The 55,587-nt window shown below is 71.5% G+C and carries 55 protein-coding genes and 1 pseudogene (2 of these 56 running past the window's edge); 29 read left to right on the top strand and 27 right to left on the bottom strand.

Annotation, left to right across the window (positions count from 1 at the left end; all coding sequences use genetic code 11):
- Window positions 1-1,784 carry the 5' portion of a bifunctional cytochrome P450/NADPH--P450 reductase gene (locus DEJ47_RS33990; protein WP_150174964.1) on the bottom strand. Its footprint begins 1,432 nt before the window's first position, so 1,784 of the gene's 3,216 nt are visible here — the first part of the coding sequence; the start codon lies at window positions 1,782-1,784; the stop codon falls past the left edge of the window.
- Between the two features lie 252 nt (window positions 1,785-2,036).
- Here DEJ47_RS33990 and DEJ47_RS33985 point away from each other — a divergent pair, with 252 nt between their 5' ends.
- Window positions 2,037-3,098, top strand: coding sequence for a zinc-binding dehydrogenase (locus DEJ47_RS33985; RefSeq protein ID WP_150174963.1), 1,062 nt, complete (start codon window positions 2,037-2,039; stop codon window positions 3,096-3,098).
- An 84-nt stretch (window positions 3,099-3,182) separates the two neighbouring features.
- Here DEJ47_RS33985 and DEJ47_RS33980 read toward each other — a convergent pair whose 3' ends face one another.
- Complete coding sequence (locus DEJ47_RS33980) at window positions 3,183-3,872, bottom strand: DUF1345 domain-containing protein (protein WP_190415698.1); 690 nt, start codon at window positions 3,870-3,872, stop codon at window positions 3,183-3,185.
- A gap of 568 nt (window positions 3,873-4,440) precedes the next feature.
- Entirely contained in the window at window positions 4,441-5,196 is a 756-nt protein-coding gene (locus tag DEJ47_RS33975) for a ZIP family metal transporter (RefSeq protein WP_150176064.1), read from the bottom strand.
- Window positions 5,197-5,319: 123 nt separating this feature from the next.
- Between DEJ47_RS33975 and DEJ47_RS33970 the strand changes: the two genes are divergently transcribed.
- The gene (locus DEJ47_RS33970; RefSeq protein ID WP_150174961.1) at window positions 5,320-5,823 is read left to right on the top strand and encodes a hypothetical protein; all 504 of its coding nucleotides are present in this window, start codon (window positions 5,320-5,322) and stop codon (window positions 5,821-5,823) included.
- On the opposite strand, the gene DEJ47_RS33965 is transcribed toward DEJ47_RS33970, so the two are convergent.
- Window positions 5,771-7,327: a purine-cytosine permease family protein gene (locus tag DEJ47_RS33965; protein WP_150174960.1), complete on the bottom strand. Its 1,557-nt coding sequence runs from the start codon at window positions 7,325-7,327 to the stop codon at window positions 5,771-5,773. The genes DEJ47_RS33970 and DEJ47_RS33965 overlap by 53 nt on opposite strands.
- Before the next feature lie 80 nt (window positions 7,328-7,407).
- Here DEJ47_RS33965 and DEJ47_RS33960 point away from each other — a divergent pair, with 80 nt between their 5' ends.
- The 3 genes from DEJ47_RS33960 to DEJ47_RS33950 all read left to right on the top strand — a co-directional run bounded on the left by DEJ47_RS33960 (window position 7,408) and on the right by DEJ47_RS33950 (window position 11,542).
- Window positions 7,408-8,064, top strand: coding sequence for a TetR/AcrR family transcriptional regulator (locus tag DEJ47_RS33960; protein ID WP_150176063.1), 657 nt, complete (start codon window positions 7,408-7,410; stop codon window positions 8,062-8,064).
- 191 nt (window positions 8,065-8,255) lie between these two features.
- The gene (locus DEJ47_RS33955) at window positions 8,256-9,890 is read left to right on the top strand and encodes an amidohydrolase (RefSeq protein WP_150174959.1); all 1,635 of its coding nucleotides are present in this window, start codon (window positions 8,256-8,258) and stop codon (window positions 9,888-9,890) included.
- 158 nt (window positions 9,891-10,048) lie between these two features.
- Window positions 10,049-11,542 (top strand): vanadium-dependent haloperoxidase, encoded by a 1,494-nt coding sequence (locus tag DEJ47_RS33950; RefSeq protein ID WP_223828603.1) that lies wholly within the window; start codon window positions 10,049-10,051, stop codon window positions 11,540-11,542.
- Window positions 11,543-11,594: 52 nt separating this feature from the next.
- Here the strand turns inward: DEJ47_RS33950 and DEJ47_RS33945 are convergent, their stop codons facing one another.
- Window positions 11,595-12,479 (bottom strand): glycosyltransferase family 2 protein, encoded by an 885-nt coding sequence (locus DEJ47_RS33945; RefSeq protein WP_150174957.1) that lies wholly within the window; start codon window positions 12,477-12,479, stop codon window positions 11,595-11,597.
- Window positions 12,480-12,518: 39 nt separating this feature from the next.
- Window positions 12,519-14,191, bottom strand: a pseudogene (locus DEJ47_RS33940) (SMI1/KNR4 family protein).
- A 183-nt stretch (window positions 14,192-14,374) separates the two neighbouring features.
- On the opposite strand from DEJ47_RS33940, the gene DEJ47_RS33935 reads away from it, so the two are divergent.
- The 6 genes from DEJ47_RS33935 to DEJ47_RS33915 all read left to right on the top strand — a co-directional run bounded on the left by DEJ47_RS33935 (window position 14,375) and on the right by DEJ47_RS33915 (window position 18,849).
- Window positions 14,375-15,187 carry an SAM-dependent methyltransferase gene (locus tag DEJ47_RS33935; protein WP_150174956.1) on the top strand — a complete coding sequence of 271 codons (813 nt, stop codon included), beginning with the start codon at window positions 14,375-14,377 and terminating at the stop codon, window positions 15,185-15,187.
- A 516-nt stretch (window positions 15,188-15,703) separates the two neighbouring features.
- Window positions 15,704-16,645 carry a maleylpyruvate isomerase family mycothiol-dependent enzyme gene (locus DEJ47_RS33930; protein ID WP_150174955.1) on the top strand — a complete coding sequence of 314 codons (942 nt, stop codon included), beginning with the start codon at window positions 15,704-15,706 and terminating at the stop codon, window positions 16,643-16,645.
- A 177-nt stretch (window positions 16,646-16,822) separates the two neighbouring features.
- Window positions 16,823-17,245, top strand: coding sequence for a CBS domain-containing protein (locus DEJ47_RS33925; protein ID WP_223828602.1), 423 nt, complete (start codon window positions 16,823-16,825; stop codon window positions 17,243-17,245).
- 132 nt (window positions 17,246-17,377) lie between these two features.
- Window positions 17,378-17,758 carry a hypothetical protein gene (locus DEJ47_RS37190; protein ID WP_223828601.1) on the top strand — a complete coding sequence of 127 codons (381 nt, stop codon included), beginning with the start codon at window positions 17,378-17,380 and terminating at the stop codon, window positions 17,756-17,758.
- The gene (locus tag DEJ47_RS37185) at window positions 17,662-18,018 is read left to right on the top strand and encodes an SDR family oxidoreductase (RefSeq protein ID WP_223828780.1); all 357 of its coding nucleotides are present in this window, start codon (window positions 17,662-17,664) and stop codon (window positions 18,016-18,018) included. Before DEJ47_RS37190 ends, DEJ47_RS37185 begins: the two co-directional genes overlap by 97 nt.
- Before the next feature lie 327 nt (window positions 18,019-18,345).
- A complete protein-coding gene (locus DEJ47_RS33915) occupies window positions 18,346-18,849 on the top strand; it encodes an SPW repeat protein (protein ID WP_223828600.1) in 504 nt (167 codons plus the stop codon).
- A gap of 101 nt (window positions 18,850-18,950) precedes the next feature.
- Here the strand turns inward: DEJ47_RS33915 and DEJ47_RS33910 are convergent, their stop codons facing one another.
- Window positions 18,951-19,976 (bottom strand): DNA topoisomerase IB, encoded by a 1,026-nt coding sequence (locus tag DEJ47_RS33910; RefSeq protein ID WP_150174954.1) that lies wholly within the window; start codon window positions 19,974-19,976, stop codon window positions 18,951-18,953.
- Window positions 19,977-20,200: 224 nt separating this feature from the next.
- On the opposite strand from DEJ47_RS33910, the gene DEJ47_RS33905 reads away from it, so the two are divergent.
- Window positions 20,201-22,732 carry an ATP-dependent Clp protease ATP-binding subunit gene (locus tag DEJ47_RS33905; protein WP_150174952.1) on the top strand — a complete coding sequence of 844 codons (2,532 nt, stop codon included), beginning with the start codon at window positions 20,201-20,203 and terminating at the stop codon, window positions 22,730-22,732.
- A 12-nt stretch (window positions 22,733-22,744) separates the two neighbouring features.
- On the opposite strand, the gene DEJ47_RS33900 is transcribed toward DEJ47_RS33905, so the two are convergent.
- The 6 genes from DEJ47_RS33900 to DEJ47_RS33875 form a co-directional block, all read right to left on the bottom strand.
- On the bottom strand, window positions 22,745-23,098 hold the full coding sequence (locus DEJ47_RS33900) for a DUF6479 family protein (protein WP_161237192.1): 354 nt from the start codon (window positions 23,096-23,098) through the stop codon (window positions 22,745-22,747).
- 57 nt (window positions 23,099-23,155) lie between these two features.
- A complete protein-coding gene (locus tag DEJ47_RS33895; protein WP_150174950.1) occupies window positions 23,156-24,358 on the bottom strand; it encodes a metallophosphoesterase in 1,203 nt (400 codons plus the stop codon).
- A gap of 109 nt (window positions 24,359-24,467) precedes the next feature.
- The gene (locus DEJ47_RS33890) at window positions 24,468-26,369 is read right to left on the bottom strand and encodes an ABC transporter ATP-binding protein (RefSeq protein WP_161237194.1); all 1,902 of its coding nucleotides are present in this window, start codon (window positions 26,367-26,369) and stop codon (window positions 24,468-24,470) included.
- A 90-nt stretch (window positions 26,370-26,459) separates the two neighbouring features.
- The gene (locus DEJ47_RS33885) at window positions 26,460-27,317 is read right to left on the bottom strand and encodes a GNAT family N-acetyltransferase (protein WP_150174948.1); all 858 of its coding nucleotides are present in this window, start codon (window positions 27,315-27,317) and stop codon (window positions 26,460-26,462) included.
- Between the two features lie 72 nt (window positions 27,318-27,389).
- Window positions 27,390-28,673 carry a CynX/NimT family MFS transporter gene (locus DEJ47_RS33880; protein ID WP_202459245.1) on the bottom strand — a complete coding sequence of 428 codons (1,284 nt, stop codon included), beginning with the start codon at window positions 28,671-28,673 and terminating at the stop codon, window positions 27,390-27,392.
- Entirely contained in the window at window positions 28,666-29,430 is a 765-nt protein-coding gene (locus tag DEJ47_RS33875; RefSeq protein ID WP_150174946.1) for a FadR/GntR family transcriptional regulator, read from the bottom strand. The genes DEJ47_RS33880 and DEJ47_RS33875 overlap by 8 nt, the downstream gene beginning before the upstream one ends.
- Window positions 29,431-29,650: 220 nt before the next feature.
- Here DEJ47_RS33875 and DEJ47_RS33870 point away from each other — a divergent pair, with 220 nt between their 5' ends.
- Window positions 29,651-30,541, top strand: coding sequence for a glycoside hydrolase family 19 protein (locus DEJ47_RS33870; protein WP_150174944.1), 891 nt, complete (start codon window positions 29,651-29,653; stop codon window positions 30,539-30,541).
- Between the two features lie 114 nt (window positions 30,542-30,655).
- Here DEJ47_RS33870 and DEJ47_RS33865 read toward each other — a convergent pair whose 3' ends face one another.
- On the bottom strand, window positions 30,656-31,102 hold the full coding sequence (locus DEJ47_RS33865) for a nitroreductase/quinone reductase family protein (protein WP_150174942.1): 447 nt from the start codon (window positions 31,100-31,102) through the stop codon (window positions 30,656-30,658).
- Between the two features lie 27 nt (window positions 31,103-31,129).
- Window positions 31,130-31,711, bottom strand: a complete 582-nt coding sequence (locus DEJ47_RS33860) for a TetR/AcrR family transcriptional regulator (RefSeq protein ID WP_150174940.1) — start codon at window positions 31,709-31,711, stop codon at window positions 31,130-31,132.
- A 152-nt stretch (window positions 31,712-31,863) separates the two neighbouring features.
- Between DEJ47_RS33860 and DEJ47_RS33855 the strand changes: the two genes are divergently transcribed.
- The 3 genes from DEJ47_RS33855 (at window position 31,864) to DEJ47_RS33845 (ending at window position 34,420) form a co-directional block, all read left to right on the top strand.
- Window positions 31,864-32,340 carry a DUF1348 family protein gene (locus DEJ47_RS33855; protein ID WP_150174938.1) on the top strand — a complete coding sequence of 159 codons (477 nt, stop codon included), beginning with the start codon at window positions 31,864-31,866 and terminating at the stop codon, window positions 32,338-32,340.
- Between the two features lie 138 nt (window positions 32,341-32,478).
- Window positions 32,479-32,895 (top strand): CBS domain-containing protein, encoded by a 417-nt coding sequence (locus DEJ47_RS33850; protein WP_150174936.1) that lies wholly within the window; start codon window positions 32,479-32,481, stop codon window positions 32,893-32,895.
- 133 nt (window positions 32,896-33,028) lie between these two features.
- Window positions 33,029-34,420 carry an NADP-dependent succinic semialdehyde dehydrogenase gene (locus DEJ47_RS33845; RefSeq protein ID WP_150174934.1) on the top strand — a complete coding sequence of 464 codons (1,392 nt, stop codon included), beginning with the start codon at window positions 33,029-33,031 and terminating at the stop codon, window positions 34,418-34,420.
- Between the two features lie 35 nt (window positions 34,421-34,455).
- On the opposite strand, the gene DEJ47_RS33840 is transcribed toward DEJ47_RS33845, so the two are convergent.
- Window positions 34,456-34,683, bottom strand: a complete 228-nt coding sequence (locus tag DEJ47_RS33840; RefSeq protein WP_150174932.1) for a DUF5133 domain-containing protein — start codon at window positions 34,681-34,683, stop codon at window positions 34,456-34,458.
- Window positions 34,684-34,819: 136 nt separating this feature from the next.
- On the opposite strand from DEJ47_RS33840, the gene DEJ47_RS33835 reads away from it, so the two are divergent.
- The 4 genes from DEJ47_RS33835 to DEJ47_RS33820 all read left to right on the top strand — a co-directional run bounded on the left by DEJ47_RS33835 (window position 34,820) and on the right by DEJ47_RS33820 (window position 37,627).
- Window positions 34,820-35,317 (top strand): DUF6328 family protein, encoded by a 498-nt coding sequence (locus DEJ47_RS33835; RefSeq protein ID WP_150174930.1) that lies wholly within the window; start codon window positions 34,820-34,822, stop codon window positions 35,315-35,317.
- 243 nt (window positions 35,318-35,560) lie between these two features.
- The gene (locus tag DEJ47_RS33830) at window positions 35,561-36,283 is read left to right on the top strand and encodes a HemK2/MTQ2 family protein methyltransferase (protein ID WP_398338463.1); all 723 of its coding nucleotides are present in this window, start codon (window positions 35,561-35,563) and stop codon (window positions 36,281-36,283) included.
- Window positions 36,267-36,560, top strand: coding sequence for a CDGSH iron-sulfur domain-containing protein (locus DEJ47_RS33825; protein ID WP_150174928.1), 294 nt, complete (start codon window positions 36,267-36,269; stop codon window positions 36,558-36,560). Before DEJ47_RS33830 ends, DEJ47_RS33825 begins: the two co-directional genes overlap by 17 nt.
- Window positions 36,557-37,627: an iron-containing redox enzyme family protein gene (locus DEJ47_RS33820; protein ID WP_150174926.1), complete on the top strand. Its 1,071-nt coding sequence runs from the start codon at window positions 36,557-36,559 to the stop codon at window positions 37,625-37,627. Before DEJ47_RS33825 ends, DEJ47_RS33820 begins: the two co-directional genes overlap by 4 nt.
- 16 nt (window positions 37,628-37,643) lie before the next feature.
- Here the strand turns inward: DEJ47_RS33820 and DEJ47_RS33815 are convergent, their stop codons facing one another.
- The 4 genes from DEJ47_RS33815 to DEJ47_RS33800 form a co-directional block, all read right to left on the bottom strand.
- Window positions 37,644-38,330: a DUF6766 family protein gene (locus DEJ47_RS33815; RefSeq protein ID WP_150174923.1), complete on the bottom strand. Its 687-nt coding sequence runs from the start codon at window positions 38,328-38,330 to the stop codon at window positions 37,644-37,646.
- Window positions 38,331-38,450: 120 nt separating this feature from the next.
- Complete coding sequence (locus DEJ47_RS33810) at window positions 38,451-38,855, bottom strand: hypothetical protein (RefSeq protein WP_317850851.1); 405 nt, start codon at window positions 38,853-38,855, stop codon at window positions 38,451-38,453.
- Between the two features lie 121 nt (window positions 38,856-38,976).
- Window positions 38,977-39,387: a hypothetical protein gene (locus tag DEJ47_RS33805; RefSeq protein ID WP_150174921.1), complete on the bottom strand. Its 411-nt coding sequence runs from the start codon at window positions 39,385-39,387 to the stop codon at window positions 38,977-38,979.
- 8 nt (window positions 39,388-39,395) lie between these two features.
- Entirely contained in the window at window positions 39,396-40,361 is a 966-nt protein-coding gene (locus DEJ47_RS33800; protein ID WP_150174918.1) for an LLM class F420-dependent oxidoreductase, read from the bottom strand.
- 179 nt (window positions 40,362-40,540) lie between these two features.
- Here DEJ47_RS33800 and DEJ47_RS33795 point away from each other — a divergent pair, with 179 nt between their 5' ends.
- The gene (locus tag DEJ47_RS33795) at window positions 40,541-41,677 is read left to right on the top strand and encodes a glutamate--cysteine ligase (protein WP_150174915.1); all 1,137 of its coding nucleotides are present in this window, start codon (window positions 40,541-40,543) and stop codon (window positions 41,675-41,677) included.
- Between the two features lie 241 nt (window positions 41,678-41,918).
- Entirely contained in the window at window positions 41,919-43,058 is a 1,140-nt protein-coding gene (locus DEJ47_RS33790; protein WP_150174912.1) for an aminotransferase class V-fold PLP-dependent enzyme, read from the top strand.
- Window positions 43,059-43,085: 27 nt separating this feature from the next.
- Here the strand turns inward: DEJ47_RS33790 and DEJ47_RS33785 are convergent, their stop codons facing one another.
- From DEJ47_RS33785 to DEJ47_RS33775, 3 genes are read right to left on the bottom strand one after another with little or no spacing between them, the layout of a single operon-like run.
- On the bottom strand, window positions 43,086-43,637 hold the full coding sequence (locus DEJ47_RS33785; protein ID WP_150174910.1) for a YciI family protein: 552 nt from the start codon (window positions 43,635-43,637) through the stop codon (window positions 43,086-43,088).
- Between the two features lie 13 nt (window positions 43,638-43,650).
- Window positions 43,651-44,295, bottom strand: a complete 645-nt coding sequence (locus DEJ47_RS33780) for a GNAT family N-acetyltransferase (RefSeq protein ID WP_150174907.1) — start codon at window positions 44,293-44,295, stop codon at window positions 43,651-43,653.
- Between the two features lie 51 nt (window positions 44,296-44,346).
- Entirely contained in the window at window positions 44,347-44,706 is a 360-nt protein-coding gene (locus DEJ47_RS33775) for a hypothetical protein (RefSeq protein WP_150174904.1), read from the bottom strand.
- 521 nt (window positions 44,707-45,227) lie between these two features.
- On the opposite strand from DEJ47_RS33775, the gene DEJ47_RS33770 reads away from it, so the two are divergent.
- From DEJ47_RS33770 to DEJ47_RS33745, 6 genes are read left to right on the top strand one after another with little or no spacing between them, the layout of a single operon-like run.
- The gene (locus DEJ47_RS33770; protein WP_150174901.1) at window positions 45,228-46,607 is read left to right on the top strand and encodes an ATP-binding protein; all 1,380 of its coding nucleotides are present in this window, start codon (window positions 45,228-45,230) and stop codon (window positions 46,605-46,607) included.
- On the top strand, window positions 46,604-47,026 hold the full coding sequence (locus DEJ47_RS33765) for a roadblock/LC7 domain-containing protein (protein WP_150174898.1): 423 nt from the start codon (window positions 46,604-46,606) through the stop codon (window positions 47,024-47,026). The genes DEJ47_RS33770 and DEJ47_RS33765 overlap by 4 nt, the downstream gene beginning before the upstream one ends.
- Window positions 47,023-47,379, top strand: coding sequence for a DUF742 domain-containing protein (locus DEJ47_RS33760; protein WP_150174895.1), 357 nt, complete (start codon window positions 47,023-47,025; stop codon window positions 47,377-47,379). The genes DEJ47_RS33765 and DEJ47_RS33760 overlap by 4 nt, the downstream gene beginning before the upstream one ends.
- On the top strand, window positions 47,357-47,968 hold the full coding sequence (locus DEJ47_RS33755; protein WP_150174892.1) for a GTP-binding protein: 612 nt from the start codon (window positions 47,357-47,359) through the stop codon (window positions 47,966-47,968). The genes DEJ47_RS33760 and DEJ47_RS33755 overlap by 23 nt, the downstream gene beginning before the upstream one ends.
- Complete coding sequence (locus tag DEJ47_RS33750) at window positions 47,965-49,173, top strand: cytochrome P450 (RefSeq protein WP_150174889.1); 1,209 nt, start codon at window positions 47,965-47,967, stop codon at window positions 49,171-49,173. The genes DEJ47_RS33755 and DEJ47_RS33750 overlap by 4 nt, the downstream gene beginning before the upstream one ends.
- 13 nt (window positions 49,174-49,186) lie before the next feature.
- Window positions 49,187-50,422 (top strand): cytochrome P450 family protein, encoded by a 1,236-nt coding sequence (locus tag DEJ47_RS33745; protein ID WP_150174887.1) that lies wholly within the window; start codon window positions 49,187-49,189, stop codon window positions 50,420-50,422.
- Between the two features lie 168 nt (window positions 50,423-50,590).
- Here the strand turns inward: DEJ47_RS33745 and DEJ47_RS37180 are convergent, their stop codons facing one another.
- Window positions 50,591-50,734, bottom strand: coding sequence for a hypothetical protein (locus DEJ47_RS37180; protein WP_223828599.1), 144 nt, complete (start codon window positions 50,732-50,734; stop codon window positions 50,591-50,593).
- A 74-nt stretch (window positions 50,735-50,808) separates the two neighbouring features.
- Between DEJ47_RS37180 and DEJ47_RS33735 the strand changes: the two genes are divergently transcribed.
- Complete coding sequence (locus tag DEJ47_RS33735) at window positions 50,809-51,441, top strand: hypothetical protein (protein ID WP_150174884.1); 633 nt, start codon at window positions 50,809-50,811, stop codon at window positions 51,439-51,441.
- On the opposite strand, the gene DEJ47_RS33730 is transcribed toward DEJ47_RS33735, so the two are convergent.
- The 3 genes in view from DEJ47_RS33730 to DEJ47_RS33720 are tightly spaced (each overlapping or abutting the next) and all read right to left on the bottom strand, a layout consistent with a single transcriptional unit that may run on beyond the window.
- Window positions 51,329-52,675, bottom strand: coding sequence for an MFS transporter (locus DEJ47_RS33730; protein WP_150174881.1), 1,347 nt, complete (start codon window positions 52,673-52,675; stop codon window positions 51,329-51,331). The two genes, DEJ47_RS33735 and DEJ47_RS33730, sit on opposite strands and share 113 nt — an antisense overlap.
- A complete protein-coding gene (locus DEJ47_RS33725) occupies window positions 52,672-54,690 on the bottom strand; it encodes a PEP/pyruvate-binding domain-containing protein (protein WP_150174879.1) in 2,019 nt (672 codons plus the stop codon). Before DEJ47_RS33725 ends, DEJ47_RS33730 begins: the two co-directional genes overlap by 4 nt.
- Window positions 54,687-55,587 carry the 3' portion of an acetyl-CoA carboxylase biotin carboxylase subunit family protein gene (locus tag DEJ47_RS33720; protein ID WP_150174876.1) on the bottom strand. The gene runs 473 nt beyond the window's last position, so only the last 901 of its 1,374 coding nucleotides appear in the window; its start codon lies beyond the right edge, outside the window; its stop codon occupies window positions 54,687-54,689. Before DEJ47_RS33720 ends, DEJ47_RS33725 begins: the two co-directional genes overlap by 4 nt.

Genomic DNA, 55,587 nt, shown 5'->3' with positions numbered 1-55,587 from the left:
CGCTGGTAGGTGGCGGCCCAGTTGCGGTCGCCGACCCCGAGGACGGCGTAGCGCAGCCCGGTGAGCGAGCCGGAGGCGAGGTTCTCCAGGGAGGCGACGAACTCGGCGGCGTCGTCGGTCGGGCGACCGTTGTAGGAGGCGGCGACGATGACGACGGGGCCCTTGGAGTCGGCCAGCCTCTCCGTGTACGCGTCGAGGGGGGAGACGGCCGGGGCGAAGCCGTGCTCCTCGCCGTCCGTGCCGAGGTCGCGGGCGATGCCGGCGCAGGTGCCGAGGTTGGAACCGTGGAGCAGCGTCAGCGCGGTGCCGCTCGCCCGGCGCGTCACGGCCGCGGTCCGGCCCGCGGCGGGGACCGCCGCCGCGACGGCGGGGAGGCGCCGTTCGTCGCTGGTGCGGCGGGCGAGCCTCAGGCTGAACCCGTCGGGCTTGATCGTCAGCGTCGACTTGATCTTCATCTGGTAGTCGGTGTGGTCGATCAGGCGGTAGCGGTGCACCAGCAGGCCGAGCAGCAGGGTGGCCTCGTGCAGCGCGAACTGACGTCCGATGCAGGCCCGTTCGCCGTTGCCGAACGGCTTGAAGGCGTGAACCGAGCGGGCCGCCTCCCGCTCGGAAGTGAAGCGCTCGGGGTCGAACAGCTCGACGTTCTCCCCCCAGGCCGCGTCGCGGTGCAGGGCCGAGGCGATCACCATCAGCGACTCGCCCTTGCGTACGGGGTACTTGCCGCCGATGACGGTGTCCTCGATCGGCTCGACGGCGTACGCGGGCGCCGTCGGCCACAGTCGAAGGCTCTCGTTGAGCACCTGGCGGATGTACGTGAGCTTGCCGATGTCGCCGTACTGGGGGTCCGGGGACTCGGTGTCGCCCCACAGGGCGTCCACCTCGGCCTGGGCCCGGGCGAGCACCTCCGGATGCTTGGTCAGGTAGTACAGCGCGAAGGAGAGCGCACTGCTCGTGGTCTCGTGGCCGGCGATCAGGAAGGTGATCACCTGGTGCCGGATGTTGACGTCGTCCAGGAGCTCGCCGGTGACGGGGTCCTTCGTGTGCAGCATCAGCCCCATCAGATCGTCCGTGCTGGTGTCGCCGGAGGCACGGCGCTCCCTGATCACGTCGTCGACGAGCTCCGTCATCAGGTCGATGTCCGCGCGGAACTGCTCGACCTTCTTCCTCTTGAACAGTTCGGAGCCCGGGATGGACTCGCCCTTCTCCTGGGCGAAGACGAGGGCCCGGGACATCGCCTCGACGAACGGGTGCAGGTCGTCGCGGCGGAAGGACTGGAAGTCGTAGCCGAAGCCGCACAGGCCGATCGTGTCGAAGGTCAGCCGGGTCATCTCGTCGGGCACGTCCACCGACTGCACCCCGGCCAGCCGGTCCCACTTGCCGATCAGCGACCGGGCGACCTGGAGCATGGGGGCGTGGTAGCTGCGCATCGAGCCGAGTGAGAACGCGGGCATCAGGATGTCGTGGGCCTTGCGCCAGTTCGGTTCGTGGTTGTAGGCGGTGAACAGACCGTCCCCGGCCAGGGCCCGGACCTCGACCAGGTCGGCGTGGACGTGCTTGCGGAAGCGGGTCTCGTCCGACAGCTCGGTCACGAGGTCCAGACCGCCGACCATGACGGTGTCCCTCCCGAAGAGCCGCAGCCGGTACACGGGCCCGAATTCCCTGAACTCCTTCAGCAGGTAGGCCAGGAAGTCCGCGCCCGCCGGAACGTTGAACGCGTGGCCTACGAGGGGCAGCGGGGGGCGCTCGGGGATCGCCCGCGCCGCACCTACGGACACCTGAGTCATGAGCGTGCCTTTCGTTGCACTCCAGCAGTCACCAGTCAACATACACACGACTTTGTCAGGTGAACATGTCGATTGACTGTACTGAACGACACAGTCACAGGACGGAACTCGGAGCACGCCGTGAACGACCAGCGGGAGCGGCTTGACAGATGACACCGTCAGTAGACACGGTTAAGCGACATGGTCAGTCGACCATGTCGAGCGCCTGAGCTACGCACGCGCTTCCTCCACCGAACACATCGAGGTCTCCGCATGAACACCATGCTGGCCGGGCGACTGCGCCTGGACACCCGTACCTTCGCCGTCGAAGAGGTCCCGATCCCAGTCCCCGGCCCGGGCGAGGTCCTCGTGGAGGTGCGGGCCGCCGGCGTCTGCCTGTCCGACATCCATCTGATCGACGGCAGCCTGAGCCCCTTCTTCCCCACCGACGCCGTCACGAAGGCGGGCGCCGTCACCCTCGGCCACGAGGTCGCCGGGGTCGTCCACACCCTCGGCCCGGACGTGAAGGGCGACTGGACGCCCGGACAGCGCGTGGTCCTCCAGGCCGGCGAGGCCTGCGGCGACTGCGGCGGCTGCCTGCGACGGATGACGTGCCACCGGCCGATCACCCGCGGCCTCGACTACGACGGCGGCTGGGCGCAGTACGCGATCGCCCGCGAGGGCACGCTGCTGCCCATCCCGGACGACCTGCCCTTCGACCAGGCCGCGATCATCCCCGACGCGGTCTCCACCCCGTACGCCGCGATCGTGGGAACCGGCGCGGTCCGCCCCGCCCAGTCGGTCGGCATCTGGGGCGCGGGCGGCCTCGGCGCCCACGCCGTGCGGCTCGCCCGGATGGTCGGCGCGGCCCCGATCCTCGCGATCGACCCGCTGCCCTCGGCCCGCGAGCGGGCCCTCCTCTTCGGCGCGGACGTCGCCCTCGACCCCCTCGCCCCGGACTTCGCGGAGGCGGTGCGGGAGGCGACGGCCGGGCGCGGCCTCGACGTCGCGTTCGACTTCGCCGGCGTGGGTGCCGCCCGCGCCCAGGCCGCGTCGGTCCTCGGCCCCTTCGGTTCGCTCGTCCTCGCCGGACTCACCCCGGAGCCGGTCGCGATCGCCGACAGCATCGGCTTCTGCTTCAACGTCAACCAGGTCCGCGGCCACTACGGCTCCGAGCCGGAGCACGTGGAAGAACTCGTCGGACTGGCCGCCGCCGGACGGATCGACCTCGGCCCCTCCGTCAGCGCCCACGTCCCGCTGGCGGAAGCCGCGGAGGCCGTCGCCCGGCTGGAGAAGAAGATCGGAGACCCGATCCGCCTCGTTCTCACTCCCTGAGCGGCATGGGGCGGTGGCAGCTCGCTCCGCACGCGCGGACGAACCGCCACCGCTCCACCGTCGCCCGGAGACCGGCGGAACCCGTCAGCCTCCCTGCCCACCGTCCAGCGCCGCGACCATGCCGGCCACGATCACCGTGTTGAAGACGAACGCGATGGTCGCATTGGCCGCCACCGTCCGGCGCATCTCCCGCGACATCACCATGACGTCCGTCGTACCGAACGTCGTCATGACCGACAGGGCGAAGTACACGTAGTCGGCCCACGCCGCCGTCTCCCCACCCGGGAAGTCCAGCGCCGCCTCGTCCTCCACGAGGTTGTCTGCATGGAACGCGACCGCGAAGGCGACCAGAACGCAGATCCAGGCGACGACGACGAGACCGAGCGCCATCAGAACCCGCGCGCCCGCCGGGAAGGCGGAACCCAGATGCCCGGGACGCCACACCGCCGACACCACGAGCGCCGCCGACGCGATGAGGACCGACACCCCGGGTCCCGGCGCGGTCCCCAGGAGATAGCGCTGCAGCAGGGTGCCCCGCGCCTCCCGCCGGGCCCAGACGCGGATCCGTTCTGGCGGCGCGTTCGAGAAGGCTCTCAGCGTGACCACCAGGTAGCAGAGGAGGTAGGCGAACAGCGCCACCACGCCCAAGTCGGCACTCGAGGCGGACACCGACCCCGGCGCGAGGACTCCCAGCAGGCCAAGAAGCACGGCGACACAGACCCCGACGACCGTGCTCACCGCGGACCGGCGGCGCTCGGAGAACCATGAATGCACCGGCCGTGCCTCCTCTCGAACGTCCCCGCGCATGCGACGACAACCGCCCGGCCCCGCAAAGGAATGTGGAACAGAACGTGATCGCACGAAAGGGCGGCCATCCGAGGTCGCCGTCCACCGAACGACGCGCTGGTGGTGTGCACTCGCTTCCCGTCCCGCCGTGCTTCCCCCCCCCGCCGGGGTCCTTGAACAAGAAGGACCCCATGCCGCGGGCGAGCTGTCGGGCATCCGTTCCAGCCCAAGAACCTGCTCAGGCGCCGCACTGTCGGTCGCAGGTCAGCAAGCGCGGACACGTCCGGGACGCATGCTGACCGTTTGCTGACCTGAGGGGGCACATGATGCCCCTGACCTGCGGCGAAGCCAAATAGCTAGATCTTGGACTTGAACATCGTACGCAGCATGGCAGCACTCCGAAGGTAGGCTCCCTGCCTGCCTTTGTGCAGGTCAAGGGCTCGCTCACGAGCTTACAGCGTGCCGTGTGGGCGGGGAGGGCCGGCTGGTCCCGGTGCGGCCGCTGCCGGAGTCGTCGACTCCCCCACCTGCGCGCCCACTTGTCCCTCGCCGGGCATCAGCTGTGGGAGAGGGCGAAGGAGAGCAGGAAACCGCTGACCGTGATGGCGCCGATGGCCAGGTGGCTGTCCTCGAACGCCTCCGGGATCATCGTGTCCGCGATCATCGTGATGATCGCGCCCGCGGCGAGCGCCATCACACCGGCCATGACGGCCGTCGACAGCACGCCCACGAGGGCGTACCCGGCCATCGCGGACACGGTGCCGGCGGCGGCGATCGCTCCCCACACGCCGAAGACGTATCCCTTGCTGCGGCCCGCGCTCTTCATACCCGCCGAGCTGGACAGCCCTTCGGGAATGTTGCTGATGAACACCGCGGCGACGGTCGCCGTACTGATCGCGCCGCCGTCGGCCAGGCCGACGCCGATGACCGCGGACTCGGGCACCCCGTCCAGGAGCGCGCCCAGTGCGAGGGCCAGGCCGGAGCCGGCCTGCTGGCTCTCGGAGGGCTGCTGGCGCACATGCCCGGAACGTTTGCGCTGGCGCGCACCCCGACGCGCCAGCAGTACGTTGCCCCCGGTGTACAGGCCCGCCCCGGCCAGAGCGCCCACCACCACCGGCACCATCCCGGCCTCCCGATGAGCTTCGGCGATCAGCTCGAAGGACACCGCCGACAGCAGCACCCCCGCGCCGAAAGCCATGACTGAGGCGATCACCAGGCGTGGGAAGCGCACCGCGAAGCCGAGTACGGCACCCACCAGCAGAGCGGAACCGGCCAGCAGACCGAACGCACCGGCCTCAAGCGTCTCCTTCATGTCGTTCATGCGCACCAGATACCCGAGGCACAGCGTCCCAAGGCGGGACGGTTGGCCCCGGGCGGGTGGTTGGGCCGGGGGCTCCGGGGTAACCGCAGTTCCATGCTTGAGAAACTCGCAGTGATGCCGACGTCTCTCGCACGTGTGCTTCCCGGGCACGGCCCGGCCCGGCATGCCAGGGCACGCCGACGACGCGGCAGGCTGCACCGGCGACTGCTCGCCTATCGCGATGTGCGGATCGTGCACTCGCCGGGTCCGGCCGCCCGGACCGACACTCTGCTGCTGGTCCATACGCGCCGTGTCGTCGGGCAGCTCACGTACGAGGTGTGCGAGCAGTGCGCGAGCGGCGTGATCACGGACGTGTACGTCGCCTCCCCGCTCCAGGACAGCGGCCTTGGCACCCGGGCCATTTCACACCTGCGCGCGTGCTACCCCGATGTCGCCTGGCGCAGTCGGCTCACCAAGCGCATGACGCGCGACCTGGCACACCGCATGCGCCTGCCGCACACCGAGGCCACCCGCACCTGCGGGCACAGCACGTCCGGCAGGGCACCGGCCGCCGGGCCGGACCGCGTCACCCCTTCCCGCCACGGAGCCCCGTCCCGCGCACCAGAGGCATGCGGCTGATCAGTGTGTAGGAGCCGCCCGCCAGTGCCATGCCCACCGGCAGCGCGAGGTCGAGGCCACCGAGAGCCGTGGCGAGCGGGCCCGTGTACACGGTGTCCACACAGAGCGCGGCGGCGGTCGAGCCCGCCAGCAGGGCGCACGCGCCGGCCGGGTTGACCCCGCCGCGGTACCAGAAGGGGCTGGTGCGGGTCTCGTCGGCGAGGGCCTGTCCGTCGTAGCGGGCCCGGCGCAGGACGATGTCGGTCGCGTAGATCGCGGTACTGGGGCCAAGCAGGACGACGGTCAGCTGCAGGACGTTGTTGACCGTGTCGAGAAAGTTGGAGACGAGCAGTCCGTACAAGGTGAGCGCGACAGCCGCCGTGCCATCGAACAGGACGCTGACCGAGCGGCGGATGCGCAGGCCCACGGCTTGGAGCGCGAGCCCCGCGCTGTACGCGGTGAGGGCGTTGATGGCGATGGTGCCGAGGACGAGGGCCAGCAGGAAGACGGGCGTGAACCAGGCGGGCAGGATCGACTCCAGGGCCGACTGCGGGTCGGTCATGTCGACGGCGGTCGCCGCGAGGGCGCCCAGGGAACAGACCACCATGCTCGGCAGGAAGCCGCCGAGCGCCGTCCAGCCGGCGACCGCGCGCTTGGACGTGGCGCGCGGCAGATAGCGCGAGAAGTCCGCACTCGTGGTGTACGACAGCGGGCCCGAGGCGACGAGAGTGACCCCGGCGAGGACGGTAGCCCACAGGTCGACGCCGGCCGGGCGGTGCTCCGGCGTGTACGAGAAGTCGGCGTGGCGGACCACGTAGACCGCGACGACCAGGAACGCGGCGCCGAGGGCGAGCGTGATCATCGGGTACAACCGCACGATCACGGCGTGGCCGTAGACGCTGATGGTGAGGGTGAGCGCGGCGATGACGACGATCACGACGACCTTGACGCCGGTGTCCGCCGTGACGCCTGCCTTCTCGACCAGCGAGAAAGCGGCCACGGCGGCGGCCGACAGGTTCAGCGCGAAGTAGCAGACCGAGATCAGCCAGCCGACGACCGCGTTGTTCACCCGGTTGCCGATGACTCCGTACAGGGCTCGCGTGATCACTTCGCTGGGGGCACCCGCGGCCGGTCCCGACACGGCTAGCAGCCCGGTCAGCGTCCAGAAGAGGTTGCCGACGACCAGCACGGCGAGGGCCTGCCACAGGGTCAGGCCCATCAGGATCAGGGCCCCGCCGATCACCAGGCTCAGGTAGTTGACGTTGGCGGCGGCCCAGACGGGGAACAACTCGCGGGCGCTGCCGTGCCGTTCGGCGTCCGGGATGTGATCGATGCCGTGGGCCTCGATACGGCCGCCGGTGCCGCCGGGCCGGTCGTCCGGTGGCTCGGTGGCACCCCCGTCCGGGGCGCTTCCCGCATCCGGAGTGATCCCTGCGTCCGGAGTGGGTCCTGCACATGGAGTGGATTCCGCGCTGCTCGTCGGCGGTCGAGAGCGCGGGGCGGGGTCGGGAAGCGTGGATGCCATCGGGCCCTCCGGGATGCCGGCCGGTGCGTGACCGACCCACCTGCTTGCTTATTGGTCGCACACTCAATAACGTGACCGGCATGTCGTCAAGCGTTCAGCGCAAGCGAATTCGAAAATCTCCGGCGGCGAGACGTGCGGAAATCGTTGAGAAGGCCGCAGAAATTGCGCTTTCCGAAGGTCTGGAGTGCGTCACGCTCCGCCGGATCGGTGAGGAGCTGGACGTACGTCCCAGCCTCGTGAGCCACTACTTCCCTTCGACGGAGGAGCTGGTGGCGGAGGCGTTCGGCAGTGCGGCTACGGGGGAGCTCGATGCACTGCTTCCCCCGGCGGAGACGACTGGGGGCGAGGGGCCGGGCACGGATACCGCCACGGAGCGCCTGGCCGCCTTCTTCGCGCGCACGTCCGGCCCGGCCTGGAACGACATCAGCAGACTGTGGATCAACGCCCGCCACCTGACCCGCTACCGGCCTTCGCTGCGCGAGCGGGTCGCCCGACAGGAGGACGCGTGGCGGGGGCGTCTGGGCGCGCTCGTCGAAGTCGGCGTGCGGCGGGGCGAGTTCCGCACGCAGGAAGAACCCTCGGTGGTGGCGGTACAGATCCTGGTCGTGCTGGACGGGCTCGGCGCGGACGGCGGCGCCGACTCGGACACGCTGCCGCCGGCGGTGGCGCGGATGGCGGTCACGTGGGCGGAGGGTGAACTTGGCCTACAGCGGGGTGCGTTGGGGCCGCACCCGTAAACAGGGCACCTCCCGAGCCGCACGCTCGGCCCCGCGAACCGTGGGGCCGGACATCTCGTGCGCCCTCTGCCCCGCCTGGAACCGACCGCCCCGCCCCCGCCACCATCGCCCGTGACCCGCCAGGCCCCGCCCCTCATCCTTCCCCCAGGCCCCGAAGCCCAGCAGAAGAAGTCACCAGAACAGGAATCCGCATGCGTCCCGACCCCGACCTCGTTCTTCTCGGCGCCCGTCTCCTCGACCCGGGCGTCGGAGACCTCCTGCCGCACACCTCCCTCGCCGTGGCCGGAGGGCGGATCGTCGCGTTCGGCGACGACCGGGACATGCGTGCCCTCGCCGGGCCCCGCACCCGGACCATCGACCTCAAGGGTTCCGTCGTGACGCCGGGCCTCGTCGACGGCCACCTGCACCCCGTGCACGGCGCCGAACTCACCGACGGACTCGACCTTTCCGGCTGTGCCGACCTGGACGACGTGCGCGCGGCGCTCGCCGGGGCCAAGCGGGACCTCGCGCCCGGGGCGTGGCTGCGCGCCTGGGGGCTCGACCCGAACGTGTTCGGCGACCGGCCCATCGAGGCCGCCGCGCTCGCCCCCGTCCTCGACGACGTACCCGCGCTGCTGCAGCTCTTCGACGCCCACTCGACCCTCGCGAGCCCCCGCGCCCTGGAACTCGCCGGAGTCGACGGTCCGCGCACCTTCGACCAGGCGGCCGAGATCGTCTGCGACGCGCAGGGCAGGCCCACCGGTCTCCTCCTGGAGGACGCCGCCTGCGAACTCGTCGAACGGGCCGCCCCGCAGGCGACGCGCGACGAGCAGCGCGCGCGGCTCGCGCGGGCGCTGTACGCGATGGCCGCCGCCGGGCTCACCGGCGGCCACGCGATGGACGCGAACGGCGACAGTCTCGCGCTCTACGCCGACCTCGACGCGACCGGTGAGCTCCCGTTGCGGCTCCGCGTGGCACCGTGGTGCCAGCCCGGCGCCGACGCCGAGACGGTGCGCCACCTCATCGAACTCCAGGGAAACCGGGGGACGTTGTGGCGGGTGGCCGGGGTGAAGCTGTTCATGGACGGTACCGTCGACAACGGCACCGCATGGCTCGAGCGGCCCGACTGCCACGGTGAGTCCACGCACGCGTTCTGGCCCGACCCCGCCGCGTACACCCATGTCATCGGCGAGCTGCACCGCGCCGGTGTGCAGACCGCGACGCACGCCATCGGCGACGCGGCGGTGCGGCACGTCCTCGACTCCGTCGAGAAGGCGCGCGGCGACGCGCCGGCGGGCGTACGACACCGCGTCGAGCACATCGAGACGGTGCCGGACGACACGGTCCGCCGGTTCGCCGAGCTCGGTGTCGTCGCCTCGATGCAGCCCACGCACTGCTGCGACTTCACCAGGGCCGACCACACGGACAACTGGTCGCGGCGGCTCGGCGAGGAGCGGGCCGGGCGGGCGTGGCGGTGCCGTGACCTGTGGGACGCGGGGGCGCGGGTCGTCCTCGGCTCGGACTGGCCCATCGCTCCCTATCCGCCGCTCGCCGTCATGGCCGGTGCCCGGCACCGCCGCCCCAGCCGCGACCTGTCCCTGCCACCGCACGGCCCCGAGCAGGCGCTGACCGGGCTTGAGGCGTTGCGGGCGATGACGGTCAACGCGGCGTACGCGGCCGGTGAGGAGCGGGAGTCGGGGGCCCTTGCCGTCGGCTTCCGGGCGGATCTGTCCGTGTTCGCCGAGAACCCTGCCGAGGTGCCCGCGACCGAACTCGCGGACGTACCGGTCCGGTTGACGGTGGTCGACGGCAGGGTGACCCATCAGGAGGATCACCTCGGGGCGTAGCCGCCGGGTTTTGGCCAAGCAGCCGCTCGGGGCCGGTCATTCCGCCGGGAGTGACGTCCTGCAACAACGCGCCGGGGCGAGGATCTCGCCGCCACCGTTTGGTGGCGCCACGGCAGTTGAGGGCGAAGGGATCGGCCATGCCCAGGAACGAACGAACCGTGAATGACCACCGCACCGTCACCGCCGACCGCACCGGCACCATCACCGGGAAACGCACCGTCACCGGTCGGCGGGCGGTACGCCGGCGCGGGGCCCTGGCGGTGGCGGCGGTCCTGGCCGCAGCAGGCACGACGCTGACCGCGCTGCCGCAACCGGCCCTCGCCGCGCCACCGCGGCCCGCCCCCGCGGCGCTGCCGCCGCAGACCATCGCGGACCCGGTGCACTTCTGGAACGACGTGCTCATGGAGGTCGTACGAAGAGAGGGCGGCGGTCCGGGTCCGATGTCCAGAGCCGCCGCGATGCTGAACGCGGCCATCTACGACGCGGAGTCCTCGTACCAGCTCAAGTGGAAGGGCAAGATCACTTCCGAGCCCTACATCCGCGCCGAGAAGTACGCGGGCTGGATCGAGGGCCCCGACGAGGAGGAGCGGGTCGTCGGCCGTACGGCCTACAACATCCTGCTCGGGCTCTATCCGTCGCAGACCAACTACCTCGACGCCCGGTTCCGGGAGCGGTTCGGCACCGAGCCGACCGGCTTCGACCTGCTCGACACCACGATCGTCGGGCCGATGGTCAAGCAGATGCGGGACGCCCGCAACGGGGACGGTTCCGACAACGACCAGGTGTATGTGGCGGACAACAAGCCCGGCGCCTGGCGGCCCACCAGCTACCCCGACATGGTCGACCCCGGCTGTACCCGGGACAGCCAGGCCGTCACGCCGTTCTGGGGCAAGGTCAAGCCCTTCGCGCTCACATCGGGCTCACAGTTCCGGCCGCCGACCCCGGGTCTGTACGGCACCTACGAGAAACTGCTGGCCGGCGACGCGTACAAGCAGCAGGTCGCGGCGGTACGCGCGGTCGGCGCCGACGGGCCCACGAAGGCGACCCCGAAGATCGAGCGGACCCCGGAGCAGGAGGCGGTGGCCTGGTTCTGGGCGAACGACGAGGACGGCACGTACAAGCCGCCCGGCCAGCTCCTCCAGGCCACGCGCGAGGTCGCGACCCAGCGCAAGCTCTCCACGTACGAGAACGCCCGCCTGTTCGCCCTCGTCTCGATCGCGATGGCGGACGCCGGCATCGCGGTGCGGGACGTGAAGTACTTGACGCCGATCGACCTGTGGCGTCCGGTCTCCGCCATCCGCGACAGCGGCCTCGACCCCGACTGGAAGCCGCTGCTCAAGACGCGCGCCGGAGTGAACGTCACCCCGTGCTTCCCTGCGTGGGCCTCCGGACACGCCACGTTCGGTGCCTCCTGGGCCGGGGTGATGAAGCGTTACTTCGGCAACGACAACATCGCCTTCACCATGACCACCGACGAGCCGCAGTCCCCGATCAAGTCCCGCTCGTTCACCAGCTTCAGCCAGGCCGCCGAGGAGGACGCCCAGAGCCGGGTCTGGCTCGGCGTCCACTTCCCGTGGGACGCCGAGGACGGCCTGGTCCTCGGCGACAGGATCGCGGACCACGTCTACACGACAAAGCTGCGCAAGCTCTGAACACGGCCCTCGGAGCCGCTCGTAGCTCCCCGCCACCCTGGAGGCTGAACCCTCAGATCACCGGCGGCCTGCCGAGCCGCGCCATGCGGAAGACCGTCCTCCAACGCATCGGACGTCGCCTTCCGCACGGCGCGCGCACCCCCTCGACGAACCCCGCCGTCCACGCCTTCAGCCCTGCCTTCGAGCGTGTCCGGGCGAGGGTGAGGAGGATCCACACCCCCAGGTACACCGGCACGAGGAGCGCGGGCAGACGGCGGCGGGCCAGCCAGACCCGGTTGCGGGCGGTCATCCGGTAGTAGACCGCGTGCCGGGCCGGGGACGTCTTGGGGTGCCGCAGCAGCAGTTCCGGCTCGTAGAGGATCTTCCATCCGTCGTCCAGAGCCCGCCAGGCGAGGTCGGTCTCCTCGTGGGTGAAGAAGAACTCCGCGGGCCAGTCACCGATGCGATTCAGCATCGGCATGGCGAAGGCGTGTCCACCGCCGAGGAAAGCGGTCACCGGGCCGCGCCGCATCGGGTCCTTCGCACGTAGGCGGGGGATGTGGCGGCGGGCCGTCTCGCCATGTTCGTCGGCAATCCGGAAGCCGACGATGCCCACCTTGGGATCGGCGGCGAACAGGTCGCCGATGCGGCGGAAGACGTCCTCCTGGACCAGGAGCCCGTCGTCGTCCAGCTCGACCACGACGTCGATGTCGCCGAACTCACGGAGCCTGGCGATACCGGTGTTGCGGCCTCCGGGGCAGCCCAGGTTCTCCTCGTTCTCGATGACGGTCAGCTCTCCGGGCAGGCCGGGGAAGTCCGGCAGCGGTGAACCGTTGCCAACGATCACGATGCGGGCGGGCGGCGCGTCCTGCTCGGCGACCGACGCGAGCAGCTCGTCGACCTCACGCGGCCGGTTTCCCATGGTCACGACGACGACCCCGAGGCGCGGCAGCTCCACAGCGAGGACTCCCCTCGGACGACAGCGGTGGCAGCGAGCCTAGTCGTCCGTCGTGGGGGTTGCGTCCGCCCGCTCCCAGTTCATGGTGATCACGGCGTATGTCTCCCCGTCTGCGGGCGGGCGCGTCCACGAGCGGGTGGTGAACGTGTGCAGTCGTCCGGTCGTGAGCGCGTGGCGGGGCAGGTGGGCGCAACTCGTTGTGTATGGCTTCCAGTAGGGACCGTTCCGTCTCTTCTGCCTTCTCCTGCGTCCGCTCCCGGGCGGCCCGCACGGGGGCGAAGAAGCGGTTCGGGTTCAGTGCTTGCGGTATTCGGCCGGTTCGGTGTGTCTCTCCTCCGGCGTACGTTAACGCGGGGGCGTCCGGCGTCGCGTCGGTCCCGTCCGCCAGACGGCGGGGCAGGTCCTCTGGCTCCACGCCTTCGACGAGGAGGAATCAGCAGGAGGTGCGGCCCATGTGCCCGTCCGGGGCCGCCAGCCACGCCAAGTTGTCCGGGTCCAGGGCTGCCGCCCGGGGCGGTGTGGCGCCCGTCTGGCCGCCTCTGGGGGTGGAGAGCAGTTCGGCGCCGCGTTCCGGGGTCAGCAGGGGGCCGAGCAAGGGGTCCGCAACCCATCCCACGGGCGCCAGGTGATCGGGGCCCAGCGGCTGCGAGCGGCAGGGCGTCCATCAGCGTCCGCCAGGCCCCGTCGGTGTCGCCCCACCGCGCCGACTCCCGGGCCTGTTCGACCGCTTCCCCGAATTGTCCTGTCGGCGCATACCGGTACGCGCCGTTCCGCGCCTGCTCCAGCGTCGCATAGGCCAGCGAGACGACGGCGGCAGTGGCTCCCCGCAGGTCGAACTCCAGCGTGGAGTCGTCCCTGTACGAGTGCGCCGCTTGCTCGGCGACCAGTGGCGGCACCAGATCGGGGGCGTACCGCGGGTCGCTCGCCAGGCCTTCGAAGGACACCCTGTAGGTCTGCCCGAGCAGTCGGCGTATCTGGTCGCCCATCCCGGCCGCTCGCGGCCTGCCGTACTCCTTTGCCCTGTCCAGCGCCCGCTCGGCCTGTTCCCAGCCGCCCCGCAACGCGTCCAGCCGGGCCTGCTCCACCCCCGCGTCCAGCTGTCGCGTCGTGTCGTTGACGAACTCCGGCTCCCCTTCCGCAAGGTTTGCCCGCAGGCGGTGGAACTCCCGGTGCATCTCCCGCATGAACTCGCCGAAGTTCGCGATCCGTTCGGGCGGGGCGGCCCGCCGGCCCGCCCACGTGTAGACGGCCCACTCGCCGTCCTCGTCCACATCCTCGGGGTCCAGCACGACATAGGTGCCGTCGGACTCGACGTCGAGTTGCAGCCCACGCCGCCAGAGTTCCGCTTCCCGTCGCTCGTCGGGGCCGGAGTCCTCGTCCAGGTACCCCTCGAACATGTCCGCCAGCCCGGACTCGTTGTCGTGCCAGCGCGCTTCCGCGGTCCCCGCCGGCAGCGTGACGAACCCGCCCACGTGCTGCCATCCGTCGGTGACCCGGAGGAACTCCCGGTACGACGGGGGCATCCGCCGCCCGAGGCGCCGCTCCATCGCTGCGATCCGCTCCTCGGAAGCGGGCGGGAAGCCCGACCACCGGTCACGCAGCGCGGCTTCCTCCTCGGCGGTCCACGTCTCGTCCTCGCGCACAGAGTCCGACCACTCCCCGCTTCACCTGCGCAGAAACGGCCGCCACTCGGACCCTGTCGTATTCGTCACGTCCTTGCTGCTGCCAGTCGGCACTGACAACGCCCCGGGTCCGTTCCTCGGGCACCCACGAGCGGTTGCTCGGTCGAATGCGCGTACACCGGTGATCCGGGACCGTCACAATGGTCACACGGTTCATCGTCGCCACGGTGGCGGCGCTGCCGGGACAGCGCGTGGGTGCGGAGAGGGGAAGACGTGAGCGGGAGACTGCAACCGTCGGATGTGACGGACAGGTTGAATACGGGGGTCGCACACAACGCGCGCGTGTGGAACTACTGGATCGGCGGCAAGGACCACTACGAGGTCGACCAGCAGGTCGGCGAACAGGTCGCCACGATGTTCCCGGTCATCCGGGACGTGGCCCGCGCGGACCGCGAGTTCCTCGGCCGCGCCGTGCGGTTCCTGACCGCCGAGTGCGGAGTGCGGCAGTTCCTGGACATCGGTACGGGGCTGCCGACCCTGGACAACACGCACGAGATCGCCCAGCGGATCGCGCCCGATTCCCGGATCGTCTACGTCGACAACGACCCGATCGTGCTGGTTCACGCCCGCAGCCTGCTCGTCGGCACTTCCGAGGGAGCCACCGACTACATCGACGCCGACGTCCACCATCCGCACAGCGTCATAGAGGGTGCGGCGGAGACCCTGGACTTCGAACAGCCCGTCGCCGTCATGATGCTGGGCATCCTCAACTTCATCCTCGACACGGAACAGGCGCTCGACATCGTGCGCCGGATCATGGACCCGCTCCCCTCCGGCAGCTACCTCGCCATGACCCATCCGACCACCGACACCGACCTCGGTGGCGAGGGCAACGTAGGGGCCATGAAGTTCTGGAACGAGAACGCTACCCCTCCGATCACCGCCCGCAGCCGCGCGGAAATCGGTGCGTTCTTCGAGGGCCTGGAACTTCTCACTCCCGGCCTCGTGTCGTGCTCGCGGTGGCGGGCGGAGTCGGAATCGGCGGAAGTGCTTCCGCAGTTCGGGGCGGTGGCCCGCAAGCGGTGAGCGTGCATTGGTGAGCGGCTTGCGGGCCCTCCCGGGGGGTGTGGGCGGTGCGGACGAACGCTGGGCGTTCGGGCGAGTTGCCGGGCGTCCGGGCGAGTGCCGGGCGTCCGGGCGGGCGATCGTCCGTCAGCGGGGTGCCGGGGAACGGCGCCGTCTGGGTGCTGCGCGGCTCCGCCGACGCCGTCACCGGCACGGGCGCGGGCGCGGGCGCGGGCGCGGGCGCGGGCGCGGTCAGCTTAGGGGCGTCGTCCGTCGGGATCAGCGAGTCGGGGCAGGACCCCGTGTTCGGCGACGCGATGTCGGGCTCGTGAGCGGCTGACCCGCTCACGGGACCTTTGACGGGAACCCTGAGGGGGCCCTGAGGAGGCCCTGACGGGAGCGGGAGGGCCGGCGCCGCGACTCCCTGATGTCACCGCTCCGCTCCCCCGCGCCTCGAATCCGGCGGCCACCCGCCCGGATCCGAAGCGCGGGGGAAAACTCTTGGTCGGCACTGTGCTCGATCGGCAGACTCGGGGGATGGATTCCCTGCGCAGCGGCACGCCGGACCGTTCCTGGCTCGGCTCCCCCATCGACGCCCGCCCCCTTTTCGCCCCCGAGCACGCCGCGCTCATGGACACCCTGCACGGCCTGTCGCCCGCCGACTGGGGCCTGGAGGCGGTGCCCGGGTGGACCGTGCGGGATGTCGCCGCGCACCTTCTGGGGGACTTCTACGGGCGTCTCGGCCGCGACCGCGACGGGCATCGGGAAGGGCCCGCCTTCGCGCCCGGTGAGACCCTCGAAGCGTTCATCCACCGCATCAACCAGGAATGGGTGGACGCCCTCTCCCGGGTCAGCCCGGCCGCGCTCACCGACACGCTCGACCTGATCGGCCGACAGGTCGCCCGGTTCTTCGAGGCCGCCGACCCCGAGGCGCCTTCCCTGGGCGTGTCCTGGGCAGGTGTCGATCCCGCGCCGATGTGGCTGGACAGCGCCCGCGACTTCACGGAGTTCTGGACCCACCGGCAGCAGATCCGGCACGCCGTCGGGCAGGAGACCGACCACGACCCGCGGCCTCTGGCCCTGGTCCTGGACACGTTCATGCGGGCGCTGCCCCACACCCTGCGCGACGTCGCCGCGCCGGTCGGTACGCGGATCCAGATGCAGATCGACGGCCCGGCCGGCGGTACGTGGACCGTGGCCGCCGCGGAGGAACACTGGACCCTCGCCACCGCACCGAGCACCACACGTCCCACCCCCACCGCACCGAACACCACACGTCCCACTCCCACCGCCCGCACCTCCTCCGCCTCCCCCGCCTCTCCCACCCACCCCGCCGCGCTCGTCCGTCTGGACGCGGAGACCGCCTGGCGGCTGTGCACCCGAGGCATCGCCCCGGACACCGCGCTGGCACGCGCCCACATCGACGGTGACCGCGAACTCGCCGCAGCCGCGTGCCGGATCGTCTCGATCATCCACTGACGGACCCGGCCTCGTTCCGGCGTCGGCCGCCCGCCCCGCCCCACCCCGCGAGGAACTCGAAGGAACTTCCGTCCATCCCGTTTCGACGGTGCCCGAGTCGGTCACCCGAAATGGACAGCCTCCGGCACAAGGGACGTACCGGAGCATCCGGACACAGAGACGGGACGGTGTATCACCATGGCCACCACGACGGCACGCGACATCATGACCGGCGGCGCCCAGTGCGTACAGGCGCATGAAAGCGCGCTCGACGCGGCGCGCAAGCTGACCGAATGGGAGGTGGGCGCCCTGCCGGTCTGTGGCGAGAACAACCGGCTCGTCGGCGTCGTGACCGACCGGGACATCGCCGTGAAGGTCCTCGGCAAGGGGCTCGATGCGGCGGAGGTGGAGGCGGGCACCCTGGCGCAGGGGGAAGCCGTCACGATCGGCGCGGACGACGGGGTGGACGAGATCTTCGAGACCATGACCCGGCACAAGGTGCGGCGCCTCCCCGTGATCGACGGCACCGACCTGGTCGGCATGGTCGCCCTCGCGGACGCGGCGAAGTCCCTCGACGCGCCCGAAGCCGGGCGGCTCATCGAGGCGCTCTCGACGGACTGACAGGCGGACCGTCTGACGGGCGGGCCCGACTGATCGACGGACCGACTGACCGACTGACCGACCGGGTCTCACCCCCGCACGCGTATCCGCACCCACACCCGCACCCGCACCACCTCACGGGAGTTTCTCCGCATGCGGGACACGACCGACGGCACCACGAACGACACCGCGAACGGCGCGCCCAACGCAGCCTCCACCTCCGCCCAGGTCTCGGACGAGCTCTTCCCGCCCTATCCGGTGCAGCGTCCGCGGCGCCCGGGGCTCGAGTCCGAGATGGAACTCGCGCCCCGCTACCAAGCCCCTGACTACCGGCCGGCGGACAAGCTCGCCGGGAAGGTCGCGCTCATCACGGGCGGCGACTCCAGCATCGGCTGGGCGGTCGCGCTGCTCTACGCACGAGGGGCGCCGACGTCGGCATCGACCACCTCCCCGAGGAGGAGTCGGACGCTCAGCAGATCGAGCAGGAGATCAACGCGCTGGGGCGCAGGACCCTGCTGCTCCCCGGCGACCTGAGCGACGCGGACTTCTGCGCCGAGACGGTGCGCCGTACCGTCGACGAGCTCGGCGGCCTCAACATCCTGGTCAGCAACGCCGCGTACCTGAACAGTCAGAAGTCCATCGCCCCGCACCTCGTGGCGCAGACGCCGCTGGGCCGGGTGGCGCAGCCCGAGGAGATCGCGCCCGCGTGCGTCTACCTGGCCGGCGACGCCGACTCCAGCTACACGATCGGCGAGACCATCGCCGCCACCGGCGGGTACACGGACTTCCGCTGACAACGCTGCGGAACGCCTTCGGAGGCAGCCTTACAGGCAGGCCGCGGCCTGGTGCGGCAGGGGATCCGGTCCTGAAGCGCGCCTCGGGTTCGGAGCGTATTCTGGTGGGGCGAGAACGCAAGGTTCCGCCGCCGACAGCGGTGACAAGCCCCACCTTGCGGCCCGTCGGTCTCGACCGGGCCAGTCTCTCTTCCGAGAGCCCACCACGCCTGCACCTTCCATCAGTTGGAGGTGGACGCAGTGACAACGTCCCCCAGGTCCCCGTCCGGAATGCCGTCAGGAGTGCCGTCCGGAGCCTCGTCGTCGATGTCCGGAGCCCATGCCCCCATGTCCGGGGCACCGTCCTCCATGGACACGCACCCCGACATCGTCGACATGCGCGCCCGGCACGAGAGTGCCGAACGTGCGGCAAGCACACCCAAGGCGCAGGCCATCGACGCGCTGGCCTTCCTCACGGGTCTCTATCTGGCCGCGTCTCCCTGGATCGCCGGCTTCAACCAGTTCCAGCGGTTGTCGATCGTCAACCTGATCGTCGGCATCGCGTACGCGCTCCTGATGAGCGGCGGCTTCGGCCGGGCCTACGAGCGCACCCACGGCATGGCGTGGGCCGCCTGCGCGCTGGGCGTCTGGACGATCGTCGCGCCCTGGGTCATCCGCGGTGACGCCACCACCCCGACGACGGTGTGGAACAACGTCGTCACCGGTGCTGTGGCTGCCCTCCTCGCCCTGGCCGCCGGCGCGGCCGCACGGGCGGGAGACAAGTCGAAGGCGGCACACGGAAAGAACATCCGGAAAGGCAGGAGGGACATGAGCCGCGCCGGTCATGACTGACCGGCGGCCCTAATCCCTCCAGCACGGCGCCCCGCGGCACATTTGCCGCGGGGCGCTGCCGCGAGACGCTCCTGCCGAGGTGCTGCCGCGGACGAGGCAACTCAGCTCAGCAGGCGCAGCACCGCCTCCTCCACGGCCCCCTGCGTGGCCGGGCGGCCGAACGTGGCGCCGTCGCCGAGCCGGTCGAGGGCGTCGGCGATCGTGCGTCCCTCCTCGAAGAGTTCGATGACGCGCGGGTTGATGTACGAGGCACGGCAGACGGCAGGTGTGTTGCTGAGGTACTCACTGACCTCGCGGACCGCCCGGGTGACGGCGCGTTTGCGCGCCGCCTTCGACTCGTCGGCGACCTGCGCCGACACGGCGAGGGCGACCGCCGCCAGGACGGTGCCGTGCCAGACGCGGAAGTCCTTCGCGGTGATGTCGGTGCCCGCGCGGTCCCGCAGGTAGTCGTTGAGGTCGGCGGCCTGCAGTTCGTGCCAGGAGCCGCCCTGCCAATAGGTGAACAGCCGCGGGCCCGCGCTGTCGCGGCGCAGCAGGGCGCGCAGGACCTTGCAGGCGGGCGGGTCGACGAGCGCGCGCGTCATCGTCTTGGAGAACTTCGCCGGGTACGTGACGGAGACCTCGCCGCGTCGGCAGGTGACGTGCTCCTTGAGCAGGGTCGTGAGTCCGTACGTGCCGTTGTCCCGCCGGTAGGACTCGTTGCCGATGCGGAAGAAGCCGAGGTCGAGGAGGCGGGCGGCGCAGGCCCGCACGCGGTCGCGGCTGAGGCCTCGGCCCGCGAGGTCCTCCGCCACGTGTGCGCGCACCTCGGGGAGCGCGGCGGCGACCTCGAGGACGTGTTCGTGCTTCGCCGCCTCCTGCCGTTCGCGGAACTGCGGGTGGTACAGGTACTGGCGTCTGCCCGCGGCATCGGTGCCGACGGCCTGGAGGTGTCCGTTGGGCCACGGGCAGATCCAGACGTCCTGCCAGGCCGGCGGGATGACGAGCTCCTGCAGGCGCTTCTTCTCCGCGGGATCGGTGACGGGGCGGCCCGAGGCGTCCTTGTAGCGGAATCCGCGTCCTGAACGGACGCGGGTGATGCCGGGCCCGTCGATGTGGCTCGTGCGCAGCCGCCGCTTCTCACCCATGTCCCAGGAGTGCCCCCAAAGCGTGGCACCAGACCCCGGATCAGCCCGTTCGGCGCAGTGCGCCGCGGGCGCCCCGGTCCGCGACGGGCGACGATCGGAGAGCGGAGCAGCGATCCGGGACGCCAGGAGGGACAGGGGTGACGGATGGGCACCCGGAGCGGCGGACACGACACGATCACGCACAAGGCTGTCCCGGTGGGCCGGGACGCCGGAACGGACGGCTGATGAGCAGCGGTTTCATCGGGCCCGAGGGATTCGGGCAGGACCCCTTCGGAGCGCTCTTCGCGCGTTTCCTGGGCAGCGGGCGACGGCAGATCGACATCGGCAGGCTCATGAGCGGTCCCGCACGGGAGCTGGTGGCCGCTGCGGCGTCGTACGCGGCGGAGCACGGCAAGAGCAACCTCGACACGGAGCACCTGCTGCGGGCGGCGCTGACCATCGAGCCGACGCGCGGTCTGGTCGCGCGCTCGGGGGCCGATCCCGAGCAGATCGCCGAGGAGATCGACCGGCACTCCGCCGAGACGGAAGGCGCCGTGCCCACCCAGGCGGTCGCGCTGACCCCGGCCGTCAAGCGGGCGCTGCTCGACGCGCACGAGGTGGCCCGTGCGGTCGGTGCCGGGTACATCGGCCCGGAGCACATCGTGATGGCGCTGGCGGCCAACCCCGACTCGGCGGCGGGGCACATCCTCAACGCGGCGCGCTTCGACCCCGGCACGGCCCCGCAGCAGCCGCAGGGCCGCACCGGCCCGGCCGAGCAGCGTCAGAACGGCTCCAGCGGCACGGCCACGCCCACCCTCGACCAGTTCGGTCGGGATCTGACCGCGCGGGCCGCCGAGGGCGGCGTGGACCCGGTCATCGGCCGTGAGGAGGAGATCGAACAGACCATCGAGGTGCTGTCCCGGCGCGGCAAGAACAATCCGGTGCTCATCGGGGACGCGGGCGTCGGCAAGACCGCCGTCGTGGAGGGTCTCGCCCAGCGGATCGCCGACGGCGACGTGCCGGAGACCCTCGCGGACCGCCGCGTCATCGCCCTGGACCTGTCGGGCGTGGTGGCGGGCACCCGTTACCGCGGTGACTTCGAGGAGCGGCTGAACGGCATCATCGAGGAGGTGCGCGCCAACTCGGACGAAGTGATCGTCTTCATCGACGAGCTGCACACCGTGGTCGGGGCCGGCGGCGGGGGTTCCGAGGGCGGGTCGATGGACGCGGGCAACATGCTCAAGCCCGCGCTCGCAAGGGGTGAGCTGCACGTCATCGGGGCGACCACGCTGGAGGAGTACCGGCGGTACATCGAGAAGGACGCGGCGCTGGCCCGCCGCTTCCAGCCGATCCTGGTCGCGGAGCCGACGGCCGCGGACGCGGTGGAGATCCTGCGCGGCCTGCGCGACCGCTACGAGGCCCACCACCAGGTGCGGTACTCCGACGAGGCGCTGCTCGCCGCCGTGGAGCTGTCGGACCGCTATCTGACCGAGCGTTTCCTGCCGGACAAGGCGATCGACCTGATGGACCAGGCGGGGGCGCGGGTTCGGCTGCGGGCCAGTACCAAGGGCACGGACGTACGGGCGCTCGAGCGCGAGATGGAGCAGCTCACCCGGGACAAGGACCAGGCGGTGGCGGCGGAGCAGTACGAGCGGGCCACCGAGCTGCGGGACCGCGTCGCCGATCTGGCCCGCAGGATCGAGGAGGGGCGGAGCCGTGCGCCGGGTGACGGGCGGATCGTCGAGGTGAACTCCGAGGACATCGCGGAGGTGGTGTCGCGGCAGACGGGCATTCCGGTGAGCACGCTCACGCAGGAGGAGCGGGACCGGCTGCTCGGCCTGGAGGAGCATCTGCACGAGCGGGTCGTCGGGCAGGAGGAAGCGGTCAGCGCCGTCGCGGAGGCGGTCCTGCGCTCACGCTCGGGTCTGTCGAGCCCCGACCGGCCCATCGGGAGCTTCCTCTTCCTCGGCCCGACCGGCGTCGGCAAGACGGAACTGGCGCGGGCGCTGGCAGAGGCGCTGTTCGGCAGTGAGGAGCGGATGGTCCGGCTCGACATGAGCGAGTTCCAGGAGCGGCACACCGTCAGCAGGCTCGTCGGGGCGCCGCCCGGTTACGTGGGGCACGAGGAGGCGGGGCAGCTCACCGAGGCCGTGCGCCGTCACCCGTACTCGCTGCTGCTGCTCGACGAGGTGGAGAAGGCACACCCCGACGTGTTCAACACGCTGCTCCAGGTCCTCGACGACGGGCGGCTGACCGACGCGCAGGGCCGGACGGTGAACTTCACCAACACCGTCATCGTGATGACGAGCAACCTCGGCTCGGAGGCGCTCACGGGCCGGGGTGCGACGCTCGGTTTCCGGGCCGACGGGTCGGAGGCCGACGAGGAGGCGCGGCGCGAGCAGGTGCTGCGGCCGTTGCGCGAGCACTTCAGGCCCGAGTTCCTCAACCGCATCGACGAGATCGTCATCTTCCGGCGGCTGACGGGCGAGCAGCTGCGGCAGGTCACGGATCTGCTCCTGGAGGAGACCCGGCGCAGGCTGCGTGCGCAGGACGTCACCATCGAGTTCACGGCGGAGGCGGTGGACTGGCTGGCCCGGCGGGGTCACCAGCCGGAGTACGGTGCACGGCCGCTGCGCCGCACGATCCAGCGCGAGGTCGACAACCGGCTGTCCCGGCTGCTCCTGGACGGCGGGCTCACCGCGGGCAGCCGGGTCACGGTCGATGTCGTCGACGACGCGCTGGACATGCGGGTCGCGTCGGGGTCGGCGGTGGGGTGACGGCTTCGCGGGCTAGCCGAGACCGCCGCTGCCGAAGCTGCCGCTGTTGCCCTTCCTGTGGTCGTCCGGGTCCTGCGAGTCGCTGGGATGCGTGCTGGACCTGCCGTACCCGTTGTGGAGCTCGTGCGGCAGGAGGCGGCGCCCGTCGTGCGGCATCTCGTCCGGCTCGCGGTACTCCCGCTCCTCCCGTACGGGCCCGTCGTACGGCCGTTTCGGCTGTTCCTCGGGGCTCACCGTCCGTGTCTCGCGCGCCTGGGCGCGTCGGCCCCAGAAGAAGGCGGTCAGGAGCACGCCGACCACGACGAGGCCGGCGACCCACATCAGCAGGGCCGCGGTATGGCTGACAGCCAGTTCCATAGGTTCCATAGAGGAGGTGTACCCGCCCAGCTCGAAAAGTAGCTCGAATCGCCCTTTTCGCGGCTTTTACCCTGCTTGTGAGGTCGTGCGCATGCGGTGGGCGAGACGTGCGGTGCGGGTGGTGACGTCCACCGTGTACGCCTCGACGGTCATCGCACCCCCGGAGACCTTCAGGATCATGAAGCCGTGATCGGAGAAGTTCTGCCAGGTGGCGGGGTGGCGGAAGTGGGCCTTGCCGTCGCCCGCCTTGCCCGCGGCGCCGCACACGATCTGGCGGGTGCCGCGGGTGCGGGCCGTCGGCTCCAGGATCTGCAGGGTGTGGTCGTGCCCGGACAGGATCAGGTCGGCGCGTCCGCACACCACCTCCTCGTACAGCTCCTTGAGGTGGATGCCGCTCGTGTAGTTTCCGATCACGAAGCCGTCGTACGATCCGGCGCTGCCGTGCTTGCCGTTGTTGAGGTACGGGTGGTGGCCGAGCACGATCTTCCAGCGGGCCCGCGACGCCTTGAGGGCGCCGTCCAGCCAGGCGCGCTGCTCGCGCATGTAGGGGCCGTTCCAGTAGTAGCGCGGGTCGAGCTGTGCGACGTACGACGAGACGGGGTTGGTGTCGATCGCGAAGAACTCGACCACCGGGTCGCTGCCGTCGCCGGGCCGGGCGGGCAGGGCGACGTTGTAGTAGCGGCTCGGCATGTACCAGCGGCGGGAGGCCTGGGCGTAGGCGACCTCGCGGTCACCGCGGGAGGGGTCGCCGCCGCTGCCGGGAATCAGTCCTGAGCAGTCGTGATTGCCGAGGACCATCAGCCACGGCATGTCCAGACCGGAGTTGGGGTCCTCGAACTTGGTGCGGAACTCCGAGTCGTCGGCGGACTCGGGGCCGTTCTCGTAGATGTTGTCGCCGAGGCCGACCGCGAGGCCGACGCCCTCGGCGCGGCACACCTCGCGGGCCGCGGCGGCCACCGCGTGCTGGGCCTCGTCGCCCGTGCCTGCGTCGCCGGTGAGGAGCACCGCGTACTCCCCCGCGCGGTTAGTGGCGGTCGGCAGGGGGAACCTGTCGGTCCGGGCGGCGGCCGCGGCGGGCCGTTCGCCGCCCTGGAGGACGGTCAGCGCCGCCGCTCCCGCCACCACGCCGCCCAGCACGGTCCGGCGCCGCGGCGCCCGCATCTCCCGGACCCGCTCCCCCACCGGCCCTTCCGCCAGGGCCGGTTCGGCCCGCAGCCACTGCTCTTCGGTCAGGTCCGCGCTCGGTGGTATCAGCTCGTCATCGCACATGGAGGGTTTCTCTCACGGGCAGGCGGGCCGATGGTGGGGAACCGATGAACTCCTGGTGGACGAATGGCCACGGGTGATCATTTGTGGCGGTGCCGTCCCCCTTCGTCCCTCAGGCCGCCTCCACCACGTCCGAGGGGTCCACCGTCCCCGTGCCCTTGGCGAACTGCGTCCGGTACAGCTCCGCGTAGCGTCCGTCGAGAGCGAGGAGTTCGTCGTGCGTGCCGCGTTCGACGATCTGTCCGGCCTCGACGACGAGGATCTGGTCGGCGGAGCGCACCGTGGAGAGCCGGTGGGCGATCACCACGGCGGTGCGGCCTTCGAGCGCTTCCGCGAGGGCTTCCTGGACGGCGGCCTCCGAGGTGTTGTCGAGGTGCGCCGTCGCCTCGTCGAGGATGACGACCCGCTGCCCGGCGAGGAGCAGCCGTGCGATGGTCATCCGCTGGCGCTCGCCGCCGGAGAGCCGGTATCCGCGCTCGCCGACGACCGTGTCCAGACCGTCGGGCAGGGAGCGTACGAGGTCTTCGAGGCGGGAGCGGCGCAGGACGTCCCACAACTCGTCCTCGGTCGCGTCGGGCCTGGCGAGGAGCAGGTTGTCGCGTACGGACTCGTGGAAGAGGTGGCCGTCCTGCGTGACCATGCCCAGCGTGGCCCGCATCGATTCGGCGGACAGGTCCCGGACGTCGACGCCGCCGATGCGGACGGCGCCCGCGTCGGTGTCGTACAGGCGGGGCAGGAGTTGCGCGATGGTCGACTTGCCCGCTCCGGAGGAGCCGACGAGGGCGACGGTCTGGCCCGGCTCGGCGCGGAAGGAGAGGCCGTGCAGGACTTCGTCGCCGCCGCGGGTGTCGAGCGAGGCGACCTCTTCGAGGGAGGCGAGGGAGACCTTGTCGGCGGCGGGGTAACCGAATCGGACGTCGTCGAACTCGATGGCGACGGGCCCGTCGGGCACCGGCACCGCGTCCTTCTTCTCCTCGATGAGCGGCTTCAGGTCGAGGACCTCGAAGACCCGCTCGAAGCTGACGAGCGCGCTCATCACCTCGACCCGCGCGCCGGCCAGTGAGGTCAGGGGCGCGTAGAGCCGGGTGAGCAGCAGGGCGAGCGAGACGACGGCGCCCGGCTTCAGCGACCCCTCGAGCGCGAAGTACCCGCCGAGGCCGTAGACGAGCGCCAGTGCGAGAGCCGACACCAAGGTGAGGGCGGTGATGAACGCGGACTGTGCCATCGCGGTGCGTACGCCGATGTCCCGGACCCGGTGGGCCCGCGCGGCGAACTCCGCCGACTCGTCGCCGGGCCGCCCGAAGAGCTTGATGAGGGTGGCGCCGGGCGCCGAGAAGCGCTCCGTCATGCGGGTGCCCATGGCGGCGTTGTGGTGCGCGGCCTCGCGCTGCAGCCTGGCCATGCGCGTGCCCATGCGGCGTGCGGGGATCACGAAGACCGGCAGGAGCACCAGCGCGAGCAGGGTGATCTGCCAGGAGAGCGTCAGCATGACGACGAGGGTCAGGACGAGTGTCACCACGTTCCCGACGACGCCGGACAGCGTGTTGCTGAACGCCCGCTGCGCGCCGACCACGTCGTTGTTGAGGCGGCTGACCAGTGCGCCCGTGCGGGTGCGGGTGAAGAAGGCGACGGGCATGCGCTGCACGTGGTCGAAGACGGCGGTGCGCAGATCGAGGATCAGCCCTTCGCCGAGGTTCGCCGACAGCCACCTGCTGAGCAGCCCGAGACCGGCCTCGGCGAGCGCGATCCCCGCGATGAGCAGGGCGTAGTTCACGACGGTCGAGGAGTCGGAGCCCGACACGATGGCGGTCACGACGTTGCCCGCCAGTACGGGAGTTGCCACCGCGAGCAGCGCGGTGAGGACGCTCAGCAGCACGAACTGCCAGATGCGTCGGCGGTGGGGCCGCGCGAAGGCGCCGATGCGGCGCAAGGTGGCCCGGGCGAACGGGCGGCGGTCCTGCTGGGCGTTCATGACGCTGTACATCTGCGTCCACGCGGTCGTTTCCATGCTCATACGGGAAGGTTAGAACCTCAACTAAACTTGAGGTCAACCTTTCGGGAACGACGAACCGCCCCGAGAACCCACCGCCCGTTCGCTGCGCGGCTAGCCGAGTTCCAGCGACGTGACGCCGAAGACCCGGGCCTCCGCGTACTCCCTGACCGGGCCCGTGTACATGCGGGCCGTGTCGAAGGTGGGCTTCATGCCGCGTGCCTCCGCGAGCGCCACGGCCTCCGGGTTGGACTCGGGCACGTCCATGGCGACGGGGGCGCCGTCCGCCTCGGCGGCCAGCGCGTCCAGGAGCGCTTCGGCGTCGGCGCGGGTGTCCGCGAACAGCGGTCCCACGCGGCGGGCGTCGCGGCCCTGGCGGAGCACTCCGTATCCGGTCAGTCGGCCGTCGACGATGCGGGCGAGGGCGCGGTGGCCCGGCGCGGCGAGCCAGGACGCGAGGAAGCGGGGGCGGTCGGCGGGCAGGCAGGCGCTGTCGTACGCCGTGAGAGCCCGCAGACCCGCGGCCTCGACGGGGCGTACGTGCCGGTCGGGCAGGTCGACCACGGGAAGCGGGCCGGTGTAGCGCAGTGTTCCGTGCCGTCGCTCGAAGCCGGAGCGGCGGTAGTTGTCCTGCTGGTCCGGCACGCCGTCCAGACCGACGGTTCTGCCCTCGGCGTGCGCGAGGCCCGCCCGCCAGGTGGCGAGGCCCAGGCCGCGGCCCCGCTGATCGGGGCGGACCAGGTAGTGGCCGAGGAAGGCGTAGTCGTCGCCGTAGTTGACCACGGAGATCGCGGAGACGGGTTCACCGTCGAGGCGCCCCAGGAAGAACCCTTCCGGGTCCTGCGCGTGGAAGGAGGAGGCGTCGGCGAGGCCGGGGTTCCAGCCCTCGTCCGCCGCCCACTCCGTCACCACGCGCCAGTCGTCGGGCGTCGCCCGTGAGATCACGAGCCGCCCGGGGGCCGAATCCGTCATCGCTGCACCCTTCTCGATCCGACACGGTGGGCCGTGGAGAGCCGCACCGGGTGCATCCTGCCCGAGCGGACGTCAGCCGATGCCCGCCACATGACGGTCGCGCGCGGCGCCGAGTCCCGCCACGACCTGCGGGACCAGCAGGACGAGCAGCAGCACGAGCGGCACGGTCCAGCTGTGCGAGACGTCGTGGACGGCGCCGAGCAGGGTGGGTCCCGTGGCGGCGAGGATGTACCCGAAGCACTGGGACATGCTGGAGAGTTGCGCCGCGTGCCGTGCGTCGGGCGCCCGCTGCACGATGAACAGCAGCGCCAGGCTGATGGCCGCGCCCTGGCCGAGGCCGAGCAGCGTCATCCAGAGGTAGGCGCCGCCGACCGGAGCGGCGAGGAGACCTGCGTAACCGAGTGCGCAGAGGACGGCGCCGAGCGCGGCGAGCGTCCCCGACCGGAGCCTGCCGCCGACGATCACCGGTGCGAGGAAGGAGCCCGCGATGCCGAGCAGCGAGGAGAAGGAGAGCATCCAGCCCGCGTCGCCCGGTGCCATGCCGGCGTCCTGGAACACGGTGGGCAGCCAGGCGGCGGCCGCGTAGTAGTTGAGGGACTGCAGGCCCATGTACGCGGTGACCTGCCAGGCGAGCGGGGAGCGCCACAGGCCGCGTACGGGGTGGGCGGCCTGCCGTGCCGCCGCCGCGCCGACCCGGGTACGCGAGCGGAGCTGCGGCAGCCACACGAGCAGCGCGACGACCGCGAGAGCACCCCAACAGGCCAGGGTCGTGCGCCAGTTCATGCCGCTGGCCTGCTGCACGGGCAGTGTGACACCGGCTGCGAGGGCGGCGCCGCCGAACAGCGACATCGAGTACAGGCCCGTCATCAGGCCCGCCTTCGCCGGGAAGTCGCGCTTGATGAGGCCGGGCAGCAGCACGTTGGCGACGGCTATGCCGGCGCCGATGACGACGGTGCCCGCGAAGAGCGCGACGACCGAGTCGAGCAGCCGCAGGGCCGTGCCCGCACAGATCAGGGCCATGGTGCCGAACAGGGACCGCTCCATGCCGAAACGGCGGCCGAGGCGGGGCGCGACGGGCGCGAGCAGGCCGAAGCAGAGCAGCGGCAGGGCGGTGAGGAGGCTGGTCGCGGCGGCCGACATGCCGCTGTCGTCGCGGATGGTGTCGGCGAGCGGGGAGACGGCGACGAGCGCGGGGCGCAGGTTGAGGGCGAGCAGGACGACGCCGAGGGCGAGGTAGAGGGCGTGGCGCCCGGCCGTGGGGGGCGTGGCGGGGGCGGGGACGGAAGCGGGGCCCGGCGGCGCCTCGGTGGCGCCGGAGGGTGCGGCCTCGGTGGGCGCCGGTGCTGCCTCACTCATGATGTGGTGCTCCTGATTCGTCGCTGTGGGGGGTGTCGCCGAGGGCTTCGGTGTCCGGCCGGGTCTGCGGGTGTTCGCGCAGGGCGGCCATGCCTTCGTTGAGGTGGGCGAGCACCGCGGCCTCCGCGGCCTCGGGGTCGCGCGCCTCGATGGCGTCGACGATCGCCTGGTGCCCTTCGCGCTGGTGGCGGACGGAGTCCGGGACGGGCGCGCCGATGACGGACTGGACCGTGGTGCGCAGGGCGTCGCTGAGGTGCCCGTAGAGCTCGGCGAGGACGCTGTTGTGCGCCGCGTCGGCGACCGTGCGGTGGAAGGCCATGTCCGCGTCGACGAACGCGGTGATGTTCCCGCTCTCCCACGCGAGACTGCGCTCCGCGAGCGCGGCGCGCAGCGTGGCGAGGTCCTCGTCGGTGCGGCGCTCCGCGGCGTACCGGGCGGCGTCGCGCTCCAGCGAGGCACGTACTTCGTACGCCTCCAGGACTCCGGCCCGGCGCAGCCTGCGCTGCACGGCCGCGCCGAAGTCACTGTCCGCCCGCACATAGGTGCCGTCGCCCTGGCGGGGCTCCAGCATGCCGGTGTGCACGAGGGCGCGCACGGCTTCGCGCACGGTGTTGCGGCCCACGGCGAGCTGCTCGACGAGGAGCGGCTCGGCCGGGATCTTCTCGCCGACCTTCCACTCGCCGTCGCCGATGAGGCTCTCCATCTGGGCGATGACGAGGTCGACCAGGTTGGTCCGGGCGGCGCTGCGCAGCGGCATCGTTCGGCACCTTCTCTACTGGACACGGGGGACATGGGAACATCCCATGTTTACAGACATCGGAACATCCCATGTTTCCGCCTGTCAAACGGCGCGCGGGCAGGTTTTACTCGCGGAGTTTGGTCTAGACCTTGACAGGTCCAGACCATTTTCGCTTGAGTCGCGACACCCCCATCGACGGCGTGGCCCCGCAAACCCCGCCGCCACAAGGAGAGTTGGCATGATCAAACGCCTCACCAGCTTCACCGCCGCGCTCGCCGCGCTCGGCGCGATGATCGTCCTGGGCCCGGCCGCGACCTCCGCGTCCGCCGCCGAGTGCGCCGCCCCTTGGAGCTCCGGTTCCGTCTACACGGGCGGCAAGTCCGCCTCGTACAACGGACACAACTGGACCGCCAAGTGGTGGACCCAGAACGAGACGCCCGGCCGTTCCGACGTCTGGGCCGACCAGGGCACCTGCGGCGGCGGCACGGGTCCGGGCAACCCCGACCCGTCCGGCTTCGTCGTGAGCGAGGCCCAGTTCAACCAGATGTTCCCGAGCCGGAACTCGTTCTACACGTACAAGGGCCTGACCGACGCCCTCAAGTCCTACCCGGCCTTCGCGAACACCGGCAGCGACACCGTGAAGCGCCAGGAGGCGGCGGCGTTCCTCGCCAACGTCAGCCACGAGACGGGCGGCCTGAAGTACGTCGTCGAGCAGAACCAGAACAACTACCCGCACTACTGCGACAAGACCCAGCCCTACGGCTGTCCGGCGGGACAGGCCGCCTACTACGGACGCGGCCCGATCCAGCTCAGCTGGAACTTCAACTACAAGGCCGCGGGCGACGCGCTCGGCATCGACCTGCTCAACAACCCCTACCTGGTCGAGCAGAACCCGGCCATCGCCTGGCAGACGGGCCTCTGGTACTGGAACACGCAGAACGGCCCCGGCACCATGACCGCGCACAACGCCATGGTCAACGGCGCCGGCTTCGGTGAGACCATCCGCGCCATCAACGGCACCCTGGAATGCAACGGCGGCAACCCCGCCCAGGTCCAGAGCCGCATCGACCGCTACAAGTCCTTCACCCAGATCCTGGGCACCACACCGGGCAACAACCTGAGCTGCTGACACCCCTCCCCGCGCGCGGCACCCCCTCCGACGCCGCGCGCACCCCCGCCGCCGGGCGGGCGCAACCCTCCGCGCCCGCCCGGCACTTCACTTCGGGGCCCGGCACCACGGCCGTCACGCCATGGGCTCCGGCGGCTCCAGCCGGAACACCGGATGCCGCGCAGCCTCGTCGGCGAACTCCTCGTCCGTCGACTCACCCGTCACATCGAAGTAGGGCCGCGTCACCGGCACGTCCCGCCAGTACTGGCGCAGCACCGGCACACTCTCCGCCGGGCCGAGCTCGACCACCCGCACCGTCTCCGACCTGCCGCCCCGGCTGAGACCGACCTGTCCGGCCGCGCGCGCGTTGCGCACCCACTGACTCACTCCGTAGGCGGCGACGAGCCACCGTTCGCCGCCGGACGACATCACGTCGACGGGCGTGGAGTACACCCGTCCGGACTTCCTGCCGCGCACGGACAGGTTGTAGCGGTACGCCTTGCCGATCCCCCGCCGGGTCATCGCGTGGAACACCCGGTTGATCATGCGCGTGCCGACCGTCATGCGGTACGCCTTGCCCATCGCCCCTCCTCATGTCGAGGTCGGAGCCTACGACGCGGGGACCTGCGCCTTCGACGCGGCCAGCAACTGGGCGGCACCGGCACGGGCTTGGCGGGCCGGTTCCGGGGAGCCCGAGATCGCGGCGGCCGTCATGGCACCTTCCGCGAGCAGGACGAGGGGGCCGACGGCGGGTTCCGGCACGCCCGCGTCCGCCGCGAGCCCGGCCACGTACTCCCGGAAGGCGGCCTTGTGCGCACGGACGGTCTCGGCGACACCGGGGTCCACGGCACCGAGTTCGCCGAAGGAGTTGACGAACGCGCAGCCGCGGAAGTCCGGCTCGGCGAACCACGCGTACAGCCAGTCGTAGACCGCGAGGACGCGTTCCTCGCCGCCGTCCCTCCCGTGCGCCTCGTCGACGTATGCCGCGAGGCGTCCGCGCCAGCGCCGGTCACGGCGCTCCAGGCAGGCCCGCACCAGCTCCGACTTGGACGGGAACAGGTGGTAGAGCCGCTTGAGGGAGACGCCCGACGCGGTGCGGACCTGGTCCATGCCGACGGACTGGACGCCGCGTTCGTAGAAGAGCCGCTCGGCGGCGTCGAGCAGGCGGGTCTCCGCTTCTGCGTGCTCCATCAGGGCTCCCCGCCAGGGTTGAGAACGTACGTTCTCCCACCGTACTACGGGTGCGGACCCCGCTGCACCGTTGCGCGAGAACGCACGTTCTCCTATCGTGACGGCCCTGCACGGAGAACGCCCGTTCTCCACGGAGCAGCAAGGAGCGAGCCATGACCGCCGACGCCGTGCGACCGCCCGTACCGCCCTTCACGCGGGAGACCGCCATCGAGAAGGTCCGCCTCGCCGAGGACGGCTGGAACAGCCGTGACCCCCGCACAGTGGCCCTCGCCTACAGCGAGGACTCGCGCTGGCGCAACCGCGCGGAGTTCGTCACCGGGCGCGAGGCCATCGTCGGCTTCCTGTCGCGCAAGTGGGACCGCGAACTCGACTACCGGCTCATCAAGGAACTGTGGGCACACGACGGCCACCGCATCGCGGTGCGCTTCGCCTACGAGTGGCACGACGACTCGGGCCACTGGTACCGGTCGTACGGCAACGAGAACTGGGAGTTCGGCGGAGACGGCCTGATGCACACCCGCCACGCCTGCATCAACGACGTGCCCATCCAAGAGAGCGACCGCCTCTACCACTGGCCGCTCGGTCGCCGCCCGGACGACCACCCCGGCCTCACCGACCTCGGCCTCTGAGCCTCACCCGGAATCGGCGGCGGGTCGGACAGCCCGCGTGTTTCCCCCACTCACAGTGGGCACCCGGTCGGCGACAGCGGCTCGGTCCGGAGAACGGTGCCGAAGCCGGGCCGTCCGCCCATCGGCAAGGAGGTCCACATGACCACCGCACGCGACATCATGACCCCTGGCGCGGAGTGCGCAGGCGCCGAGGACACCATACTCCAGGCCGCCGCCAAGCTGACCGAGCTCGGTGTCGGGGCGCTGCCCATCTGCGGGACCGACAACCGGCTCAAGGGCGTCCTCACCGACCGCGACATCGTCGTCAAGGTCCTCGGGCAGGGCAAGGACCCCTCCAAGGTCACCGTGGGTGAGCTCGCGCAGGGCGAGGCCGTGACCATCGGCGCGGACGACAGCGTCGACGAGGTCTTCGCGACCCTGACCGCACACAAGGTGCGGCGCCTGCCCGTGATCGACGGCCACTCCCTGGTGGGCATGGTCGCGCTCGCCGACGCCGCCCGCGCGCTGAGCGACCCCAAGGCGGGTCAGCTCCTGGAGGCCCTCTCCACGGACTGACCGTCCGGCCGCCTTCGGCATGCCCCGACACCTGGGTCGGCCTACGGTGGGGATCCCGGGGACGCACCGCGTGGACCCGGACCGCCGTAGGCCGCCCGCACGTCCCGCCCCCGCGTTCCCGAGGAGGAGCCGTATGCCCATCGCCACGGTCGACCCGGCCACCGGCGAGACCCTCGAAACCTTCGAGGCTCTCTCCGGCGACGAAATCGAACGCCGGCTGGCGACCGCCGAATCGGCCTGCGCCCGCCACCGCCTCAGCGACTTCGCCGAGCGCGCACGCCTGCTCAACCGCGCCGCGGACCTCCTCGAGGAGGACGCGGCGGACATCGCCCGCACCATGACGACCGAGATGGGCAAGCCGGTGAAGGCCGCGGAGGCCGAGGCCGCCAAGTGCGTCAAGGCCATGCGCTGGTACGCCGAGCACGCCGAGGGCCTGCTCGCGGACGAGCACCCCGCGCAGCGGGACGTGAGCGACTCGGGCGCCGAGCGGGCGATCGTCCGCTACCGCCCGCTCGGCGTCGTCCTCGCCGTGATGCCGTGGAACTTCCCGCTCTGGCAGGTCGTGCGCTTCGCCGCCCCGGCCCTCATGGCGGGCAACGTGGCCCTGCTCAAGCACGCCTCGAACGTGCCGAGGACCGCGCTCTACCTCCAGGACCTGTTCACGCGCGCCGGATACCCGGAGGGCTGTTTCCAGACGCTGCTGATCGGCTCGGGCGCCGTCGAGGACATCCTGCGCGACCGGCGGGTGGCCGCGGCGACCCTCACCGGCAGCGAGCCCGCAGGACGCTCGGTGGCGTCCGTCGCGGGCGACGAGATCAAGAAGACCGTTCTGGAACTGGGCGGCAGTGACCCGTTCCTCGTGCTGCCGAGCGCCGACGTCGAGCGCGCGGCGGCGACGGCGGTCACCGCCCGGGTGCAGAACAACGGCCAGTCCTGCATCGCCGCGAAACGCTTCATCGTGCACGCCGACGTCTACGACGCGTTCCGGGAGCGGTTCGTCGCGGGGATGCGGGAGCTGACCGTCGGCGACCCGATGGACGAGAACACCGACGTGGGTCCGCTCGCGACCGAGCAGGGCCGCGACGACCTGGCGGAACTCGTCGATGACGCGCTGGGCAAGGGCGCCGCGGCGCTGTGCGGCGGACAGCGGCCCAAGGAGCTGGAACGGGGCTGGTACTACTCCCCCACCGTCCTCGCCGACGTCACGCCGCAGATGCGGATCCACCGCGAGGAGGCGTTCGGTCCGGTGGCCACGCTGTACCGCGTCGCGGATCTGGACGAGGCCGTGGCACTCGCCAACGACACGCCGTTCGGACTGAGTTCCAACGTATGGACCCGGGACGAGGCCGACGTCGAGCGGTGTGTGCGGGATCTGGAGGCGGGCGGCGTGTTCTTCAACGGCATGACCGCCTCCCACCCCGGGCTGCCCTTCGGCGGCGTCAAGCGTTCCGGGTACGGCCGTGAGCTGTCCGGCCACGGCATCCGCGAGTTCTGCAACGCGACGACGGTGTGGCACGGCGCGTAGGGACGGGTCCCGGGCCCCTCCGGGGGCCCGGCGGACTACGCCGACAGCAGTGAGTCGTCCAGGGTCCTCGCGCCCGGCAGCCGGTGCCCGGCCGCGACGACGGCGGCGTCGATGTCGCTGGTACCGGTGGCCAGGCACAGGCTGTAGGCGACGTCCTCGTACGCCTGGCGGCTCTCCGCACTGCCCTGGTCGGCACGGAGCAGGGCCAGGGTCTTGTAGCGCTCCAGCAGGTCTTCCAGGACGACGGGGTGCGCCAGCAGCATGGAGAGCCTCCATCGGGTCGTGTGCGACGTTCGTTCTGCGTCCCGTCTGCCCGCCCGCGAAAACTCGAATCACAACGTGCGCCACAAGAAGCACTTCCGTTTGTAGTCCCGGTGATTCGTCGTCAGACTCGATGTTGTGGACACGGCGAACAGCAAGGGCAGGGACAACGACCGCCGCGAGACCGAGAGCGAGCGCGCCGACCGCCGGTGGGCCGAACTGATCCAGGAAGTGCGGGTCGCGCAGACCGGCGTGCAGATCCTCTTCGGGTTCCTTCTGACGGTCGTGTTCACGCCGCGCTTCGCCGAGCTCAACGACACCGACCGGACGATCTACGTGGTGACGGTGATCCTCGGCTCCACGGCGACGGGCGCCCTCATCGGTCCGGTGTCGTTCCACCGCATCGTCGCGGGGCGCCGGATCAAACCGCACGCGGTGGTGTGGGCGTCCCGGCTGACGCTCGCCGGGCTGATCCTCCTGCTCGGCACCCTGACGGCGGCGCTGCTCCTCGTACTGCGCGTCGCGACCGACAACACCGTAGTGCCGTGGCTGGTGGCAGGTGTCGTCGGCTGGTACCTGCTGTGCTGGTTCGTGCTGCCCGCGTGGGCGCGGTACAAGCACACCTCCGTGGACTGAACCGGAACCGGCGCCGAGCCGACCGGGCATGCGCTTCGCTGACGCGTCAGGTGTGGATCACGGGGCCCGGGGCACCCAGTGTCAGAACCGAAGCAGGCAGCAAATCCGCACCGTTCACCTCAAGTCACCATGAGTCACGCTTTGGCTCACTTTGAGTGATCCTTCCGGTGGTGGCCCATGGTGAACGGGCGGAGTGTGGGAGGAGGAGCCCCCAGTGGAGTTCCCGCCGACGGGAGATGCCACATGACCACGCACACGCGGACACCCATGCCCACCCCGGCACGCACGGGACGCGCGACCCGGCCGACCCGCCGGCCCCGCCTGATCACTCTGCCCGGCGTCTACGCACCGCAGTACGACACCGAACTCCTGGCCCGCAACCTGCGCCGCGAGCGCATCGGCGAGGACGCCTCCGTACTGGACCTGGGGACCGGCTCCGGCGCGCTCGCCGTCGCGGCGGCGCGGCTGGGAGCCCGGGTGACCGCCCTCGACATCTCCCGGCGCGCGGTCCTGACCGCCCGCGTCAACGCGCGACTCTCCGGGCAGTCCGTCACCGTCCGCCGCGGCGACATGACGCGCGGGGTGCCCGCGGGCCCGTACGACTACGTGATCAGCAACCCGCCCTACGTACCCTCTCCCTCCACGAGGCTCCCCCGGCGCGGCGCGGCACGCGCGTGGGACGCCGGTCCCGCGGGCCGCGCGATCGTCGACCGGGTCTGCGACGCGGCTCCCGGCGCCCTGCGACCCGGTGGCGTCCTCCTGATGGTGCACTCCGCGCTCAGCGGCGTGGACGCCACGCTCGAACGGCTCGCGGACCGCGGCATGAAACCGGCGCTCGCCGACCGGGAGTTCGTCCCGTTCGGACCTGTGATGCGCTCGCGCGAATCGTGGCTGCGCCACCGCAACCTGCTCGAAGACGGCGAGACCTGCGAGGAGTTGGTGGTGATCCGTGCCGAACTCCCCTGAACACCTCGAACAACCTGAACATCTCGAACACCCTGAACGCCCCCGCCGCGTCACGATCGACCGGGACGGCCCGCTCCTCGTGGAGGGCCCGGTGGAGGTGGTGGGCGACGACGGGACCGTCTCCGTCTCGTCGCGGTTCACCGTGGCGATCTGCACCTGCCGCCGCAGCCGTACGTACCCGTGGTGCGACACGAGCCACCGGCGGCGGGTGAAACAGCACGAGGACAAGCCGGTACCGCCGGAGACGGACGACCAGAACCCGGAGGCATCCTCATGACGGCCCCCGCGCAGACGCGCACCACGGAGGCACGGCCCACCGCCCCCGAATCGCGCCGCCGCAGCCCCGAGCTGCCCTCCCCGCGGGGTGACCTGTCCCGCGCGGTCATCACCGCACTGAGGGACGGCACGCCCGTGCCCGAATCGAGGGACGCGCGACACGCCGACGCCTACGGGGACGACCTCCAGCTCGCCCTCTACATCCTCTACGAACTCCACTACCAAGGGTTCGCCGGAGTCGCCGACGACAGGGAATGGGACCCCGGCCTCCTGTCCCTCCGCCACGTCCTGGAGCGCCGCTTCCTGGACGCCCTGCACGCCGACGTGCCGGCGGGCGACGACGCCGAGGCCGCGCTGTCCGAGCTGCTCGTGGAGCCCGTCGGGCACGACGAGGCGAGCGTCAGCCACCATCTGCAGCGCAACGGCGAGACGTGGCAGCTCAGGGAGTACGCGGCGCTGCGCTCGCTGTACCACCTCAAGGAGGCCGACCCGCACGCCTGGGTCATCCCGCGGCTGCACGGCCGGGCCAAGGCGGCGATGGTGGCCATCGAGTACGACGAGTTCGGCGCGGGCCGCGCCGAGGACATCCACGCCCGGCTCTTCGCCGGGCTCATGGCCGACCTCGGACTCGACACGTCCTACGGCCACTACGTGGACGCCGCTCCGGCCGAGGTCCTCGCCACCGTGAACCTCATGTCCCTGTTCGGTCTGCACCGTGCCCACCGCGGCGCGCTGGTCGGGCACTTCGCCTGGGTCGAGGTGACGTCGTCGCCGGGTTCGCGGCGGCTTTCCGCCGCGCTGCGCAGGACCGGCGCGGGTCCCGCGGCGCAGCGCTTCTACGACGAGCACGTGGAGGCGGACGCCGTGCACGAGCAGGTGGTCCGGCGGGACGTCGTGGGTGGTCTCCTCGCCGCCGAGCCCGGTCTGGAGGCGGACGTCGCCTTCGGCGTCCGGGCCACGGGGTTCCTGGAGGACCGTCTCGGGGCGCGACTGCTGCGGGCGTGGCGAGGAGGGCGGAGCGCCCTCCTCGTGCCGCTGCCCGACGGACCCCGCGCCATGACGGGGTAGGGCCCGTCGCCCGGCCTCAGCCGCCCTCGACGCCGGTCGCGGTGTGCGGCGACCCGACCGGCTTCGACTCCGGGGATCCGCGCTGGCGCAGATAGACGGAGAACGCGGCCATGCAGCCCACGGCGAGGAGTTCGGACTGCCAGTTCTGCAGGGTGCGGCTCCAGAAGTCGGCGGCGCCGAGGTACTGGGACCAGCTGATGGGCGCCTGGAGTTCGCGCAGGTGCTGCTCGTTGTACGCGGCCGTGCCGGTGACGGACTGGGCGAGCCAGGAGAGCAGGAACAACGTGCACATGAGGATGCCGAGCGAGCGGGAGTACCAGGCCTGGCGTACGCCGCCGACCGCCGCCCAGCGCGGCGAGTCGGGCTTGGCGTGCACGCCGACCTTCTGGTCCTCGTCGGACTCCGTGCCCGCCTTGTGGAGCTCCTTGGACTCGGGCGACCCGCGCTGGAGCAGCCACACCGTGCCGAAGATGTAGAGGAAGAACTGCAGGTATTCGGACTGCCAGTTCTCCATGACGTCCACGGCGAAGTCTGAGGACAGCAGATAGCCGCCGAAGCTCATCGGGGCCAGGTCCTCCGCGACGAGCTGGTTGTTGAAGTCGGCGTGCCCCGCGACCGCCTGCCCGGCCAGGGACAGCAGGAAGCCCACGCCGAAGGCGAGCGTCAGACTGTTCTCGCGCGCAAAACGCAGGAGCCCCTTCACCGCCGCATCAACCCCTTCACCACCGGAAAGCCCTCACCGCTGGATCAGTCCGAGCACCGTGCAGTAGGCCAGCCCCGCGGCGACCATCACCAGATACACCGTGAACATCGTCCGCACCGGTCAACTCCCCTTGATCTGGCACTGGTACGGCTTCTCCGGGCGGGGTGTGCAACCTGCGGCCGTGATCTTCCAGCCGTCGGGGAACGAGGACAGGAAGAGGGTGTCGCGGTCGGTGACGACGCGGGCCTGACGTCCGTACACGTCGACGTGCCGCACCCCCGTCGACAGCGGGATCTCCGCCTCCGGCAGGGCCTTCGCGCAGGGCTGCCCGGCGGACTGCTCCAGTTCGTCGAGGGTGCCGGGTGCGAGTGCCGCGCATCCGCGCGCGGCGTCCGGGGCGCGCAGACTGGCCTCGAAGCGGGCGGCGGCACGGGTCGCGGCGCCCTCGCGTGCGTCGACGCCGCCGCAGCCGCCGAGTGCGCAGCCCAGCAGTGTCACGGCGACGCCCAGTCGTGTTGCGCGCACCAGTGCCGTACTCCTTCGCGGTCCCGTAGGGATACGGGTCCTTCGACCATGCCGCACCCCGGCACGCCGTACGGAAGGCCGGGATCCGACACGCGGACGCACACCCGATCGGGGCAACCACTCAGTCGTCGCCGGGCGGTGCCCCCTGGTCGGGCCCGGTCAGGCGCAGCTGCAGCTCGACCTCCTGGTCCCCGGACGCGGTGGCCGCGTCCGTCACGACGAACGCCGACGCGAGTGCCGCACGGAGACGGGACACGGCGACCGGCGCGCCCTGCAGATCCGCGGTGACCGAGCCCGCGAGCAGCACGCCGGGTACGGAGCCCGGACTGTGGTCGGCGAGGAACCCGCCGGTCCAGACCTCGGGGGTGGCCTCCCGGGTCTGGCCCGGCGCGTCGGACCCGCGGTCGGAGGGGAAGTGTTCGCGCAGCACGGTGAACACGGTGTCGGCGTCGGCCGGGGAGCACTCACCGAGGACCACCTGCACGAGGTCCGCGGACGGGGGGTGCGGGGATACGGGGTGCTCGCCGGCCATCCGGCCGCTCACAGTTCCCGCAGGGCGGGCAGGAGCTTCTTCTCGGCCCAGTCGATGAAGGGGCGCTGCTGGTCGCCGCCCACCTGGACGAGGGCGATCTCCGTGAAGCCCGCCTCGGCGAAGGGGCGTACGGCCTCGACGAAGTCGTCGACGTTGTCGCCGCAGGGGATCTGCTCGGCCATGTCCTCCTTGGTGACGAACTGGGTTGCGCCGGAGAACCCGGACGGTCCCGGCAGTTCGGAGTTGACGGGCCAGCCGCCGACGGACCAGCGGAACTGGTCGTGGGCGCGGGCGATCGCGGCGTCCTTGTCGGTGTCGTAGCAGACGGGCAGCTGTCCCACGCGCGGCTTGCCGCGGCCGCCGTGCTTGTCGAAGGACTCGATGAGCTCGGCCTTGGGCTCGGTCGCGATGACGAGGTCGGCGTGGCGTCCGGCGAGCTTGCAGGAGCGTTCGCCGGAGACCGCGATGCCGATGGGCGGCAGTTCGTCGGGCACGTCCCACAGCTTGGCGTTCGCCACGTCGAAGTGGGTGCCTTCGTGGTTCACGTTGTCGCCGGTGAAGAGCGCGCGGATGATCTCGACGGCTTCTTCGAGCATCTCGATGCGGACGCGTGCGGAGGGCCAGCCCGCACCGACGATGTGCTCGTTGAGGTTCTCACCGGAGCCGAGTCCCAGCCGGAAGCGGCCCTCGGAGAGCAGCTGCATCGTCGCGGCCTTCTGTGCCACGACGGCGGGGTGGTAGCGGACCGTCGGGCAGGTCACGTACGTCATGAGGGGGATGCGCGAGGTGGCCTGCGCGGCCGCGCCGAGCACGCTCCACGCGTATGGCGAGTGCCCCTGTTCCTCCAGCCACGGGAAGTAGTGGTCGGAGGTGACGGAGAAGTCGAAGCCTGCTCGCTCCGCCGCGACGAGGTCGTCGACGAGCGCGCGCGGACCGGCCTGCTCGGTCATCATTGTGTAGCCGATTTGCACCATAAATGATCGGTTTGCCGAACGATCCCTCCTGAAACCTTCGACAGTCCGCAGCTCCACCGTACGGCTGCGGATCCCGTCGCGGGGTACAGGGGTCTCACGGTCCCGGACGGAGTGTCCGCGCGACCACGGAAAAACGCGGCGGGATGCCGCGATGTGACATGGAAGAGAGGCGGTCTCCTTTGCGCACTGTAGGAGTGGAGGAGGAACTCCTCCTGGTCGACCGTGAGAGCGGCGAGCCCCGCGCCCTGTCCTCGGCCGTCCTGGCCCGGGCGGCCAGGGACACCGGGGAGAACTCCGGCGCCGAGAGGCAGGCCGACGACTACCGCGAGCCCGAGGAGGAGACCTTCGAGAGGGAGCTCCACGGGCAGCAGCTCGAATTCGCCACGCAGCCACGCTCCGACATGGCCGACCTCGCGGACGAGGTGGCCCGCTGGCGCGCGGACGCGGCCCGGCACGCCGGCGACGTGGGAGCGGCGGTGGCCGCGCTCGCCACCTCGCCGCTGCCCGTGAGCCCGGCGGTCAACACCGGCAGCCGCTTCCAGTGGATGGAGGAGCAGTTCGGCCTGACGACACAGGAGCAGCTGACGGGCGGCTGCCACGTCCATGTGTCGGTCGAGTCGGACGAGGAGGGCGTGGCGGTCATCGACCGCATCAGATCCTGGCTCCCGGTCCTGGTCGCACTGAGCGCCAACTCGCCCTTCTGGCAGGGCAACGACAGCCAGTACAGCAGCTACCGCAACAGGGTGTGGGGCCGCTGGCCGATGGCGGGCCCCACCGAGATCTTCGGCTCCGCCGAGCGGTACGAGGAGCAGGTCGCGGAGATGACCGCCACGGGCGTCCTGCGCGACCGGGGCATGGTCTACTTCGACGCCCGGCTCTCCCACCGCTATCCCACGGTCGAGATCCGGGTGTCGGACGTCTGCCTGGAAGCCACGTCGACGGTCCTGATCGCGACGCTGGCGCGGGGCCTGGTGGAGACGGCCGCACGCGACTGGCGCGCGGAGCGCCCGCCGCTCCCCCACGGAGTGGCGTCCCTGCGTCTCGCCGCGTGGCGTGCGGCCCGTTCCGGCCTGGAGGACACGCTGCTCGACCCGGTCACGATGCGTCCGGCGCCGAGCGACGAGGTGGTCCGCGGCCTCCTCGACCACGTCGGCGAGGCCCTTGAGGACGCCGGCGACCTCGACCTGGCCCGCACCACCGCGGAGGACCTCCTGAAGCACGGGAACGGCGCGCGCGTGCAGCGGGACCTGCTGGAGCGCACGGGCAGTCTGCGGGAGGTGGTGAAGGAGTGCGTACGCCGCACGAGCCCGGTGTGACCGTGCGGCGAGCCTGACGTTCCGGAACGTCCGCTCTCGTCACGCTCCGACGACGATCGCGTCGGGCCGTGACGAGACGATCGCGTCCGACGTGTCGAGGGAGTGTGCGGTGCGGGCGGGGTGGAGCGGGTTCCGGCGAGCGGGCCCGGCGGTCGGGGTGAGCTGAGACCATCCAGGGCATGGCCCATACACGTTTCCGCCCAAGCGTCTCCGTCGGCCGCGTCCACGCCCCCGAGGCGCGGTGACCGCGCCCGCCGCCTTTCCCGGCGGTCCCGAACTGTTCCGGCTCAGTGCCGAAGTGGCCCACCTCAACCACGGGTCGTTCGGCGCCGTGCCCGTCCCCGTCGCGCGGGTCCGGCGGAGCATCGCGGAGGAGGCGGCCGTCGACCCGGACCGCTTCTTCCTCGGTGTGCCCGACCGGCTCGCCGACGCCCGCGGCCGTATCGCGGCCCGTCTCGGCGCCGACCCCGAGGGTGCCGCCCTCGTCACCAACGCCACGGAGGCCGCGGGGCTCGCCCTCGACGCCCTGCGGCTGACGCCCGACGACGAAGTGCTGGTCACCGACCACGGTTACGGCACGGTCGTCGCGGCCGCGGCCCGCCGCGCCCGCGTCGTCACCGTTCCCCTCGACCCGGCGCTCCCCGACGAGGAAGCCGTGCGCAAGGCCGTGCTCGCGGGCCTCACCCCGCGCACCCGCGTCGCCCTTCTCGACCACATCAGCTCGCCCACCGCCCGCTTCATCGCCACGCCCGCGCTCCTCGCCGACCTGGCCGAACGCGGGGTGACCACGGTGGTGGACGGCGCCCACGCCCCCGGCATGCTCGCCGACCCGCTCGCGGGGGCGCCCGACTTCTGGTTCGGCAACCTGCACAAGTGGGGGTACGCGCCGCCGGGCAGCGCGGTGCTCGTGGCCGCCCCGGCGCACCGGGGCCGGGTGCCCGCGCCCGTGCCCTCCTGGGAGGACGGCCGCGGCTTCCCCCGCTCCGTCGAGTACCGGGCGACCGCCGACTACACGGGCCTGCTCGCCGCGCCGGAGGGCCTCGACCTCATCGCCTCGCTCGGCTCCGAGCGCGTCCGCACCCACAACAGTGCCCTCGCGGCGTACGGCGCCGAACTCCTCTCCGAACTGCCCGGACTGACCGCGCTCCCCGCCGACGACCGGCTGGCCATGCGCGCACTGCGCCTGCCCCCACGCCTGGCCCGCACCTCGGACGAGGCGGTCTCCCTCCGCGAGGAGATCGCCGCCCGCCTGGGCTTCCGCGTCCTGATCTGGCCCTGGCCGGACGGCGGCGGCATCCGTGTCTGCGGCCAGATCTACAACACACCCACCGAATACGAACGCCTGGCAGCGGCGTTGTCCCCTCTGCTCGACGGCCGGTGATCCGCCGCCGTCACCGGTGAGGGCTGCTCAACGGCGTCCGCCGAACTCCCAGGGGTGGACCTCGATGTCGGCGTACCGGTCCGGGGACAGCACGGCGCGTGCCGTCTCCGGGTCCGGTGCCCGGAGCAGCACCGCCGTGCCGAGCCACGTGGTGCCGTCGTCGGACAGCAGGGGCCCGTAGGCGATCAGCTCGTCCTGGTCGTCGGGCAAGGTGGGGAGGCCGGCGGGGCGGTCGGGGCCCAGACCGAGGACGAGGTGGCGGTCGCCTCCGGTGCGGCCGCCGGGAAAGTCCCACATGGTGCGGCCCAGCATGTTGTGCCACCGGCGGAGGAGGACGTCCCGGTACACGCCTGCCTGGTGGTTGGGCTCGTCGTGGGCGAACGCGCGGGCGGCGGCGGGGTCCGGCAGATCGACGATGTGCACGCTGCCGGAGGGCGTCTCGCCGTCGTCGGCGAAGGTCGGGCCGCGGGCGATCAGCTCGGCGGCGTACCGGTCCATGTACGACCAGTGCTCCTCCCCCAGCTCCTCGCGCAACGTCATCGAACCGGGCCTGTCACGATGGAGGCAGAAGAACTCCATGGCCGGTGACTCCTCAGGCCGCGTCGGGTGAGGTGAGGACGACACCGGTGAGGGGTGCCTCCACGGACCAGCCGAGCGACTCGTACAGGCCGCGTCCCGCGACCGTCGCGCCGAGCACCCCGCTGCGGGCGCCCGTCTCGGACATGGCGTTCGCCAGGGCGGTCATGACGGTGCGTCCGAGGCCCTTGCGGCGGTGGGCCGGTGAGGTCTCTATCTGGTCGAAGACGACGGTCTCGGCGCCGTCGGGTCCCGCGGCCCGGCCGTGGGCGGCGAAGGAGCCGTCCGCCGCCAGGACGAGGGCGCGGGTCACGCCGCCCCGGCTCCAGGTGCGGAGCCGGTATCCGGTCGGGAGGTCCGTCGCCGCCGTGCGCAGGGTCGTCGACATCAGGAAGCAGGGGTCGTCGAAGGCCCACTCCGGTGTGAGCCAGGGGGCGATGACCTCCGGGGCCGCGAACACTTTCAGCCAGGTGCCGGGAGCTGTCGTCTTCTCCACGAGACGGCGGATGACGGTCTCGTCCGTGTCGGGCAGGACGTGGCGGGTCACGTGGTGGGGCAGGCCGACGTCGATCGCGTACCCCCACGGTTCCTCCACCGCGGGTGCGGCCCCGCGTGAGACGACCCAGCCCTCGACCCAGTCCCGCACCATCGCCGTATCCACGCGACCTCCACACGTAATGGGCGCCGCTGGCCGCAGCGCATTACGCGCAGCCTACTCGCCCTCTTCGTGCTCCTCGTTCTCGAAGTGCAGGGCGATCGACCGCAGTACATCCGCTGACGTCACGTCCGTGCGCCCCTCGTCGTGGACTTCGGCGAGTTGTGCGAAGGAGAGGGCGAAGGCGGACGTGATCTGCTCGATCACGGGGCCCAGCTCCTGGCCCACCACCGCCGCCACCTCGATCGGCGTGGCGTCGGCGGGGATCTCGATGGGCGGCAGCATCTCCTCGAGCATGGCGCCCACCGCACCGCTGTTGTCGATCTCGCCGTCCGGGTTCTCGCGTGCCTGTCGCCGCATCTCGAGCGCTTCCGTCAGGATGCCGACGACTCGTTGCATGATTTCGCGCTGCTCCATGCCGGGAAGCCTAGACGCTGTGGATCACGGATGGCCGAAGCGCGACCACGAATGCTCCCGCGGGTCCCTGGTCATCTGGACCCCGGACGATGGACACGACAAGATATCGTTGCCAAGCGGAAGCCAACTGGCTGTTTTCAAGAGTCATTTGGCCGAAAACGTGTGCCATGGGAAGCCCGCACCAACCGAGGGAAGCCAGGAAGCAATTGATGTGTACGGTGATTCAGGTCGGGCTCCCGATCCGGCCTCGGTCTCGTTGCGCCCACCGGCTCGGCTCCCCGGTGCCACCCCCCGCCCGGCGGGCCCATAAGGCCGCTCGTCAACCACTTCGGCTCCGTCCGTAGTTGGCGCGAACCCTGCCCCCCACCCCCACGCAGGGTTGACACCGGCACGGGACGACCGGCGTGTCCGCACGGCCGCCCCGGCGGGCCGTGCGCATCCCGGCCGGTCACGCGCGCCGAGTGGTGTCCCGGCCCGGCGGCCCATGGCCGCCCCACCCCCATTCACACCTCGAGGACGTGATGACAGACCTCATACAGGCCACCTCTGTGGTGCCCTCCGTGCTGGCCTTGGCCGCCGGCGGCGCGGCCTGGCGGTTCTGGGACCAGTACCGGGGCGAACGCGCCGAGAACGGCCGCCTCCGCGCACAGGCCGAGGAGATCACCAGGCGGCAGCACGCCACCGAACACGTCCTGGCGCAGCTCGCCGGTGGCGTCATCCCCGAGCTGGGCGCCGAGGCGGAACGTCTTGGCACCGGTCACGGGGTCGACATCGAACTGCCCGAGGCGCTGGTGAACACCGCGCTGGCGCAGCGGCTCACCGAACTCGCCGACTCGGCGGCGCACACGGTGCGCAAGGTGCAGTACGACGCGCAGACCAGCACGAGTTCGCAGATCGCCGAGGCGCAGGAGAGCGCGCGCATCGAAGCCGCCCGGGCCCGCCGGAGCGCCGAGGAGTCCAGCCGCGCGGCCGTGCGCGCCGTCTCGTCCGCGATGGTGGGCATGGCGTCGAAGCTCAGCCAGCGGGTCAGTCAGGGCGTGCGGCGGCACGAGGGCGACGAGGCGTACGCGACGCTCGTCGGCATCGACCACCCCACACAGCAGATGCTGCTCGTCGCCCAGAACTACGTGGTGCTCTCCGGCGGCAAGCTGTCGCGCCGCTGGCCGGCGACGCCGATGACCGATGTGGTGCGGGCCGCGATGGGCAGCATCGAGGAGTACGAGCGGGTCGAGCACCAGGAGCTCGGCGTCACGGTGACCAGCCGGGCGGTCGGGCCGGTCGTGCACGCGCTGGCGGTGCTCCTGGACAACGCGGTGCGCTACTCCCCCTCGTCGGCGAAGGTGCACGTCGCCTTCCAGGAGGGCCACCACGGGGTGTCGGTCATCGTCGACGACGCCGGTCTGCGCATGAACGAGGAGCAGTTGACATGGGCGAGGGAGATCCTGACGGGTGTCCGGCGCGACGACATCAACCAGCTCGGCGCGCACCCGCAGACCGGTCTGCGGGCGGCGGCAGCCCTCGCCGGTGACTACGGGTTCCGTATCGACCTGGAGGCACCGAACCCCTTCGGCGGCACACGTGTGTACATGTTCATCCCCAAGAGCCTGTTGACGACGTCCGCGCCCCCCGCGGCCGTCCCCAAGCCGGTGGCCGCCCCCCAGCCGGTGTCGGTCGCCGAGCCCGCCCCCGCGACGGCCGCTCCCGCGCAGCCGACCGCGAAGCGCACCACCGCCAGTGGCCTGGCCGTCCGGTCGCGCAGGACTCCTGCGGCGAGCCCGCGTCCCGCGGCGTCCGACGGCGGGGCGGCGGCGCCGGGGCGGCCGTCCATCGCCGCGGCATGGGCGAAGGGGACGCGCAGCGCGCGCACCGAAGACCCGACCACCTCGCACGAAGGAGCATGACCGTGACCACCGGCAACGAACTTGGCTGGCTGCTGGACCGCGCCCTGGGGTCCATCGAAGGCGTCCGGCACGCGGTGCTGATGAGCTCCGACGGTCTGCTGCACTCCCGGACGGCCGGGATCGGGCAGGACGAGGCGGAGAAGTTCGCCGCGATCACCGCGGCCGTCCGTGCCGCCGCTCTCGCGTACGACGAGGAGACCGGCGGCGGGGGCACCCGGCAGGCGCTGATCGAGCTCACCAACCATGTGGGGCTGATCACCCAGGCGGGCGGCAACACGATGCTGTCGGTGCAGACCACGGGCCCCGACGCCGACATCGGCCTGATCACCCATCACATGCTGGAGCTGGCCCAGCGGGTGGGCCACGAGATGAAGGTCGCGCCGCGGCAGCCTTCCCAGCTCGGCCTGCCGACGACGTGAGCGGCCCGCGGCGGGACCCGGACCTGGTCAGGCCCTACGTCCGTACCGACGGGCGGGTCCGCGCCGATCCGGATGTGCGCCTGGAGACCGTGGTGATCGCCGCGAGCGGCACGGCCGAGGGCCTGGGCGCGGACGCCCGGCGGGTCATGGGCCTCTTCGACCGGTCCATGGGCGGAGGGCTCGCGGTCGCGGACATCGCGGCGGCCCTGGAGTTCCCTCCCTCCACGGTCCGCATCCTCGTCTCCTCCCTCATCGACGAGGGCCTGTTGACCCGCCCCGTCGCCGCGGACGAGGACCAACCACAAACCGATCTGCTCCAGGAGGTACTGCGTGGTCTCCGCGCCCTCGTCTGACGGCCTCATCTATGTGCCACCCGGCGTCACCCGGTCCGCGAAGATCGTGATCTCCGGGAGCTTCGCCGTCGGCAAGACGACGTTCGTGGGCAGCGTCTCCCAGATCCCGCCGCTGCGCATGGAGGAGCGGATCACCCAGGCCAGCGAAGGGGTGGACGACCTCGCGCGCACCCCGCGCAAGACGACCACGACGGTCGGCATGGACTTCGGGCGCCTGCACCTCAGCGACGCCCTGGTCCTGTACCTGTTCGGCACGCCGGGACAAGGCCGGTTCCGCCCCATGTGGGCGGGGCTGACCGAGGGTGCCCTCGGCGCGCTGGTCCTCGTTGACACCCGCAATCTGGAGGCCTCCTTCGAGATCCTCGCCCTGCACGAGGAGCAGGGCACTCCGTACGCGGTGGCGATCAACCTGTTCGACGACGCGCCGCGCTACGACCTGGACGAGATCCGGCAGGCCCTCGACCTGGATCCGCACACGCCGCTGACGACGTGTGACGCGCGGGACGGCACGTCCAGTGTCCTGGCCCTGATCACCCTCTGCGAGTACCTGACCGAGTTGCACGCACCTGTTTTGGAGCCCCGCCCGTGACCACCCCGACCACGATCGATGTGGCGCCCGAGCGCCGGATCGCCCTGTACGAGGCCGAGTTCGCGGCCGACCCGCACGCCGCGTACGCGCGGATGCGGGCCGAGTTCGGGCCGTTCGTGCCGGTGGACCTCGTCCCCGGCGTCCCCGCGACCCTCGTCATCGGCTACGCGCAGGCCCGGCGGATCCTCAACGATCCGCTGCGGTTCCCGGCCGATCCGCGGGTGTGGGAGCAGTCCGTGCCGGAGACCTGCCCGGTCCGCCCGATGATGGAGCACCGCCCCAACGCGCTGCGCTCGGCGGGTCCCGCGCACACCCGCTACCGGTCGGCGAACAGTGCCGCGATCAACGCCGTCGACCAGCACGAACTGCGTACCGTGGTCGAGCGGGTCGCCGACGCGACGATCGCCGAGTTCCGGGACGCCGAGGGCGCCGACCTGCTCACCCAGTACGCCTGGCCCATCTCCTTCCGCGTCCTGAGCGCGCTCCTCGGCTGCCCGGACGAGATGGGCCGCCGCATCGCCGACGGCATGGCGAAGATCTTCGAGGGGGTGGACGCCGCGAGCGGCAACCAGATCCTCTCCCAGGCGGTCGCCGATCTGGTGGCGCTGCGCCACCGGCAGCCCGGCGACGACATCACCTCGCGGCTCCTCGCGCACGAGGCGGAGCTCGACGACATCGAGATGGCCCATCAGCTCGTCACGTTGTACGGCGCCGGGATCGAGCCCCTGACCAACCTGATCGCCAACACCGTCCTGAAGGTCCTCACGGACGACCAGTTCTCCGGTGACCTGCACGCGGGCGGCTCCTCGGTCCGCGAGGCGCTCGACACGGTGCTCTACACCGATCCGCCGCTGGCGAACTACTGCATCAGCTATCCGCCGCACCCCGTCGACGTCGACGGGTTCCTGCTGCCCGCACACCAGCCGGTCGTCATCTCGATGGCCGCCTGCAACAACGATCCCGCACTCGGGGACCAGCGCACCGGCAGCAACCGCGCGCACCTGTCCTGGAGCACCGGGCCGCACGCCTGCCCGGCACGTCCGCACGCCTACCTCATCGCCGAGACCGCCATCACGCACCTGCTCGACGCGCTGCCCGAGATGGACCTGGCCACCGCCCCCGAGAACCTGGTCCGCCGTCCCGGACCCTTCCACCGGGCGCTGGCCGCACTGCCCGTCACGTTCCCCACCGCCTCATCCGTCTGAAGGGACCACCACCATGGCCGTGCCCACGCAGCCGATCGTCCTCGACCCCACCGGAGCCCGCGCCCACGACGAGCACCGCGCGCTGCGGGCGCACGGCCAGGCGGTCCGTGTCGACATCCTGGGCGTGACCGCCTGGTCCGTCGCCGACCCCGCGCTCCTCAAGGAGCTGCTCACCAGTCCGAGCGTCTCCAAGGACGCCCGCGCCCACTGGCCGGAGTACGGCGAGACGATCCAACGGTGGCCGCTCGCCCTGTGGGTGGCGGTGGAGAACATGTTCACCGCCTACGGAGCCGATCACCGGCGCCTGCGGCGCATGGTCGCGCCCGCCTTCAGCGCCCGCCGCATAGCCGCGCTGAAGGAGAACATAGACGACGTCGTGACCGGCATCCTCGACCGTCTCGACGCGCTGCCGCCCGGTGAGACCGTCGACCTGCGCGAGCAGCTCGCGTACCCGCTGCCCATAGCGGTCATCAGCCGGCTCATGGGCGTACCGGCCGAGCAGCAGGACGCCTTCCGCCGGGTCGTGGACGGCGTGTTCGACACCACGCTGACCGCCGAGCAGTCCGAGGCGAACACCAAGGCGCTGTACGAGGCCCTGCACCTGCTCATCGCGTCCAAGCGCGCCGAGCCCGGCGACGACATGACGTCCCTGCTGATCACCTCGCGCGACGAGGACGAGGAGGGCGGCCTGTCGGAGGACGAGCTGCGCGACACCCTGCTCCTGATGATCAGCGCCGGGTACGAGACCACGGTCAACGTCATCGACCAGGCGATCACGCAGCTGCTCACCCACCCCGGCCAGCTCGCCCTGCTCCGGTCGGGCGAGGTCGACTGGAGCGAGGCCGTCGAGGAGACTCTGCGCTTCGAACCGGCGGTCAGGCACCTGCCCCTGCGGTTCGCGGTGACCGACATATCCCTGGCCGACGGGCAGACCATCGCCAAGGGCGAGGCGATACTCGCGTCCTACGCGGCCGCCAACCGCCACCCCGACTGGCACGGCGAGAGCGCCGACGACTTCGACGTCACGCGCACGGTCAAGGAGCACCTCGCCTTCGGCCACGGCGTCCACTTCTGCCTGGGGGCGCCCCTCGCCCGGCTGGAGGTCAGCACGGCCCTGAGCCTGCTCTTCGGACGCTTCCCGGAGCTTGAACTCGCTGTGCCCGTCGACGCGTTGAAGCCGCTCGGTTCACTGCTCAGCAACGGCCACCAGTCGCTTCCCGTGCGGCTCAAGCCCGCGAGCGGCCGGTGAGCCAGGCGGCGAGGGCCACCAGCACGGCCGCTCCGGCGGCATAGACGGGGAGCCACAGGGTCGTCGTGGCGGACAGGCAGTCGGCGACGGCCTCGTGGCTCCGGAACGCCTGCCCGTCGGCGGGGGCGGGGCCGGCGCGATGGACAGGCAGAGGCCGACGACCAGCGCCTACGCCGTGAGGTTCCGTGCGTACGTGGCGAACCACTGCCATGAGCCCTGCGCGAGCATGGCCGTGAGCTCGGCGGCGAGTGCGATGCCGATGACGCCCGGTTGACCCGATGCGTCCTGACTCCTGGCGCTGTGCCCTTCCACGGGGCGGGAGTGACACGTGGTGTGCGGGGGTAGTGCGTGGTGGACCGGTGCGGCCTAGGAAAGGGCGACGACGCATGAACAGTTCCGTCTCCAAGGGCTCCGCGTGGGCGATCCTCGCGCTGGGCGCCGCCTTGACATCGACCGCGCTCGGCCCCACGGCGAGCGCGGCGGCACCGAGGGACGCGGGCGGCGGCACGGCCACGGTGACCACCGCCCGCCAACAGGCCTGCCCCGTCGTCTACTTCGACCTGGGCGAGACGCTCGTCCACACCGCCGACGACGGCAGCATCACCTATCGGCCCGGCGCCGCCGCCTATCTGCGCGCCCTGCGCGCACGCGGCATCCCCGTCGGCCTGATCACCAACGTGCCGTCCTCGTGGGGCTCGACGGACGCCGAGCGGGCCGCGCGGCTGCGGCAGGAGGTCGACTCCACGTGGGAGGGGTCGGCGCCCTTCGCGTGGCAGGACTTCGGGGACCGCGTCCTGACCCCGCGCACCGAGGCGGAACGCAAGCCGGCCCCCGCCCTCTGGCAACGGGCGAAGGCCGGCTCCGGCCACTGCCGGGTCGTCTATCAGGCGGAGACCACGGAGGAGGTCAGCGTGGCCGCCTCGCTCGGATTCGTTCCGTACCAGGTCGGCCGCCCGCACCGGCCGGCGTTCCTGCCGGTGGGTGTGGTGGAGCTGCTCGGCCGCCGGGCTCCCGCCTGACGACCCCGCTGCGCAGGAGCAGTTGGAAGACCCCGAGGAGCACCGCCGTGGCGAGCGCGCTGTGCCACAGCAGGGCGTCCAGGCGCCCCGCGGCGAGGTAGGCGCCCGCGGCGATCGCGGCCAGGGCGCACACCGCGCGGTCCACGATGCTCTCGACGGAGAGCAGCGTGGCGCGCGGGGCGTCCGCGGGCACCGCGTCGTTCACCAGCTTGCGCTGGATGGGGTACGCGAAGCCGGTCGCGGCGGCGAACACGCAGAGCAGCACGACGACGGCCCACGGCCCGCCGAACGTCATGGCGGCCAGGCTGCCCGCGAGTGCGAGGCTGAGGATCGACACCCAGGCGACCGGTGGCAGGCGGCGGCTCAGCCACTGCGGTCGGGCCGAGGCCACCGCTTCCGCCACGGTCATCGCCGCCATCACACCGCCGTGGGAGGCTTCCGCGATGCCGTGGTCGAGCAGGATCGGCTGGAAGAGGTTGACCTGGCAGATCCGTGACAGCGTGAAGATCGCCACGCCCTGCACCATCACCAGGGCCAGCCACCGCGAGGAGGCGACGCAGCGCAGCGCGGTGCCCGCGTCCCGCAGGAACGCGCCACCCCGGCGTGCCGCGTCCCCCTTCTCCGTACGGCCGTCCGCGCCCGCGATGCGGGGCAGCGCGACGGCGCAGACGACGGAGCCCGCCGCGCTGGCGGCGCTGAGCACGTACGGCGTGGGGTGTGCCACGGCCATCAGCGGGCCGACCAGCGGCCAGCACACGACCTTCGCGACGAGGCCGAGCGCACGGGCAGTACCTTCCGCCTTCAGGTAGTGGTCGTCGCACTTCTCGGCGCGCAGCCCGTCGTACAGGTAGGCGCTGGCCGCTCCCGAGGTGAGGGACCGGCCGGCGGCGATGGCCAGGAAGTGGACGAGGAAGCCGGTGTACGAGGCGCTGACCACCGGTGCCAGGTTCGCGGCCGTCATGACGACGGCTCCGGCGCGCAGGCAGTTGCGGGTGCCGATCCGGTCGGCGATGAGCCCGGTGGGGATCTCGAACAGGCAGAAGGCGACGTAGTAGATGCTCTGGATGCCGAAGATCTGCCCGTCGGAGAGTCCGGCGGCCTTCTGGTAGGCGTAGAACACCGGCATCCACCACAGCAGGTTGAACAGCAGCTGGAAGCCGTAGTTGAGGCGGATGATGCGACGGGCGGTGTCCGTGAGGCCGGTGGCCGCCTGCTTTCGCGAGGCCGCCCTCACAGCGCGTACGGGCGGATCTGGACCAGCCGGAAGTCGCCCCGGTCGGTCATCAGCCACTCGATGTCGAGCGGCCTGTCCACGTCGTCCGCGCTGAAGTGGGACTGCAGGAGCCGTCCGGTCAGGGACAGGTCGGCGAGCCGGGCGCGGGTGGCGGCGGAGAGCCCGTCGCCCCAGGAGCCGAGGGCGACGGTGCGGCCGCCGCCCTCGACGGTGTTGTACAGGTACTGCTGCGGCAGGACCGAGCCCTCGACGACCTGTTCCGGGGAGCCGGGGGAACAGTTGAGGTAGACGTTGCGGAAGTCCTCGCGGCGGGTCGGGTTGCAGGTCACCAGGACGCCGCCGAGCGAGGCGGGGACGTACTCCTGGATGATGACGCCCATGTACGTGTCGTCCAGCGAGATGCCGACGTCGTGGCGCAGGCGCACGCTGCGGGGCGAGAGCAGCGAGGCCCACACCTGGCGTACGGCGTCGAGGAGTTCACCGGCGCCGTGGACGGTCGTCACGGAGTCGTAGACACCGGCCGCGGAGAAGCCCGGCAGGTCCTCGGCGTTGGACGAGGAGCGCACCACCAGGCGGCTGTTGGAGTGGGCGGGGAACGCCTGACTGATCTGCCGGGTGACCGGCTCGGGGACGGGCGTCTGCCGGATCAGGTGCTGGAGTTGCAGGCAGAGCGAGTCCAGGACGTCGGTGGCGTCGAGTTCGAGCGCCATCTTGAGCTTGCCGATGCCCTGTTGCAGGACGGCGGACGAGGCGAGGAAGTGCTGCTGGAGAGCGAACGGCAGCGCGACGCCGTTCGGCGCGCTGACCGAAGACGCCACGAACTCGGCCGCCGCGGCCCGCAGTTCGCTGCCGGTGGGCGCTCCCGTATGGAAGGCGCTGAGGCCGAGGCGGGCCGCGAGGTGACCGTGGAGGTTCTCGCGCGGGGGCCGCGGCCGGCCGTAGAACGCGGTCAGATCGGCCGTGCGGCTGTCGAGCACGTGGTGCAGTTCGCCGAGGTTGGCGGCCTTGGTGCCGTAGCGGTCGCGGTCGGTGCTGCGCAGCCGGTGCAGGGCGAGCACGGGGGCGTCTTCGAGGAGCGGCGGTTCGAGGCGGATGCGCTGCTGGTGCCAGGCGGGGGCGCGCACGTCGGGTGCGTGGTCGAGGCGTTCGAGGGATATCTCGTCCTCGCGGACCCGGTAGCGGACCCACGCGCCGTCCAGGCCGTCCTTCGCGACGAGGTGCTCCAGGTCGCGGACGATCGCGTTGGGGATGCCCCACCCTGAGGCGAGGACATTGGTGTGGGAGAGCGGGGTGATCGGCGCGGTGTTGAGGAATCCCGCGACGCGGGGCACGTCGTCGGGCAGACAGGGCATGGCCACGATGTCCGCCCAGCCGAGTTCGCCCGCCGCCGCGGTGTACTCGTCGTGCGTGCGGAAGAACCGCAGTCGGCCGGTGGCCTCGCCGGGGTTGAGCGGGGTGCGGGCGCGGGAGCCGAAGAGTTCGTGGCCGAGGATCCGCGGCACGCTCTGTTCACTGATCGCCGCGAGGGCCTCCTCCTGCCCGTGGTTGGCGGGTTTCAGGAGGAGCGGCAGCCTGCCGTCGACCCGGGCGCGCACGAACTCGTGGAAGAACGCGAGCAGTTCGCCGTGCATGGTGTCGGCCTCGGTCGTCTCCAGGACGAGGAAGGTGCGTTCGCGGCCTTCGGTGTCCTCGTCGGTGTGCAGGGAGAGCACGCCGAGCAGGAAGCGGCGGTCGGGGTCCGTGTAGACGGAGGCGTTGAACGCGTCGAGGTCCGCGTCGAGCGCGGTGAGGTCCATGCCGAGGATGCGGGTGGCGATGTAGTTGACGTGGAAGGGGTGCGCGGCGGTGTCGAGGAGGTGCCAGGTGTTCTCGGCGCGGTCGACGACGACCTTCAGATACGGGTGTCCGGCGAGGACTCCGGAGAGGGTGCGGAAGAGCGGCAGGGAGAGGTTCTCGCCGACGACCGTGCGGTCCGTGGCCGGTTCGGCGGGGCCGGTGAGCAGTTGGGCGGTCATGCCGGGACCTCCTCGGGACGGGCGGCGGGCAGCACGTGGGGCAGGGCGTCGACCAGGACCTCGAAGTCGTGCAGCACGGTCTTCGGGGTGGTGGCGGAGAGCAGGCACAGGGCGGCCATGGTGTTGGCGCCGGCGGCCGGGTCGTACACCGGCACGACGCTGCCGTCGGCGAGGGAGCTCTCCGGGACCACCGACAGCTCGCTCCCCCGGCTCAGAGACACGTCCGCGGTCACGGAGGGGAAGTCCCACACCTTGCGGCCGCGCCAGGCCTCGCCCTCCCCGTCGACGGCGAGGACGACGAGGGAGCCCGCGGCGCCGCGCGCCCGCTCCGGGGTGAGGGCCCGCTCGGGCCATTCCACGGGGCGTCCGACGAGGTGGTCGACGAGCACGCCGACGAGGTCGAGGCCGAAGACCTCCTCGATCTGCGGCACGGTCATCGCGCCGCCGAACCGTGCGGCCGTCTCGATCAGCCACATGCGGCCGCCCGCGCCGAGCTTGATCTCCGTGTGCGTGCCGCAGTCGCGCAGGCCGAGCGCGTCGACGGCGCGCCGGGCCAGGTCCACGATCCGGTCCTGGGCGTCCTGGGCGAGGAGGGCGGGGGTGATGCTGGCGCGTTCGGTGAACGGCTCGACGGTGGGCATGCGGCCGCTGATGCAGACCGGGTGGAAAGTGCCGCCCGCGACGACGCCCTCGACGCTCACGTAGTCGCCCCAGCCGGGCTCGTCGAACCAGTCCGACGCGGTGCCGGTGACGATCTGCTCGACGACGAAGTCGGCGTCCGCCTCGGCGACATGCAGTTCGGCGAACCCCAACTGGGCGGACTCGGCCATGACTTCCCTGGAGCGGGCCCAGGCGGCCGGGACCTCGCGCGGGTCGCGGATGATCTGGTGCGCGGTG

The organism is Streptomyces venezuelae (genome assembly GCF_008642355.1).
Taxonomy (GTDB): domain Bacteria; phylum Actinomycetota; class Actinomycetes; order Streptomycetales; family Streptomycetaceae; genus Streptomyces; species Streptomyces venezuelae_B.
Note: the sequence above shows the minus strand (reverse complement) of the source record. Positions and strands in the feature narration are given on the sequence as shown.

Coding starts and splice junctions, on each gene's coding strand:
- DEJ47_RS33910 (WP_150174954.1), bottom strand. CDS start 19,976: ATGGGTGAGAAGCGGCGGCTGCGCACGAGCCACATCGACGGGCCCGGC.
- DEJ47_RS33840 (WP_150174932.1), bottom strand. CDS start 34,683: ATGCTGCTGGCGCACCCCGTCGTCCTGGAAGACCTGCTGGAGCGCTAC.
- DEJ47_RS33975 (WP_150176064.1), bottom strand. CDS start 5,196: ATGAAGGAGACGCTTGAGGCCGGTGCGTTCGGTCTGCTGGCCGGTTCC.
- DEJ47_RS33955 (WP_150174959.1), top strand. CDS start 8,256: ATGCGTCCCGACCCCGACCTCGTTCTTCTCGGCGCCCGTCTCCTCGAC.
- DEJ47_RS33725 (WP_150174879.1), bottom strand. CDS start 54,690: ATGACCGCCCAACTGCTCACCGGCCCCGCCGAACCGGCCACGGACCGC.
- DEJ47_RS33850 (WP_150174936.1), top strand. CDS start 32,479: ATGACCACCGCACGCGACATCATGACCCCTGGCGCGGAGTGCGCAGGC.
- DEJ47_RS33865 (WP_150174942.1), bottom strand. CDS start 31,102: ATGGGCAAGGCGTACCGCATGACGGTCGGCACGCGCATGATCAACCGG.
- DEJ47_RS33890 (WP_161237194.1), bottom strand. CDS start 26,369: ATGAGCATGGAAACGACCGCGTGGACGCAGATGTACAGCGTCATGAAC.
- DEJ47_RS33915 (WP_223828600.1), top strand. CDS start 18,346: ATGTCCGGGGCACCGTCCTCCATGGACACGCACCCCGACATCGTCGAC.
- DEJ47_RS33830 (WP_398338463.1), top strand. CDS start 35,561: ATGACCACGCACACGCGGACACCCATGCCCACCCCGGCACGCACGGGA.
- DEJ47_RS37190 (WP_223828601.1), top strand. CDS start 17,378: ATGCGGGACACGACCGACGGCACCACGAACGACACCGCGAACGGCGCG.
- DEJ47_RS33860 (WP_150174940.1), bottom strand. CDS start 31,711: ATGGAGCACGCAGAAGCGGAGACCCGCCTGCTCGACGCCGCCGAGCGG.
- DEJ47_RS33800 (WP_150174918.1), bottom strand. CDS start 40,361: ATGGTGCAAATCGGCTACACAATGATGACCGAGCAGGCCGGTCCGCGC.
- DEJ47_RS33820 (WP_150174926.1), top strand. CDS start 36,557: ATGACGGCCCCCGCGCAGACGCGCACCACGGAGGCACGGCCCACCGCC.
- DEJ47_RS33885 (WP_150174948.1), bottom strand. CDS start 27,317: ATGACGGATTCGGCCCCCGGGCGGCTCGTGATCTCACGGGCGACGCCC.
- DEJ47_RS33805 (WP_150174921.1), bottom strand. CDS start 39,387: ATGGCCGGCGAGCACCCCGTATCCCCGCACCCCCCGTCCGCGGACCTC.
- DEJ47_RS33775 (WP_150174904.1), bottom strand. CDS start 44,706: ATGGAGCAGCGCGAAATCATGCAACGAGTCGTCGGCATCCTGACGGAA.
- DEJ47_RS33880 (WP_202459245.1), bottom strand. CDS start 28,673: ATGAGTGAGGCAGCACCGGCGCCCACCGAGGCCGCACCCTCCGGCGCC.
- DEJ47_RS33765 (WP_150174898.1), top strand. CDS start 46,604: ATGACCGTGACCACCGGCAACGAACTTGGCTGGCTGCTGGACCGCGCC.
- DEJ47_RS33930 (WP_150174955.1), top strand. CDS start 15,704: ATGGATTCCCTGCGCAGCGGCACGCCGGACCGTTCCTGGCTCGGCTCC.
- DEJ47_RS33895 (WP_150174950.1), bottom strand. CDS start 24,358: ATGTGCGATGACGAGCTGATACCACCGAGCGCGGACCTGACCGAAGAG.
- DEJ47_RS33735 (WP_150174884.1), top strand. CDS start 50,809: ATGAACAGTTCCGTCTCCAAGGGCTCCGCGTGGGCGATCCTCGCGCTG.
- DEJ47_RS33985 (WP_150174963.1), top strand. CDS start 2,037: ATGAACACCATGCTGGCCGGGCGACTGCGCCTGGACACCCGTACCTTC.
- DEJ47_RS33900 (WP_161237192.1), bottom strand. CDS start 23,098: ATGGAACCTATGGAACTGGCTGTCAGCCATACCGCGGCCCTGCTGATG.
- DEJ47_RS33785 (WP_150174910.1), bottom strand. CDS start 43,637: ATGGAGTTCTTCTGCCTCCATCGTGACAGGCCCGGTTCGATGACGTTG.
- DEJ47_RS33875 (WP_150174946.1), bottom strand. CDS start 29,430: ATGCCGCTGCGCAGCGCCGCCCGGACCAACCTGGTCGACCTCGTCATC.
- DEJ47_RS33855 (WP_150174938.1), top strand. CDS start 31,864: ATGACCGCCGACGCCGTGCGACCGCCCGTACCGCCCTTCACGCGGGAG.
- DEJ47_RS33925 (WP_223828602.1), top strand. CDS start 16,823: ATGGCCACCACGACGGCACGCGACATCATGACCGGCGGCGCCCAGTGC.
- DEJ47_RS33970 (WP_150174961.1), top strand. CDS start 5,320: ATGCCGACGTCTCTCGCACGTGTGCTTCCCGGGCACGGCCCGGCCCGG.
- DEJ47_RS33905 (WP_150174952.1), top strand. CDS start 20,201: ATGAGCAGCGGTTTCATCGGGCCCGAGGGATTCGGGCAGGACCCCTTC.
- DEJ47_RS33870 (WP_150174944.1), top strand. CDS start 29,651: ATGATCAAACGCCTCACCAGCTTCACCGCCGCGCTCGCCGCGCTCGGC.
- DEJ47_RS33965 (WP_150174960.1), bottom strand. CDS start 7,327: ATGGCATCCACGCTTCCCGACCCCGCCCCGCGCTCTCGACCGCCGACG.
- DEJ47_RS33770 (WP_150174901.1), top strand. CDS start 45,228: ATGACAGACCTCATACAGGCCACCTCTGTGGTGCCCTCCGTGCTGGCC.
- DEJ47_RS33745 (WP_150174887.1), top strand. CDS start 49,187: ATGGCCGTGCCCACGCAGCCGATCGTCCTCGACCCCACCGGAGCCCGC.
- DEJ47_RS33960 (WP_150176063.1), top strand. CDS start 7,408: ATGTCGTCAAGCGTTCAGCGCAAGCGAATTCGAAAATCTCCGGCGGCG.
- DEJ47_RS33845 (WP_150174934.1), top strand. CDS start 33,029: ATGCCCATCGCCACGGTCGACCCGGCCACCGGCGAGACCCTCGAAACC.